Raw genomic sequence first — 51,376 nt, 5'->3', positions numbered from 1 at the left:
TGGGGTTTGTTCTTAGCCCTCCTTCGAGCAGTGGTAATCACCGAAGCCCACATTTTTAGAATCCCCCAAACTCAGTAGATTTTTAAGTTCTGGAACAAATCTTACATTCCCTAAGAAACTGATCTCATTCAGTGCCAGTTGTCCCCATTTACAACTTAAGAACCCATAACTGCGGAAACTTTGCTTTAATAGATTGTTTCTAGCCTCTGCACCATTAGAGGACACTCCCTCTTTAGTCACCCATCTCTCACGACTTAAGTTGAATCTTGGATCATTCGATTTCTTACTGTGATTCACGGATCTATGGTTGGGACGATCCCATAAGAAGTTGTATCCTTCGTCAGTGAAGAGGGTAACTGTCTTTGGGATCTTTTCATTCAGATCCTTTTCTAAGTAGTGTTGGTTATTTAGAGGTATACTTTTGTAGAAGGTCATCCCTCCGTTAATGCCTACTGTATGAACTAGTGTCCCTTTCTGTTCTCCTCCTAGTGAGTTACTTAAGTAAATAGAAGCAGTTCCTCCCTTGTATCGTCTGGATCTATGTTTGTTTGCTCTGATGGAAGATGAATATAACACCACTGAGTCAGCTACCGCTACAGGCTGATTTTGCAGGGCTTTTTTAAGGTCTCCTTCCTTGGGGAGCTGGTTCAATATATTTCAATTAAAGAAAATTAGATAAGCTATTTTAGATTATCTAATTTGAAAACGTGAAATCCCGATGATTTCCACAAATCACTATTTGGATGTTAGGAATTTGATAAATATCACGCACATGGTTAAAATCGAAGACATACTGATTCAAAATCAGAAAAAAACAAGTGTCCAATATAGTATAATTCCATTTGATTTAGGACAAGTTGTCCATTGATTCTACTTCATTTTTTGCAATAAAATACCTGAATTTAGGAAATCAGATATTGATAGGCTTAGATATCGATTGCTTTTAAGTAATATTTTGGACAAAAGATAGTTGTATGATTTCTCATTGAGATTGCAATAGTGCAAAGTAAAAGAGCAACTAACAGAATCTTTGGTTATAGATAACATATTAAAATGGAATAGGAAGATTTTAGAATGAGAAAGGTTGTCATAGTTTTATTTTTGATCGTAAATTGTTCTGTTTCAGTTTCAACGAGCAATAGTGACTGCTCTGAACAAAAAAAGAAACTGCAAGCCTGCTTATTTCTGGCAAATTCTGCTAAAGATTCCGAGAAATTACCATTAGTCCTGACTTGTCGAAGTATCTTACGCATCGATTCAATTTGTGATTAGTATTCCAAACTAACGTAAGCTTGAGAAAGTTTTTATCATAAATTATATATTCGTAATGACTGTATTTCCAGTCCTTGAGACATATTCTCTTCCTTACTTCAAATACTCCGTAAAAAAAACAACAGTCCTTTTTTCTGCTTCTTTAGGATCAAAATTCCAAATCCGTTCGTGGCGATTGCATTCAGGTGCCCATAGACTTTTAGGTTCTTTTGCTTTGGCATATAAGTCCTCAGCATGGTGGTAGTCTACATAATCATCCATCTTACAATGAAAAATGGCAATAGGCCTTGGCTGGATATTCGCGATCGAATCAATTGGTCTCACAGAATTCATATCAATTCCACTTCGGTAGTCCAATACTAATTTCACAACTGGGATGAGGGGATAGTAAGGAATTCCAAAATCACGTTTGGCGGATTCGATGAGCACATCCATCGCACTCGCATACCCGCTGCTAAAAAGACCAGCTTTGATTTCTTTGTGGTTAGCCATAGCAATGATACTTGTCGCAGACCCCATGGAAAATCCAAAAATCCCAATTTTGTTTTCTCCTTTTGCCTTTAAGAATTGCAGCGCAGCATCCACATCTTTTTGTTCAAGACCACCCATCGTTGCATACCCACCATGGTTTCTGCGAAGGCTTAGGAGTAGTAAGTTGTATCCTGCTTGGTGTAGGCTCTTGGAAAAACGAAGGCCCTCATTCCTCTGGCCACCATGCCCATGGACCATAAGAATTGTTCCTTTGGATTGTTTGGCGGGGATCCAGTAACTAACAAGGTTCAATTTGTCCTCGGTAGTAATGTTTACTTCATCAAATTCCAATCCCAATTCTTTTGGTCCGTCACAATATACATGATGGTCCGGGTTACATCGAACTTTGGGGTATAACACCATCCCTGAAAAATAATAGGCGATGCCAAAGAGTAGGATGAGACTAAAAAACAAAATAAACGAGAAAAGTTTGAAGGTTCGTTTCATGAGATAAGGAAATTACGAGGAAAATGAAAATCTGCAAGTAAAAAAATGGGTAACTTGAAGAGATGGAAGTATGGAAGCAGCTTTAGGTGTATTTTTCATTTGTTGTATGAGCGTTCTCAGTCCCTTTTCCGGTGTAGACGAAGGTGAACTTCGAGGTTGTCCTCCTTCACCTAACTGTGTTTCGTCGCAAAGTATGAAATACAATTTTGTTCATAAAGTGGATCCTATTGTGTATTCAACTTCAAGAGAGGAGGCGTACAAACGAATTTCCAAATTTTTTCATGAGTCAGAAAATATCTTTATCAGTGAAGAGAAAGAAGGGGAATACATTCGAATCATATTTTTTACAAAAGTGTTTCGGTTTCCCGACCGAGTGGAAGTTTACTTTCCAAGTGACAAAAATGAAGTCCAGGTCAGGTCTCAGTCACTCCTTGGCCTTTGGGATATTTTTGCCAACCGAAGGAGGGTGAATTCTTTTCGGGAAATCTTAGGTAAAGCCGAATCATAAGATACCATTATGGATGAGAAAATAAACTCCTCCGATGATCCTTTCAATTTTTGATCCAAATAACCAGTCACCTAACACCATGATACCAGTTTCCTTACAAAGGGATTTCCATTCTAAGAATTCCTCTGAGTCAAGTTGTAAGGCTCCCTGACGACCAAGGAGTGGCATCTGAGCCTGTGCAAACTTCCAGCGGTGGTTCCAAATTCCATCGGGGTTTGGTGCCTGCCATTTTTCCTTTAAGGTAGAAGTTAACATTTCTTCATAAAAGGGAGTTGGTTTTTTATCTGGATCCATCCAATATTCAAAATGTGATTCAGAAAACATCGCTGAAAATTGTACGAGTAATGTGGATCCATGATCATTTTTCGTTGGGTATTTGATAAATTCCCAACTTTGGTATTCCCAATCTTCCCCCCGTTCTAAAACTGTATTCACTGGGAATTTGGAATTTTGGATTAGTCCGAATGTTTCCAAGTCTGGTTTCCAGTTTTTCCAATAAAATAAACTAACAAGAGTTTTCCGGTAATCATTATAAGGTTCTAAGAACTGAATCCATTTTTCTAGGTTGTGATTCGTTTCAGAATGTTTGAATATTTCTAGGATTTGAGGGATTGGGAGGGTAAGGATCACTTCTTTTGAAGAAACTTGTTCCAATCGTTTGTTTGTATTGGAATAAAAATCACAATTCCATCCATCGTCATTATTCTGTTTGATGGATTTTAATGTCATACTTTGGGAAGAAGGGTGGTTTTTTAACATTCCCTTCGCAATTGATTCCATTCCATACACTGGATAATAGTGGTGGTTGTCATAGATTTGTTTTGTTTCAACCGAGACAAGATTCGAATTCCATATCTCAAACAAATTATAGGATGAAGTTTTGCCTAACCAATTGACTTCCATTTGGTCTCGGAACATTGTAGCTCCAATATCAAATCGAATTCCCAAATCTTGTAATTCTTTTGTGGTTACCCTTCCACCAGCATTTCTTGCTTTGTCAAATAACCGAACTTCTGGTTTCATCATCATGATCGATGCACCAGTGATTCCGGAACCCACAACGATGGGGGTATTTGATGATTTTAAATCAGATTCGCTCACGATAGATTAGACTTAAAACAGATAGGATTATAATTGTTTGATCAATGTTTTCAAATCATTGATGAGGGAAAAAGGAACAGGTTTGATTTCTTCAGCGAGTTGGATTGTGTCTTGGATTGTCCTTGTGAGGACTTGTTTTTCTGCTTGGTAAGCGGCTTGGGGCAGTTTGGTTTTATTTTTCTTAAAGATCGAAACTTTTGTGTCTATGATTTCAATCATCTGGTTTAAATACTGTATTTTTTGATCCATAAGGAAAAGTTGTAACACGGATTGGAAAAATGAGAAACCAATTTTTAAGATGCTACTTTCTTTGGATGTAGGGGATGTGATGACAGACGAGATTTGGGATTCTCTTTTACCAAATGAATACAGAGTCCTTTCTCCTTACCAGTGGACCCCCATTGAAATCATTCGGTTCACCTGGGAGTATTTAAAAACACAATCTGTGTATTCCGTAATGGATTTAGGCTCAGGGGTTGGAAAATTTTGTTTGAACTTGGTCCAATTTGCCAATGGAAGTTTCCCTGTGTATGGTGTTGAAGACCGAAAAGGATTGGTAACTGTTTCAGAAAAGTTAATGCTAAAATTGAAAATAACGGGCGTTACTTTCACTCAATCTGATTTTTTGGTCAATTTTCCTTATGGACATTCTCATTATTATGTATTCAATCCATTGTATGAACTGATGAAGGGAGAACATTCGATTGATTTCAAAAAAGAAAAGTCTGCTATAGAATTTATCAAAAACATTCAAATTCTGAAACATCATTTATACCAATGTAAAAAAGGAACACAAGTAATCACTTATCATGGATTTGGTGGAAGTGTTCTTCCTGGTTACAAAATTGTTAAAAAAAAGGAATGGGAATTGGGAGAATGGATGGTTTGGGAAAAAGAATGACAATTTCCCAAAATCCATCGTTTCAGAATGATTAAATCGATTTTGCGTATTTTTTCCGGATATGTGGTTTGGCGAGAAGAAGGTAAAATAAACCTGTTGTTACTACCACAAGAGACGTAAAAATCATTCCGTAATTAATGAACCAAGGTTCTTCTGGTGATCTTGGCCATACCATATTGGAAACGGCAATGATTCCATAAACCAAGGCAAGTACGTTAATTCCATAACCATACTTTCCTAACGTAAAAGAACCTTGTGGTTTCCATCCTTTGAACCTGGCATATAAAGCTCCAAAGACAACCATTTGAAACGCAACATAAATTCCACAGGATGCAAAACTGATGATGGTTGTGACTGTATCTTGTAACCAGTGTCCAATGCTCGTGATGATGATGGGTATAATCCCCGTGATGATCAGAGCTTTTGTCGGAACTTTACCTTTTTTGGATAGATGGTTTAAATATTGGCTACCAAATATCATTCCATCTCTTGCAAATGAAAATAACAATCGACTCGCCGCAGCTTGTAAACTCAGTAAACAGGATAAAAAGGAAATCATCACCACAACGATAACCAATCGATAACCGGTCATTCCCATAGCAGTTGTGAGTGTGGTGGTAACAGGATCAGAATCTTCTCCCGATATTGCTTTTTCCACATTGGGTAGTGCTAAAAGTAGGGCCAAACAAATGAAAATGGCAGCACCACCTCCAATATAAATTGTCATACGCATGGACTTAGGAATCGCTGAACTTGCATTTGGTGTTTCTTCAGCCACATCTCCACACGCTTCAAATCCATAATAACAAAACATAGCGGCAACTGAAGATGCAAGAAATGCAGGGAAATAATCCACGCCACTTCCGAAAGAAAACGTATTCCATAAAATAGAAATAGAATTTACTTTTGCAAAAAACAGTAAATAACCCCCAACAAGGATAGCGCCTACTAGTTCACAGAAAAAACCAAAAAAGGCAACCTGTGCTAATAACTTAGTTCCACTTAAATTAAGTAAGGTGGAGATTAAGATCATACCAATTGCAATCCAAATAAAACCAGTATTACCTAGTTCCACTCCGAGTAGGTTACCTAGAAAAGGGGCACCACCAACGGCGACCGCTGCAACGGATGTAAACAAAGCCCAAGCATAAACCCACGCGGCCATCCAAGCAAATTTATCTCCAACAAGCCGGAGTGACCAAGGGTAAATCCCCCCAGAGATTGGGTATTGGGATACCACCTCACCAAAAACCAAACAAACTAAAAATTGACCGAGTCCTACTAAGAGATAGTTCCAAATCATCGGTGGTCCACCTGCTTGGATGGCTAGGGCAAATACGGAGTATACACCCACAACGGGGGACAGATATGTAAAACCGAGGGAAAAGTTTTCCCAAAAACTCATACTCCGTTCAAATTCTGATTTTAATCCGAGGCTTTTTAATTGTTCGGCATCTCGGTCTAGGGATATCTGGTCCATTCCAATACCTTTTGTTTGGTCGTAATTGGATTGGTTTTACAAGAGGGCTTCTTTTCTACAAACGATTTTGTTTTTCCATTGACGAAACACGAAATGGACGAATCCTCTTTTACTTACGGTAAATCGAATGAAAAAAAGTATACTTTTCCTATTAACATGTTTGTTTGCACTTTCTTGTGCAAGTTCTGAATCAAAAGATGCTGGTTCCAATGAACCTGGTCTTATGGATAAATTGATCGAAAAAGCAAATTCCGAAGAAGGCCAAAAAGCCATTCAAATGGGAAAAGAAAAACTCCAAGATCCTGAAACACAAGAAAAAATCAAAGGTATGATGTCTAAGGACAAAAAGAAGAAAGACCCAACAGCCATTCCTGGCCAATAACAATCAGAGGTTAGTTTAGGCTCCATTGGATACTAGTTCCAGGGAGCCTTTCTTTTCAACCGAATCGTAATAAATCAGGATCATTCCCTGAGATTTCAAAAATCTGTTTTAAAATCCAGTGTCTAACGTTCGTTATGTCACTCGTCTCACAAAAATAAAACAACGAAAAGCTTACTAATTCTGTATCATTCACCAAACAAAGTTTCGAGTCCATTTGGATTAAATCTTCCCAAGTTTGGAATGGATATTCCTTTCCATACCACTCGATAGAAGTTTTTGTGATGGAAATTTCTTTTACACGATTTTGCTGGAAAAGGACATATAAAAAAGGAAAGAATCCTAAAACTAAATTTAGAAATAAGAAAACCATTTGTCCTGCTGTTGCAGGAAACGATTCCCAATGAGAAACAGATAGGGAAAAAAGATCTCCGATAGCAAATTGTATAATGAGTGTTAGGGCAACACTGACACAGAACGCAACAAAAACTAAAATTCGTTGTTTATAATTCGATTTCAGTATAACCTTTTGGTTTTGTTTTAAAACAGATAACTCAGAATCTTTTGAAAATTGAATCTCTTGGTCCAAAATGGATTGGGAGATTTTTCGTTTATGGATCGGTAAATCTAATTCAGAAGGTTGAATGGTGAGTCCATCGGAAGTGAGGATTGGTACTTTTAAATGTTTACAAAGTATTTCACCATCAAATCGTAATTTAGAATAGTTAGTCCCTTCAATGAGTTGGATTTTTTCCAAACCTACATTTGCTATAACCGTGTAAACAGTAACAGTTCTGCTTCCATTTTTTGTTTTCACTGTATACGTATATTCAGAATAGGAAATAGAGTTAATACTCTGAAAAGGTAAGGTTTTGATTTCCTTTTTTCGTTCAAACCAATGGATGGTTTTTGATTCTAAATCTAAAACAGTTTCTTTTGGTTTGGTAGTGAAAGCCAAAAGAATATGAGGGAGTGCAAAAAATAGAATCATAAAGATCCCAACAATTCCAAAACTGAGAAAATCAGTTTCTTTGAATCTTGTCATTGAAAAAACGATTCCAAGTAAGGCAATGCTGATTAATTCACTACCTACGAGTATGATTCGAACCAAACGTAAATTTTTCGATTTATGGTCGGACCAACGTAATTCTTTTTCCATTTTAAGAAACCACCAAATCCATTATAATTTGAGACTAGCAGATTCTGGAATAGAAGCTGAAGGTTTCATAAACAAATACCCTTGGGAATAATCAATTCCCAAGGACTCAACTAAATCTTGTATGGCGGGGCGATCTACAAATTCGGCAACTACTTTTGCGCCAATTCCTCGTGCTAAGTCTACGATTCCTTGTACTAATAAGTATGCTGTTTTGTTTTCAGGTAGATTTTTAATGAACTTACCATCAATTTTTAAATAATCAGGGTTAAATTCCAATAACCTTGCTAAGTTAGAATATTGTACACCAAAATCGTCGATTGCAATTTGGCAACCTATCGATTTTAAATCCTTGATGGTAGATAAACTATGTTTGTGTTCAGAAAAACTGATGTCTTCTAAGATCTCAAAGGTCACTCGTGTAGGATCTATTTTATAATGGGAGAGCCTTGATTCTACCCATTTGCTAAAACTTTTATATTCTAATTCTGATTCGGTTAAATTGATCGAAAAATCATAAGTGAAATTGGAAAAATACTGCATCGACTCATCAATCATTTGTAAACCAATCATACGTATGCTTCCCGTAACTTTTGCTAATTTCAAAAAAACATCTGGGGTTAAAATTGTATCTCGGTCTTTAATCCTTGCTAAACATTCAAACTTTCGTATTTCCTTTGTTTGGTTGTTCAAAATTCCTTGGAAATAAGGAACAATTTGTTTATTGGAAATGGCAGAATGTATTTTTTGGCTGAGTTGAAAGTTCTGTAAGTGGTGGTCTGTTGATAAATCTTCAGTATAGGATACAAAATCCATTGAGTTTTGTATTTCTGCTTGGAACAGGGCTAGTTTTGCTTTGTAGTAACAATCTTCTTGTCCTGTGGCTGATGCATACCGGCAGTCCAAATGGAAACCGACTCCATCTAAAAAAAATTCATCTGATTTGAGCATCATTCGGAAACTACGGATCGTGTCAACTAGTGCTTGTTCGGTGAGATTGGAAAGAATGGCAATTTCATCCGAATACAGATGGAATACCTTATGTTCATTTTGTAAATGTACTGTGAGTAGTTGTAATAATTTACGAAAGATCTTTCGGTAAACTTCGATCCCAAAGGTTTTGATGATTGTTGGGAAGGTTACAATTTTGATGAGTAAAATCGATTGGTTTGTATTCGAAATATTATTGTTTTTGAGTTCTTTTGCTAGGGATTCAAAATTTGGAAATTTTGTATCACGGTGGAAATACAAAGAATCAGCTAATTCTTTGTTTTTTTCTTCCAAAGATTTTTCCTGGAAAAAAGCGTCGATTGCCTGTTTGATGGTGAGTTCCAAATCATGTGCATCCCATGGTTTGGATAAGTATCGGTACAAACATCCATGATTGAGTGCATTCCCTATGGCCTGCGCAGGAGCCTGTCCCGTTAACATGATTTTTTTTGTACGGGGATGGGTTTTTTGCATTTCGATTAGAAATTCATCACCTTTTTGGCCTGGCATCACATGGTCGCAGATGACAACCGCTAAATCAGCTCCACTGCCATCAATTTCTTTCATAATTTCTTTGGCAGTTTCTGCACTTTCAGCAGTTTCTATGGTAAACCCTGAACCAAAGACTTTCTTCAGTTGTTCTTTCAGGTTCCAGAGGATAAAGAATTCATCATCAATGCATAAGATGTAAGGTTTTTCGTTCAAGGGGATTCCTGGAGAAGCGTTTCAAATGAATCCGAATCTCCAGATTATGCAAGAATTATTTGCAGTTGACAAGTTCACTTCTTTGGTTCTAATTTAGCCGTTCCAAGGTACTTGGGGCATGCATTTCTTTTTAAGAGGACAGGAATGGTTTCAAATAAAATTTATGTAGGGAATTTAAAATTTTCCCTCAAGGAAGAGAATATCCGGCAAATTTTTTCAGTGTATGGAGTGATCCAAGATTTGAAAATGATACATGATCGTGAGACCGGTAATTTTAGAGGGTTTGCCTTTATCACTTATGCAAATCCAAGTGAAGCGGAGGAAGCAGTGGCTCAAATGAATGGCCAACCTGTGGATGGTCGCAATCTAAAAGTTACGTTCGCCGAGGACAAAAGAAAAGAAAAACAGAACTAAAATTCACTTTTCTTACCACTACTACCAAATAAAGAAGGAGGATGACTTCATCCTCTGTATCTACTGTTCATAAAATAGAAGATTATTCACCCTGCCTTTGGTTCACCCCAAAGGTTCATTTGCGCTTCGATTTGGACCCTCACCTCACTGTGGTCAGAGCCGATTACGAGGTAAAGTCCAATGGAACGAAAATTTCTCCCTTATTTTTGAATGGGGAAAATTTGGAATTTTTATCCCTGCGAGTGAATGGAAGGGTTGTTGACCCTTCCGAATATAAAATCACCGATTTGGGTTTAGAACTCTTGGAACCACCAGGTGAGGTTTTCCAACTCACGGTTGAAAACCGCATTTGCCCCAACCAAAATACGAGTTTAGAAGGATTGTACCAATCTGGCTCAATGTTGTGTACACAAAACGAACCGGAAGGTTTTCGTAAGATTGTTTATTCCATTGATCGCCCAGACAATATGATGCAGTTTACCGTTACCATTGCTGGTGATCCGAGTTATTTCCCTGTTATGTTGTCGAATGGAAATTTAAAAGAAGAACACCCTCCAGTCAATGGCAAAAGAGTAGTGGTTTGGGAGGATCCATACCCTAAACCAACGTATTTGTTTGCTCTTGTTGCGGGAGAATTAATCGAAACAAAAGATGAGTTTGTTACCAAATCAGGAAGGATTGTCACACTCAAAATTTTTGTCGAAAAAGGAAATGAAGAAAAAGTCAGTTTTGCATTTGAATCCTTAAAACAAGCGATGAAGTGGGATGAGGATACCTTTGGATTAGAGTATGATTTAGATTTATTTATGATTGTCGCCGTGGAAGATTTTAACATGGGAGCGATGGAAAATAAAGGTTTAAATCTTTTTAACGCAAAACTCGTACTAGCTGATAAAAAATCGGCAACAGATGAAACCTTTGAATCAATCATGGCTGTGATTGGTCATGAATACTTTCATAATTGGACTGGGAATCGTGTTACTTTACGGAACTGGTTCAATTTAACCTTAAAAGAAGGTCTTACCGTATTTCGCGACCAATGGTTTACGGAAGACATGACTGACCCCGCCGTCAAACGCATCAAAGACATTTTGTTTTTGAAAGAACACCAATTCCCTGAAGACCAAGGTCCTATGGCTCATCCCATCATACCAAAATCATACACAGAAATGAATAATTTTTATACAGTGACAGTGTATGAAAAAGGGGCAGAAGTCATACGTCTGGTTTCTCAAATCCTTGGAAGAGAGGTATTTAAAAAAGGCCTACAGGATTACCTCACTCGTTTTGATGGCCAAGGTGTCACTTTTGAAGAATTTATCTCCAGTATGGAAAGAGCATACGGCAAACCAATTCCTTATATACGCAATTGGTACCACCGAAGTGGGACTCCTATTTTAAATGTGAAGGAATCATTTGACCAAAAGAATCAAGAATGGGTGTATCAACTTAAGGATTACACGGATACAAATTTACCTCTAGTGTTTGTCAATTCTTACGCAGCGTTTGATTCGAATGGAAAATTGATTACTGAAAACAAACGAATCCAAGAAGGAACTCTAGATGAAATCAGAATTAAAACGCCAAAAGATTCCGAATCTAAACCAATTGTTTCTTTTTTTCGAGGGATGTCGAGTCCAGTTCTTTTAAAATCAGAAATGACAAAAGAAGAGATCCGAATTTTGGCAGAACATGAGCCAGATGGAGTCTCCAGGTTTTTTTCCTTTCAAAACCTTATTTTTTTATGGATGTCTGAAAGCTTAAAGGATGAAAACAAAAAAGAGAACCTAACCGAAGTTTTAGAGATCATTCAATCGAGTTTCAAAAAAGATTGGGACAAAACTTATTTTAGCTTTTACTTAACCTTTCCTTCATTGATGCAATTTTGTGAAAACCTTCAATTTTTTGATTATAAACAAGTGGAATCCCTTCGGAAATTTGCCATCCAAACAATCTCAGAAACCTTTACAAAAGAATTCCAGTTTTTGTATGAAGAAAATCGTAAAACAATTCCAAAACAATCTAAAGATGAAATTGGAAAACGAAGATTAAAAAATACAGCACTTTACTATTTGTTACACCATCCAAAAAAATCGTTTGAAAGCCTTGCCATTTCACAACAAAGAGATGCAAAACATATGAGTGAAGAAATTTTTGCTCTTCGAAGCCTAATTGAAATTGGGTCCAAAGAAAAAGATCAGGCGATTTCACTCTTTTATGATCATTGGAAACAGGATGCCTTGGTATTAGATGTTTGGTTTGCAGCACAAGTGGCCACTGGTGAAAACCATATTTCTGACTTGGAACGTTTGGAAAAACATACCAAATTTAATCTCAAAAATCCAAATAAGGTAAGATCTTTGTATTTTAGTTTTGCGAGAAATCCATTGTCTTTTCATGAACAAGAGGGGAAAGGGTATGTGGTCATTGCAGAACGAATCAAACAATTGAACGGAATCAATCCTCAAATTGCGGCGGGACTTACAAAATTGTTTTCACAAAGTTCCAAACAAATTGGGAATTTACCAAGGATCGCCAAAAGAGAGTTAGAGGGAATCCAAAACCTCCCCCAAATATCAAAAGATTTAGGAGAGGTAGTGGGGAAAATCATCAAATCCCTTTAGTTATACATTGATTTGATGAGATCTTTGTATTTGTCATGGATGACATTTCGTTTCATTTTGAAAAGGTTGGTGAGTTCATCACCAACTTCCATTGCTTTCGGTAAAAAGCGAAAATCAGATAGTTTTTCAAATGATTTGAATCCATTTTCAGAAGAGATTTGTTTTTTAACAATGTTTTGGTAATACAACCTAACATCTTTATTTTGGTTGAGGTCTTCTCCATCTTTCCATTGTAATCCGGCCTCCTTCATTCGGTCCTTATCAGGCCAAATCAAAGCTGTTAAGGATTTTTGGTCTTGGCCTACCACAATCACTTGGTTGATCATCGCATTTTCTAAAAGTAAATTTTCAATGGGAACAGGTTCTACGTTTTCACCACCAAGTAATACAATCGTGTCTTTCACTCTTCCTCGAACAGAAAGTGTATCATTAAATGAGATAAAACCTAAGTCACCTGTATTCATCCAACCATCTACGATGGCTTTTTTTGTGGCTTCTTCGTTTTTGTAATACCCCTTCATCACTTGAGGTCCTTTGATATGAATGACACCCATTTTCCCTTTGGGAACAGATTCCCCTTGTTCATTCACTATTTTAACTACTGTTCCATCCGGCCATTTTCCAACAGAACCTTGGACAACATGTCCAACAGACCTAACAGAGATGATGGGGGCACATTCTGTCATTCCATACCCTTCATAAACAGGGATTCCAATGACATTAAAAAACTCGTCTACATGGGAAGGTAAGGCTCCTCCACCAGAAATGGTTCCAATCAATTGGCCACCTAAAACATCTCTAATTTTTGAAAATACGAGTCCATCCAGAACTTTTGCAAGTAAAAATAAATTGAGCACATAACCAATGGAGACGGTTGTGTTTTTCATCCTTTCAAATGGAGACTCTTCTTTGGTGAGTAATTTATTTCCTGCTAAATAATCTTGACCATCTTTGAATTTTTTACAGATATCATAGGCAAAATCAAAAAGTTTCTTTTTGTTTTCTGGAGCTTTTTCTAATTTTTGTTTGATACCTAAGTATAAGTTTTCCCAAAGTCTAGGAGCGGATGCCATAAAACTTGGTTTGATTTTTTGAAAATCATCACGTAGATCTCTAATGTTAGTATACGCGATTGAGGCACCTTCTGCAATGATCGCATAATCAATGGCTCTTTCAAAGATATGCCAAACAGGTAAGATGGAAAGTGTTCGGTCAGAAGACCTAAGGCCTACTCGTGGAGGAACCTTTACGACATTGTACACCATATTTTGGTGTGTTAACATCACACCCTTCGGCATTCCTGTTGTACCGGAAGTATAAATGATAGTAAATAAATCATCTGGTTTTACTTGTTTGGAACGCAATTCTAATGAAGGGAGGTTTTTTCGAAGTGATTCACCTTCTTTTATTAGTGTGGGTAAACTAATCGCAAAAGAATCTTTGGAGACAAAGTTTGGATCTAAGATGATTACCTTTTCCACTTTTGTATTGGAAAATATTGGTTTTAACATGTCGTAAAGTTTTTCGTGTTCTACAAAACAATACTTACTTTCGGAATGACTTAAGATGTATTCGATTTCCTGTGCTGTGGAGTCCGATCCTCTCGGAACATTGACTGCTCCATTTAAAAGCGTGGCAATGTCTGCAATGGCCCACTCGGTTCGGTTATCTGCCATAAGACCGATACGATCTCCAGGTTGTAAGCCCATTTGTAAAAGGGATAAGGCTAAATTTTCTGCTTCGTGAAAGATGTCGGAAAAAGTGCGTCCTTTGAAATTTTTTGCATTGTCTTTTGCAAAGAACATCTCCTTAGAACCATAGGTTCTCTTGGCATAATAAAATACATCATTCAGCGTTGTGAAATTTTTCATGAATCAAATCTATCTCCGTAGGGACTAAACTCTCACTGCTTCCGTACTTTATTCAAGTAATATTTTGATCGGTAAGTTTTACCACTAGGAGATTCCAAAAAATTGAGGAAAAGTGGGTCTCCTTCTAATTTATGGAAGAGGTCTAGATCGAGATAAAGAGCTTGGTCTAACCAAAGTTTACCTTCAGTTTCACGTTTGGTTGCATAGGAAACTCTCGCTAATTTGTAATACACGATGGGTAAAAATACCTTTTCTCCGCCTAAAATCTGTGCCCTTTTTAAATTGGTATAAGCCTCTTCAAAATTACCTAAACTTAATTCACAGGAGCCTCTATAATAAAAAAGGAAAAATCTAGGATATGCCATAAGCCTTCTCGAGTTAAGTTTTTCTAAACTCGTTAAACATGCTTTTGGTTCCTTTGACATCAAATAAGCATAGGCCAAGTTGAGAGAAATTTCGGGACTAATTTCTCCATGAACCTTGCGGTAAATTTCGGCCGTTTTTTTATAACTTTCCTTCGCAGAAGAATAATCATTTAAAACATAAAGATAATAATAGGATTTATAAAGTAAAACATCTAAAGAATCGGATTCACAAACTCGATACGAAAAAAATTCATCCAAAGTTTTTGTAAAAGAATTAAATTCCCTTTCATTGTATTCAATGTTTGCGATTTTCCGAAGTAAGGAACAAGTGCGAAGGGTTCCATTGGGAACTTCCTTTTTGTATTCAATGAGGGATTTACGGTAAAATTTTAATGCTTCTTTGTGTTTTTCTAAGGCTTCTAAAGATACAGCTTCCCTTTCTTCTTTTTCACCAACACCATCACAATAGGTTTCCTTATTGTTTTCATAATAACAAATTCTTTCCTTGAATCCATTTTCATTTGCATCATACTCAATTCTCACAAGTTTACAATTTTGGTAGTACCACCATTCATCTATACCTCCAAAATCGTTTTTGTCTTTTGTGATTTCTTTTGGACAACCATTACTAGCATAATAAGTAAAACTATCCTTTTTACCATTTTTGGTTTCATCTTCTTCAGTCAGATACAGTTGACCACTTTGGTTAAAATGATCATAACGGTAGGGATAAAATTCATTTTCGTTTAGGAAAAAATGAATTTTTAAAAGGGAACTTCCATTTTTCCACCCAGAGAAACATGTGAAACTTGTTTTACCACTTAAAAAATTTTGGGAAAGATCTCCATACAAATCATTTAAGTGGGAACGTATGTCTTCTTTGAGTCTTGGATAAGGGTAGTTTGAGTGGTATTTTTCGATATACTTTTGGCAAAACCAAAACACTTCATGATTAAAGGTCTCTTTGTGAATGAAGGAAGGACTTTGGTTGGTAAAACCAAACCGAAATCGTTTGGGACTAGCATCTTCTAGTTCAAAAGTTTCTTTTGATTTTTGAATGGCATCCCAATAACCCTCTAAAAGTGGATTGGCATTTAGAGGGATTGTAAAAAGGAAAAAAAACGTTAAAAGGTTTCGAAAATAGATCAAGATTTACTTTTTAAATACAGATCATACAGAATCGGATTTTCATAAGGATTACCAACTTTTCGAATGGAGAATAATTGCAAGAGTGGCGGCCCGTTTTCTAAATAAAATGCACCGTGTTCGTGATTGTATCGTATAATGCCTGTATGTTGAGTTAAGTTTCCGCCTTTGGCAACTGTATGCTCAATGATGTCTTCTTCATATAATTCTTTGTCATACTTATCTTTTAAGCCTGTGAAACAATTAATCACATAATTATCTTCGTTTGGAATGGGTTGCCCAAATTTTAGTAATTTTCCATCTAAGGTTAATGAAAATCCTTTTTGGGTGAATTCTTTCTCTTGTTTGTCCCATACTCGGAATCGAATTGTGAATGCCATAACAGGAACAAATTTAAGTAGGTCGAAGTCCTTTCCAAGGAAAATTCAAAAAAAAATCAGTGGTCAATGGATGAATTCTAGAGGATCCTAGCCCCATGAAGGTGATTTCAGTTTCCAATATCAAAGGGGGAAGTGGTAAATCCACGACGGCTGCCCACTTGGCTTGTGCTTTAGCAAGAAGAGGGAAAACGCTCATTGTTGATATGGATATGCAAGGGGATTTAACAGACTTTTCTTTGCCTGATTTGGATTTATCTGCCTTAGATGAATCGAATGTCATGAGTGTCCTTCTCGGAATGAAAAAAATTTCCGACTGCATTCGAAAAACCAAACACTTCGATGTTTTACCTTCCACACTCAGTTTAGCAAAACTCACAAAATACAATCCTGATTCCACAAGTTTGTGCCTTCAGTTCAAACGTTCTTTAGAAGAAATACGTAAAAATTACCAATTTGTTGTGATTGATACTCCGGGTTCCGCAAAACATGAGCTTACAACTGCGATTTATAATTCGGAACTCATTTTAATTCCCGTCACACCCAGTAAATGGACCATTCGGGCCGTTAATCTTTTGTTAGATGAAATCACACAAACAGAAACTGTTTTTAGCCAAAAGAAAAAAATTGCCTTTGTTCCTTCTTGGTTTGGACCTTCCAAAAAACATCGAGAACTATTAGAAAAATTAAAAGCTATTGAAGAAATTCCCACTTTAGGGGAAATTCCAAAATCAGAATCCATAAAGGCAAAAACGGAAAAACAAGAATCTTTAAAAAAGGATACAAATGCTTGGTATGCGTTTGACCGTTTGGCAGATGAAACCATTGCCCTTGTAGACCCGGATAATTCGATTTCCCAAATTCGATTGTAACGAACAAATTTTAATTTTTTGGTTCGAAACTCGATTGGTGTTTTTTTCGTTCAGCAGCAATTGCTTGAATATGAACTGCAAAACTTGGATGGTGTTTTAAAATTTCGGCAAATGCTTCCCGACTAAGAGTGTAGACATCACAATAAGAACCTGCTTTGATCGTTGCTGTACGCAAAGAATCGTCAATCAAACTCATCTCACCAAAAAATGATCCCGAATTTAAAGTTGCGAGTAGTTCTCCTGACTTTTCTTTGATCACTTCGACATGGCCTTTGGATAAAAAATACATATTATGAGGGACATCACCTTCACGGAAAATCACATCTCCTTTCATATAATAAGCAGGTTTTAATTCGAGAACGACTTCTCGTTTTAATTCTTCTGGTGCATGTTTAAAAAATGGAACCACAGAAATCAGATGGTTGTGTAAAAACATAGATACATCAATTTTGATTCCCGATGGAAGTTGGTCCCAGATTTCTTTTTCATCAATTCCGTGTTTGTTTTCCCAGAGATTGATGTAGTAGGATCTGATCCTATTTGCTAAATGAGGAGGTAATTTTTTGTATTTAATGAAGGAGTTAATTGTATTTAATTTTTCTTGGAAAGTGACACGGGAAATATCCAAATTCGATAATAATGTGGAAATATTACCAATCACATATCCATAAATACCAACACCTAAAATCATCACACCCATTGTATAAATTGTTTGTGGGTTTGTAGTGGGGGTGATATCCCCATAACCAATGGTTGTAAGAGTTGTAACCGACCAGTACAAAGAACGGATATAACGTGTTGTCATATCTTTATCCGGTAAAAACTCAGGAGTCAAATGGATCCAACCACACGCGACCCAATGCGCAAAAAGGGAAGTCCAATACACAAAAAAAATCAAACGAAATGTCATTGGATTGATCACATCCAATAATTTGAAACGATCTTCAGATTCAGCACCAAGAGCTAACATACGTAAGGATTTAAAGAGCTCAAAGACTCTAACTGATCGTAACAATCTAAGAATTTTTAAACTATCTGTGACACCGAAGTATTCGAAAAAAAATCCACCAAATATATCAAAGGGAAAAGCAGATAAAAAATCGATGAGAAACCATGATTTTAAATACGTTTTGGCTACTATTTTTTTGTTTTGGATGAGAAGTCTGTCTTTCAAAATCGCTGTAAAAAAATTGAGAATTAGGTCGATTCCAAAAATGATTTGGATCCCTCGTTCAAAATGGGTGACACCAGCTGAAAGTTTATGAGGGAAAACAAGTCGGAGAGGCACTTCTACAGCAAAGTACGTGATACAAATAAAGACAAAAAGATCCCAGATTCGTTTGTAGGGAGAATTTGGATGGATCATATTCTATAGTATCGACAACCTATGTTTTATATTTGCGTTCTTTCAGATAAAAAAAATCCTGAATTGGATAAGAGGTGATTATGTTCGGTGGAGCAGGTGGAAACAAGTTTGATATGCTCAAACAGATGAAAAAAATGCGTTCGCAAGTGAAAACCATGGAAAAGGAACTTGCTGGCCTAAATTTTGTAGGAATTTCTAAAAATAAACTTCTATCCGTCACTTTGGATGGTAAATTCCAAATGAAATCGATCCAAATTGAAGATGAATTATTGGAAAAAAAGGATAAAAATCTTCTCGAACGTTCCATCCAAGAAGCCTACACAAAAGCATTACAAGATGCACAGGCTGGGGCAGCAAAACAAATGCAAGCGATGGGTGGATTTCCAGGGCTTGGGATGTAATCCAAAGATTCGTTTTAGTTCTATCCAAAAAAAGAAAAAGCCTACAAAGGAATTCTTTGTAGGCTTTTTTTTATGGGATATTCTCCCTATTTCGTTGTTACGAACTGAAATTAACTTGCTGGAACAATTTCCACTTCGACACGGCGGTTTGAACCATCTTTTGGATCAACATTTTTTAGTGGAGTAGAAGAACCTAATCCTTGTACGGTTCCAATTCGTTTTCCGTCTACACCGTTTTCTATGATGGCATTCTTTGCCGTCACAGCTCGGTCATTGGAAAGTTTTTGGTTGAGGTCTTCGGCGCCAGTGCGGTTTGCATGTCCTGTGATATTAACTTTTGTTTCAGGGTAAGCAGCAAGTGCTTCTGCCAATTTATCAATGTTTTCTTTTCCTTTTCCTTTGAGATCCGCTTTTCCATCTTCGAATGCGATTCCACCGTCCATTGAGGCTGTAAGAGCAACAGTTTCTCCACCACGTTCACTTTTCGTAAGAGTGATACCTTGTTTTTTCATTTCTTCCGCCATGTTGTCGTACATGGTGTTGAGATAAAAACCTGTTCCAAGTCCTGCTAAACATCCAGCACCCAAACCAACAATTTTACCTTTGTTTTGAGGTTTCTTTTTTTCCATTGCCAGAGATTCTTTCACTTGTCTTTGGAAATCGTTCTTTTTGTTTTTAGAGTCTTTTTTTCTTTGTGACTCATCATACACAGCACCTAACGCAAGACCAACTCCACATCCAATGGATGTACTTAGGATGAGACGTTTTGTGTTGTCTGAAAGGCCACAAGAAATTGTGGTAAGTAATGATAGGGATAAGATTCCGGAAATGATTTGTTTCAAAGTGATTGTCCTCGCTCACCTTCTCGATGAAGGTTTCGGACAAAGTTTAAAGAAATCCTCCCTGTTTGCAAGGAGGATTTCCATCTCTTTAAAATCCTTAGTATCTGTCTGTGAGGAGTTTTACTACTGATTCTGGTCTGAGATTTGCTTGGGCAAGCATGGCCACACCCGATTTGGTTAGGATTTGGTTTTTGGAGTATTCTACCATTTCTGTTGCCATATCTGCATCTCTGATTTGTGATTCGGAAGAAACCATGTTCACGTAGTTATTACTCAGTGATTTTAAGGTTAAATCCAATCGGTTGTAATAGGCACCCAAGTCCGACCGTAATCGATTCACTTTAGAAATGGCATCATCCAATACTTGGAGTGAATCGGTAGCTTTATTTGGAGTTGAAAGTGTCAACTTGTTTCCAGCTTGTTTCAGTTTTAAAGAAGAACTTGTCATCGTATTGATAAACACTTCTATCTTTTCTGATCCGTTTGCACCCACTTGCAGTGTCATTGGGTTTTTGCCAGCACGAGAAAATCGACCATCTAGTGGCCTAACTTTGTTAAACTCTGCAGATGTTCCGATTCTTTCCACTTCTTCCACTAATTGTGAGACTTCCAATTGGACAAGTTTCCTGTCTTCATTCGAATAGATCCCGTTAGCTGATTGAACTGAAAGCTCGCGTAACCTCTGTAAGATAGAGTTTACTTGGTCCAAAGATCCTTCCGTAACTTGTAAAAACGACATACCATCCTGGGTATTTCGCTCTGCTTGTCCTAAAGCACGGATTTGGGATCTAAGTTTTTCGGATACGGAAAAACCCAAGGAATCATCCCCTGGTCTGTTAATTCGCATACCCGTTGCTAGGTGTTCCATGGATTTGTCCATGTCACGACTGGTGTTTGTGAGTGCCCGTTTTGCAACGAGTGCACTGATGTTGTGATTGATAATCATTGTCACACCCTCCTGTGTGTCCATGACCCGCTTGTTTCCCTACAGGCGGAGAAAAGAAAAATTCAGATTCCAGAAATCCTTTCCTTCGGGGAGAGAAGGGGTTGCCTGCCCTTGGTTCTCCCGTGAATTTTTCCTTTCCAGATGATTCTATACCAAAAAACTTATGTCTGTAAAGAAAATTTAGGGTACGAGGTCTTGAGATTTTGAAAATCTACACCAAATTTGGCGACGGCGGACAAACGTATTTAGCGTCTGGGAAAAAAGTTTCGAAGACTGACAGACGAGTGGATTTGTATGGTACCTGTGATGAATTGAATAGCACCATTGGTCTTGCACTTTCCCTTGGTAAAAAAGAAACTCTACAAACTTCCTTTTTAGAACATTTGCAAAATATCCAGAGTTTTCTCTTTGAAATAGGTTCGGAGCTTGCAGGTTATGTGCCTAAGGAAGCAAAGGATGGAACAGTCGTTAATGCACAGGATGTGAGTATTTTGGAACAAGAAATTGACCGTTTGATGGAAACCCTTCCCGAAATTAAATTTTTCATTTTGCCAGGGGGAAGTCCTTTCTCAAGTGCTTTACATATGGCTCGAACGATTTGCCGTAGGTTGGAAAGGGATTTACTCGTTTACATTGAGTCGGGTGGAGAGATTCATAACGATCTTAGAATTTACATCAATCGTTTGTCAGATTATCTATTTGTCGCAGCAAGGTTTGTCAATTTTTCATTAGGGCAAGAGGAAACCATTTGGAAAAGTCGAACGAAAACAAACTAGAAGAACATCCCAAAGGGATCACCGGTTTATTTCTCACAGAAATGTGGGAAAGGCTTAGTTATTATGGGATGCGAGCATTACTTGTTTTGTATCTTGTAAATGCTTTGGGTTTTTCAGATAAAGATGCGGGTGTGATTTACGCGTATTACACCAGTTTTGTTTATCTAACCCCTGTGATTGGAGGGTATATCACCGATCGTTATTTGAGTTATCGATTTGCAATTTATTTTGGTAGCATTTTAATGTTACTTGGCCATCTTTCTTTGGCCATTTCTGGTTTATCTTATTTTTACTTAGGGTTATGTTTACTCGCATTAGGGAATGGATTTTTTAAACCGAATATCTCGACAATTTTTGGAAGGTTATATGTAGAGAAGCCCAATTTAAGAGACAGTGGGTTTACCATCTTTTATTTGGGGATTAATGTGGGTGGTTTACTTGGACCAATCATTTCCGGTACATTGGGTGAAAAAGTAGATTGGCATTTGGGTTTTTTATCGGCTGGACTTGGAATGGCAATCGGCATTTTGGTTTTTTATTTTGGAAGTAAATCCCTTCCACAATCCATTTGGGAAAAAACAAAAACACCAAATCAAACGTATACGGACGAAAGTTCCAATTCACTGAATCGTTATCAGAATGATGTGATGCCAAAAATTGCACTGATTGGACTTCTTTCTTTTTTTAGTATTTTTTTCTGGATGGCATTTGAACAAATGGGTTCCTCACTCAATTTATTTGCCTTACGCCATACAGATAGGAATATGTTTGGATTTGAAATCCCAGCTTCCATCTTACAATCATTAAACCCCTTGATGATTTTGGTTTTTGGACCTTTAGTTTCTCTCCTTTGGACATCTCTCTCAAAAACCAATCGAAACCCAAACCCAATTTTAAAGTTTGTGATCAGTTTGTTTTTGCTTGGCATTGGATTTTTGGTAATGGTCATCGCAGCAAACCAAGCAGAAACAGGAGTTTCTGTTTCCCTCTTCTTTTTAGTATTTGTCTATTTTTGGAATACGATGAGTGAACTCTGTCTTTCACCAGTTGGACTTTCATTTGTAAGTAAAATGGCTCCAACAAAGTTTGCTTCATTTCTAATGGGCACTTGGTTTTTATGCACAGCCTTTGGTCATTATGCGGCGGGTATTCTTTCTGGTTACCAAAAAGAATGGGGTAGTATGGTGCATTTTTATGGACTCTTTGTGGTTGTCTCTTGGATTGCTTCTCTTATTCTTCTGGGAATTTACCTTTGGAAAAAAAATTCCATCCTCCCATTATTGGAATCGAAATGAGTGAACAAATGGATTTTGGATTATCCTTTTGTCTCTAATACTAAGGTTTCAATTTCTTCAAACTTTTCTTCACCAGCAAGTGTGATGACTTGTTCTGCTAGTAATTTTGCTTTCCATGTGGAAATTTCTGTGACTTTCTCTGCGACTTCTTTCATGAGAGGGAGAGCCGAACTCAAATCGCGTATCCCTAAACCAATGAGAACAGCAGTAAACATTGGATCACTTCCGATTTCACCACATATACTAATTGGTTTTTTTTGGGAATTGGCAACATCGACAATGTTTTTCAGTAAAAGTAAAAACACAACTTGCCATGGGTTATACAAATCTCCCACCAAATGGTTGTTACGTTCCACTGCCAGTAAGTATTGTAATAAATCATTTGTGCCGATACTATAAAAATCTACATGGTTTCCTAAGAAGGGTAAGTTTAAGGCACATGCAGGAGTTTCGACCATAATGCCCAGTGGGATTTTTTTGGTGATCACAAGTCCTAAGTTTTTTAATTCTTCCAGACATTCATTGATTAATACTTTTGTTTGTAAAATTTCAGAACGAGTTGTGATCATTGGTAACATGATCCTCATGGTTCCAAATTCACTCGCGCGAAGGAGGGCACGAAGTTGTTCTTTAAAAAAATGAGGGTGTCTTAATAGGTAACGAATCCCTCTGTTTCCGAGAAATGGATTTTCTTCTTCATATCCATTTTCCATTTTATCGGCTCCGATATCCCAAACACGAAAGGTCACTGGCCGACCAACCATCTTCAGTAAAATTCGTTTGTATACGGCAAATTGTTCTTCTTCTGTGGGTTTGAATTCGATATAACGGATGAATAAAATTTCTGTCCGAACAAGTCCAATCCCGTCGGCACCTTGGAGAAAAGCAGTGTCTACTTCTTCTTCCGAATCGATATTCGCACGTAAGGTAAATTTTTTCCCATCTTTTGTTTTGAGTTCTTTCGGACCGTCGCTGATCTCTCGAATGGGAATCGTTTTTTTTATTTCACTTTTGATCCCTGCAAGTTTGATTTCATCGATGGCTGGAGAACGATTGAGGATTCCCTTTGTGGCATCGAGTAAAATATAATCATCATCTTCTACGTGTGAGGTGATATTCTTTAGTCCTACAATGGTAGGAATTCCATAATTTCTTGCAATGATGGCTGTATGACCCGTTTTCCCACCAAAGTCAGTGGCAATCCCACGTAACTTGGACTTACCCAATTGGATCATTTCGGAAGGTGTGATTTCTTTTGCGATGAGGATGACATCATCAGGAATTTTCGTTGGTTCTGCACCTTTTTCAGGGTACAAATTGGATTCAATTCGTTTACCAATGTCGAGAATGTGGTCGGCTCGTTCTCGGAAAAATTCATCAGGAATGGATTGGAATTCATCATACAAGGAACTCACTGCCGTTTCCAGAGCAAGCCCCGCCGATTCATTGTTTTGTGCAATTCGTTCAAATACACGAGCCCGAAAGAGTGGGTCATTTAAAAAGACAATTTGCGATTCTAAAATTTCCGAAAGTTCTACATTCTGTTTGGATTTTTGGACAAGGTCGGCAAGGTCATCTTCCGTCTTTTGGAGGCCTTTTTTTAAGAGTTCAATTTCCTCTTTGATTTCCTCAGGGCTTAAGTCTGTACGATCTTCCCGTTTCCGTTTGGATTGTTTCCAACGAAATACCTTTCCGTAGACCGTCCCTGGGTAGGCAGAAATGCCTTTAAATGTGGTTTTTTCTTCCATCCGAACCTATGCCAAAAATAATTTTGGTTTAGGCTAGTTTGGAAAGTAAAAAAAGATCCGAACTACCGCGCGGCTTCTTTTTTAGAGAAAAGTGGAATCCGTTTGCTTTTGTACTGTGTGAGTTCGTTTCCCGTCACTTGGCTCATGATGCATTTTGCAAGGGAAATGTCGAGAGCGTGACCCGCTTTGGATGCAATGAGGTGGCCTCTGAAAGGACGACCCATCACTGCTAAATCTCCAATTAGGTCAAGGATTTTATGGCGAACACATTCATTGTCATAACGCAGATGGTCGTTGAGGTAACCATCATCGGTGAGAACTACTGCATTGTCGAGGGATCCGCCCATAGCAAGTCCTCTTGCTTGGAGGGCTTCCACATCTTTCAAAAACCCGAAGGTTCTCGCAGGTAGGATGTCCGTTCCCAAAATGGATTCGTCAAGAGTAGTGGTATAGGACTGACCTCTGAGGAGTGGGTGGTTAAAATCGATACTATAAGTGACTTTTAATTCATCGGAAGGGAGCATTACGAGGTATTTGTCCCCGTCAACGACCCAAATGGGGTTTGTAATGGTAATGGGTTCCACGGTTTCGTCGAGGACACGAATCCCTGCGGAGCGAATGCCTTCCCAAAATGGTAGGGAGGATCCATCCATAATCGGAACTTCTACGGAATCAATTTCAAAGATACAATCAGTAATGCCTAAGGTGTGGACTGCTGCGAGTAAGTGTTCGATGGTTTGGACCCGATTGGAACTACCATCGCCGATGGTCGTTGCGTTACTTGTGTCTACCACATGGTCCAGGGAAACTGGGATTCTGACTTTTTGGGTGCCTCTATAAAGATAAAAGATAAGTCCAGTATTTGCCTCAGCAGGATGCAGGCGAAGAGTCACCACTTTACCAGAATGGACGCCAATTCCTTTGAGTGTAATCGAATTTTGGATCGTTTTTCTGTGGATTGCCGTTTGCATAATCAGTTCCTACATACAAAATTGTAGGAATCTGACCTCGGACAATACCAAAACCGAAACCCGAATCCAAAAAAATGTCTCTTTTTTACAACAGTGTGGTGGAATTGTGACGGACGGGAAAACCAGGATTTTAACCTAATTTTTGCTACAAATGAGGCCGTATTCTCCGTGTTAGTCCTTAAAAAGCACTCAGAGCCGAACGAATGAAACTTGTGACGGGGGCTTGTTCCCTAGTATCTTCCAAACCTTCTCTCAGTTCCTTGAGAACCACTTGGGCATCTCCCAAGGTCGTGTTCACAGATTTGTGAACGTCACTTTCATTGATGAGTTTTCCCAAGGTTCCCTGGCCTTCGTTGATTTTCCCTGTGATATTCGCGATATTTTGCACTGTTTTACGGATATCAGACCTGTTTTCTGCAATGAGCTCTGAGAGTGACACAAGTGGGTCTTGGGTGACTTTCCCTTGGATGGGAAGGAGTTTCCCCGATTTAGGAGAAATTTCAATTTTACTGAGTGGTTCTTCTGCCATCATGTATTCTTTGGTTTTGGGATCCACAGGGAATTTGGACCCTGGGTCAAGGGCAACCACACGACCTGAGAGCAAACTTTCGTTTTTGATCGTGATTTCGTAATTGGAAAAAAGTTGGACCTTGCCTTTGAGGAGTAAGGTGAGTTCTACTTTCGTTCCAATCCCAGTTTCCCCTTCTGGTAATAAATTTCCCATTTCATCAATTTGAACCAAACGGATTTTGGAAACATACCCAAAAGGAACCCCATGGATGGTCACCTTGTTTCCTATTTTAATCCCTTCTGCATCAGGGAAATAAACAGGGAGTTGGTAACCCGACTTTTGGAACGGTCCACCTTCCGTTACAATCGTAAAATAACCTACGGCTACGAGTGAAAAAATGAATAAAAGACCAACAATGAGAGCACGACCTATGGTAGGCATTCCCTAAATTTCTCCTATTTGTGTGAACAAAGTCAATTGGATTTTCCTTTTTTTAATTCCGAGTGGTCGAGTATCATGGGACCTACGGTATTTCCATGAATGAATTGTTGGATCACTGGATCTTTGGACGCTTGGATCTCTTCAGGTGTTCCACAAAATTGGACTTTTCCTTCATATAAAAAACTAATCCGATCTGCAATTCGATACGCTGAATTCATATCATGTGTCACCACAATGGATGTGAGGCCTAATTCTTTTTGTAAACGAATGACAAGGTCGTTGATGACATTGGACATCACTGGATCAAGGCCAGAGGTTGGTTCGTCATACATGACGATTTTTGGTTGGGATGTGAGAGCACGGGCAAGTCCCACACGTTTTTTCATCCCACCTGAAATATTACTGGGTAGGGTATCCTTTGCCGGAACCAAATCCAACCATTGTAATTTTTCCATCACAATCCGATCCAGCTCAACTCCATCGGCGATTTTATGTTCTCGTAAGGGAAGTGCTACGTTTTCATACACGGTAAGCCAATTGATAAGAGCCCCCGATTGGAAAAGAACACCTAACTTAGAACGTAACTCTTCTCGTTTTTTTTCATTGGCATGGACTATGGATTCTCCATAAATAAAACAATCTCCTTCATCAGGGTCAAGCAAACCTGTGATGTGTTTGAGACTCACAGATTTTCCGGTTCCAGAAGGTCCAAGGATGACCATCGTTTCACCTTGTTTGACTTGTAAATTCATCCCTCTGAGGATTTTACGTTTACCGAAGGTTTTGTGAACATTTTTCATTTCAATGGCAAATGGTTCCATACTGTCCTTTACTTATAGAAGAGGGCTGTGAGCACATACCCTGAAAAAATGACCATGAGAAAGGAAGTGACAACTGCTTTCCTCGTTGTTTGGCCTACACCAATGGCCCCACCTTCTGTACGAAGTCCTTGGCTACACGATATGGTCGCAATGGATATACCAAATACATAACCTTTTAAAAGGCCAACATATAAATCTTTTAGTCCAGGTACCGATGAAATTCGGTAATATACATCTTGGAAATAGCTAATGATATCAATCCCTAACTGGAAATGACCTACAATACCACCACCTAATATACCTAATGCGGATGAGTAAACACAGAGAACCGGAACCATAATAGAAAAACCAACAATCCTTGGCATCACAAGGTATCGGACAGGATTAATGGACATAACTTCTAAAGCATCAATTTCTTCAGAAACTTTCATTGTTCCGATTTCGGCAGCCATAGCTGAACCAACGGATGCTGCAAGGATGAGAGAAGTCATAAAAGGAGACATTTCTCTTGTCAATGTAATCGTAAGTAGTAGTCCGATTTGTCCTTCGGCTCCGAAATCGCGAAGTCCAAGTCCTGTGTTAATCCCAAGGATCATACCCGTAAAAACTGATACAATGGACACAACAAATAAAGATCCAACTCCAGCAATGAACATTTGTTCTAAGATTTCACGGCGTTTGAAATACAAATGATGCGATTGTCCAATAGCTCGAAATAATAACAATACAGTATAACCAATTGCATACAAAAGAGGTTCTATGGTTTTGCGATACATTTGGATCATATTTTCCACCAAAAGAATTTGTAGTGATTTGTTTCTGCCCTTGTATCAATTCCAAAGAGTCCGTAGGCAAACTCATATGAAAAGCCTGTATTTGTTTTTGAAAATTCCATTATGATCGGGATATGGATATGAGTTTCATCATGAGTCCAACGATGAGTGTACAATCTAGTAATCAGGTGCAATCGTTTTTCTCCATTAGATGACCTCTTGTATTCAATGATAGAAAAAATTGGTTCCCAAACATCTTCCATCACTTCAAAACGAACGGGAATGATTGCGAGTGTATTCCATCCAAAATTGCCTTCTGGATCTTTGTGGTACCGAAAGAATGGCCAAAGTTTCCAATAATAATCTTCCCTTCCTGTTTGGACGTATTCATTTTTCATATGGGAATAAAATGGTAAAATAAAATGAGATGTCGATTTGAGATGAGAAGTATTCTGAGACAATCGGATATAAAAAGGAGTGATAAATTCGGCTTCTTTGTTTGCGAAATAAGAATAGCCATAAAAAGGAAAAAACACAAGTTTCTCTGTATCTTTTTTGACTGAAGTTGTGTATTGGAAAAATATAAAGAGTGCTGTGTAATTCGTTTGTCCCGTTTTTTTGTCATATCCATACGAAAAAAGTGAGTTAAGCAAAGGAAACCAAAGAAAAGCATGACTTTTCATGTTCCCGTCTACGGAACTCTTTTGGTTGTAGAATGGAAAAAAAATCTGATACGAAGTTGGTTCCTTTTTATCTAACCTCTCTTCGCCCCATTGGAAAAAAGGCCATAAGACTGAATAACGTTTGTATTTACCTTCATTTGATTTTTTCGAATACAAAGGAAAGATCCGAAAGTCATCTCTTGTTTCCGAACCTCCCCACATGACAAGTGGCCATACAATGGATCTAGCCTTATATGTTTTGTATCTCCATTCTGAATAGATGGGAAATAAAACATAATTTAATTCTTGGTAGGAGAGTTTGTTTCTGATTTTTCCATAAAGTGGGAATACACTGTAATAATTTTCTCTTTGTGATTCACCTTTCCCCCATAAAAAAAGTGGAGTGAATAAAATGTCTTCATCTTCATCACCTTCCTCATGTTTAAAACCAGTCCCACTAAAGAAAAATAAGGAAGACCAAGTGTACCAATAATTGGTTTCTTCTTTGTAATAAATCGGGGAGAGGTAGCTATGAAATCGAAAGGCATAAGTTTTGTCAGAAAAAGACATATAAAAAGGACGAATGGCGAAGAAGTTCTGTCTGCCTCTGGTTTCGCTTTCGTATAAAAACCAAAATTGAGAATAATCCGATTTGATATCTTCTGTAAAGGAATTTGGAATTTTTGCAAATAAGGAAGAAGTTAGAAAGAAAAGAGAAAAAACAAATCCGAATTGAATTTTAAAGCGGGAATCCACGTAATTTCAATATCATTCACTTTCATGTAAAGGAATCAAGTGATTTCATGCCAAAATTAAAAATCGCATTACTTTTCGGAGGGGTCTCTGGAGAACATATCATTTCCATCCGTTCCTCTGCTTTTATATTCGCTACAATTGATAGGGAAAAATACGACGTATGCCCCATCTACATTGATATGAGCGGAAAATTTTGGATCCCAACGGTAACAGAACCCAATTACCCTGACCCAACGGGGAAATCCGAAATTGAATTTTCACGAGAATTTAACCAAACAAATCAAATTGAATCCTCGAGTGATCCTAGTCAATTAGGGAAACATGGGTTTACTTCCGCCTTCCTCGGATTACACGGAGGAGCTGGGGAAGATGGTAGGATCCAAGGATTTTTGGATACAATGGGCATTCCTCATACTGGGTCTGGTGTCCTTGCATCTGCCTTAGCGATGGATAAATTTAGAGCCAATTTACTCTTCCAATCCATAGGAATCCCTGTGGCACCTTTTTGTGAGCTTGAACGTGTTCAGTCTGATCCAAGAAAAGTGCTATTAAATCTACCATTTCCCTATCCAGTCTTCATTAAGCCCACGTTAGGTGGATCAAGTGTGAATACAGGAATGGCTAAAACGCCTGAAGAAGCAATTACTCTCGTTGATAAAATATTTGTATCGGAAGACCGTGTCCTTGTTCAAAAATTGGTTTCAGGAACAGAAGTATCGATTGGTGTTTTAGAAAAACCAGAAGGAAAAAAACGAAATGCATTTTCTCTTGTTCCAACTGAAATTAGGCCTAAGTCAGAATTTTTTGATTTTGAAGCAAAATACACCAAAGGCGCAAGTGAGGAAATCACACCTGCACCCGTAGGTGATGAGATTACTAAAACACTACAAGAATACAGTTTAAAATGCCATGTTATCTTAGGATGTAAGGGTTATTCCAGAACTGATTTTATCATCGCTGATGGTGTTCCTTATGTTTTGGAAACAAATACTTTACCTGGAATGACTGGCACAAGCCTTATCCCACAACAGGCAAAAGCTTTGGGAGTCGATATGAAACAAGTGTTTACGTGGTTAATTGAGATTTCTCTTTTTTAGGGAAACAATAGATACCTAAAAGAATGGCGATGAGACTTGCGATTGTTCCATAAAAATGGCTTGTCATATCATCCCCATACACTTCTAAGATAAGCCATGTAACGATGCCAACAATCAAAGAAAAAAGAGCGGAACGTTCATCTGCTCTTTTGCTTAATAAGCCAAATACCATGGGAATGAATAGGGTAACAAGGGAGATTCCTCCCGAATCTTCGACTAGTGCATAAATCGAAGGTTTTCCCACCGCGAGTAAAAATGAAATTCCTGCAATGATTAGAACCGATACTCTTGAGAGTAATAAAAGCTTTTTATCGTTCATGTCATTAAATGCATATTTTAGAATATTCTCAGATAATATAGAAGAAGGAGCAAGGATGGCGCCTGATGCAGTTGATAGAATAGCAGAAATGAGTGCTGAAAAAAATAAAACCTGAATCCAAGGGTTGGAAAATTTAGAAATCATAGTTGGGATTAGAAGTTGTCCTGTTTCTGAATTTAAATCAAAATCTGGGATTAGACTTTTTGCATGGAGACCTAATAAAAGAGGGATCATCGCAAATAACAAGTACAATACGGAAGATAAATAAGATGCTCTAATGGCTACCTTTTCTGATTTAGCAGACATCACTCTTTGGAAAATATCTTGTTGGGGTAAAGAGCCAAAACCAACAACCATCCAAGCCGATAGGTACAAAGTCCAAGCATGGTAATTGGATTCAGGAAAAAATCGAAAAAAACCATCTGGTTTTTCTGAGATAGATGACCAAATAGGTTTAATACCATTCAATTCAATGATCACTACGACGAGTCCAATGATGATGGAAATGGATTGGAAAAAATCGGTTAAGGAAACAGACCACATCCCACCTAAGTAAGTATAAAAAACAACGAGACATGCTCCAATGACAATGGCAGTAAACTGGTTGATCCCAAATAAAATTTGCACCATTATTCCGAGTGCTACAAATTGCGCAGCTACCCAACCAAAATAGGAAAAGATCAGGCAAATGCCTGCAATGAATTCCATTTTTTTACCATATCGGTTTTTATAAAAATCACCAAAGGTTAGGATTTGCATTCGGTATAGGTATTTTGCAAAAACCAAACCAAGTAAAAATAAACAAAGGGCCCCACCAAACGGATCTTGGATGACGGATAAAAATCCACCCTTTGCAAATTCGACGGAGGAACCGAGGATGGTTTCACTTCCAAACCAAGTGGCAAATAAAGCTGCAGTTGAAATGGGTAAGGGTAAACTTCTACCCGCAAGGATAAAGTCTTTTGAATTTTTTACTTTTTTTGCTGCATACACTCCAATCCCGATTGTGACAAGGAGGTAAGCTAAAATAAAAATGGTCTGGAAATTCATTCTTTAAAATAAATCTTCTTCCGCTTTATTAGAAGTTGTGTCTTCCTTCTTTTTCTTCACCGTTGATTTCACCACTTCACCGCTGGGAGCTTTGGTTAAAAATTCAATTTTGGCTTCTGCATCCACCAATCGTTCTGAACAGATTTTTTTCAGTTCCATTCCACGTTCATAAGCCTTAATAGAATCTTCTAAAGACAAGGTTCCACGTTCTAATTTTTCCGCAATGTCTTCCAATTCACGGATTGCTTCTTCAAAACTGATTGTTTTTTTTTCTACCATCGTTTGGTCCTATTTGATTTCTTTTACTTCTACTTGGAGTTTTCCATCGAATAAAAAAACTTCCAATGATTCTTTTTCCTTAATTTGTGAAATGGAAGAGATCACTTGTTTATCTGAATTACGGAGTACAGAGTATCCTCTTTTAAGTGTTCCTAATGGAGAAAAGTGATCTAATCGTTGTTCTGCGAGCTTGTATTTTGTTTGGACTCTTTCCAAATACGATTTCCAGTTTTGTTGGAAAGAATCAAATTTTTGAAATTCACTTTGTTTTTTGACAAGGTAGTTTTTCCCAAGAAGAGAAATTTTTGTTAATAGTTCATCCAAATGGTTTTGCCTAGGTTCTAACACTGCTTTAGGATTTTGGAAAACCACTCTACTTGTTACACCTGACCACTTTTCTTTTCCAATCCGTATCACTCCAGTCAGAGCAGAACGCAATCGGTCTTCCATTTCATCCAAACGAATGAGAGTATCAGACACATTGGGAATTGCTAATTTTGCTGCTGCAGTGGGTGTTGGAGTTGTGGCATCTGCAGCTAAATCGGTAAGCACTCGGTCAATTTCATGTCCCACAGCAGAGATGATGGGAATTCTAGAATGATAATACGCCATCACAACCGCTTCTTGGTTGAAAGCCATCAGGTCCTCAAAAGATCCACCACCACGTCCTGCAATGATGACATCTACTTCCCATTTAGGATCGTTAATTTCTTTAATCGCTTCAATGATTGAATTTTCGGCACCGTCTCCTTGGACAAGGCATGGTGATACTAAAATTTGAATCGAAGGATTGAGATCTGTTGCAATTCGAATGATGTCTTCTACGGCTGCTCCCTTTGGTGAAGTAACAATCCCCAATCGTTTCGGAAATTTAGGTAACGGCCGTTTGTGGGAAACATCAAAGATCCCTTTTTCTGCTAATGACTTTTTTAATTTTTCAATTTTAAGAAGGATATCACCTTCGCCAAGTTCTTCTATTTTTTGGACTGTGATACTATAATAACCACCTGGTTCATAAACAGAAACAGAACCATATACAAGGATTTCCATTCCATTTCGTAATGGAGTACCTTTATAGTTTTTGGCTTGGAAGGAAAAAAACGCACATTTGATCACACTTGTTGTATCTTTTAAGGAAAAATACATGTGACCAGAACTATTGGTTTGGCTGAAATTCGAAATTTCTCCGCGGATCCAGAAGTTTTTAAATTCGGGAGAGTCTTGTAATTTCGCCTTGATACGGCGATTGACTTCACTAACAGAAAGGGAAGAATCAGCTGTTTCCATTTACGTTGTTTGGAATCGAGTTTCTCGAAAAATTTTCCAAAAATCCCAAAGGATAATCACGAGTGTTAACGCCATAGGTCCAATGATGATCCCTGCAACACCAAACTCTTGTAATCCGCCAATCAGGGAAAGGAAAATTAAAAATGGATGTATTTTTAGTTTTTTATCTAACATTTTTGGTTTTACAAAATTTTCTAAAATGAGATAACTTGCCCCACCTGCAATCATGAAGAGTATACTTCCTGTCCAATTCTCTTGGACAAGTCCAATATAAAGTCCAATGGGAAACCAAACGACTGATGTTCCAACTACTGGTATGAGTGAAAAAATAGTGGCGATACTTGAAAGTAGAAACTTATTTGATACAGATGTAAAAAGTAAGAGAAAATAAATCAAAGCACCTTGTAAAAGTGAGATGAATAAATTTCCCATCATTACGGTTCGAATCGCTTCTTCGATCCTACGTCCTAACCTTTCTTCAATTTCTGTGGGGAAAGGTAAAAGTAAAAACAATCCATGTTCCAGTCTGCTCCCTTCCTTGTAGAGAAAGAAGAGTAATATGAATGTAAAAAATCCATTGAATATGATTGCTCCAGGAACTTCAAAAGACCCAAGTAAAAAACCAGAAGAATTTTTTAGTAAACTATAAATAGAATCTAGGTTGAGAATGTCCATGTGTTGTCCCACATATTCACGGTAAAGAATTGGTAGTTTGATCCAAAAAAATTCATTCTCGGTAAAAAAGTCAGTCAACATTGGACTATTGAGTAATAGAGATACAATCGATTCTTCTGTGAGTTGGTTTCTTACATAACTGACTAAATTTAAAGATTCACGGATGAGCGTTGATACAATTAAATAAGAAGGTATAAAAACACAAGCGAGCATGAGCATGACCATGATATAAGGAGAAAGGCCATGAAATTTGACACCCAATACATTCCTTAATCGTTTGTGAAGTTTTCGCGTGGTTAAATAAAACAATAAAGCTAAAAAACTAGACCATAAAAATGGTTTGAATACAAAAAACAATGTAAAACAGGTAGCGAGAAAAATCCCAGCTAATAGAATGTAGACGATAGTTTCGTTTTTATTTTTGATCCAATTCATGATTAATAGGTAGAGTGTTTTTTAAAGTAAAAACGAATTTGGTTGTTAGTTTCATTTTTAGTAAAATAAATCGATAATGACTTTTTAATAAACCCTTCCAAAAGATAGGAAACTTCGGTTTCATTCACATTTTTTTCAATGAGTTTCCAATCCCCTTGGTTCACTCGGTAATCAATGCGTTTTTGGATTTCTTCCCATGACTTGGGAGTTTCCAAAAGTAAAAAAGCTTCTTTTGTGTGGATGTGACTTGTTTTGAATTCACTCGATTGAAGAAAGGTAGATTTTTCTGGAAAAAAAGACTGTGGGAAAGCAGGTGGAGGGTTTGTCGGGAATTTTGTTACGATGATTTGGTCAAACCGGTAAGTCTCCGTTTGTTTGTTCGGAGTACATTGCCAAAACACAAGGAGTGAAAAGAGGAAAAATCGAAGCATTAGGGAAAGCAAATGTCCTAGTATTGATTCCTTCCATTCATTTTTTAAAATCTTTGTTGCCTATCCCAAGAAAGGTTTATCCTTCTTCTTGTGTTAGAATCCATCCCATTCGAAGCCATAATGAAAGAAATTCTCGAATTACCACCGCTTTTCCTTTGGGGTTTTTTCTGTTTTTCGAACTTTCTGGAGAATATTTTCCCACCCTGGCCTGGTGATACAATCACAGTCTTTTCGGGTTTTATATCCTCTGCACCCAATTCACCCGTCTCCTTTGTTTCCGTTGTCATCGCTACTTTTTTAGGGAATCTTTTTGGGGGACTCGTGATGTATTATTTTGGGGAATCGTTTTTGAAATTTCTGAAACGAACAAGGATTCCTTTTTTATCGAAACTATACCATGAGGAAAGTTTGCATAAGACTTTGGTATGGTTTCGGAAATACGAAAATGTAGTGGTTTTACTTTCTAGGTTCTCGGCAGGGATTCGATTTTTTGTTTCGATCGTCGCGGGAATGTCCAAAATGAACATCATTAAATTTGTAATCCTCTATTCCATTGCCGTTTCGTTATGGTGTGGTTTACTTTTATTCGGTGGTAGTTTCCTTGGTTCGAATTGGAACCAAATCATTGTTATACTATCGTACTACAATCGTACCATTATTGGCATCCTTTTGGTTGTTTTTTTATACTTCCTTTACCAAATGTTTGGGAAATCAAATACGAAGTTGACATGATTTGGATATATGTTAGGGTTTTCATCCATGGATTCTTGGGGAAACATAGCGTTTGATTTTTATACTTTCGGCTCTCTCGTCGGAGTGATTTTTACTTTTTACAATGCACAATTATTTCTAACGGTGAAAGAGAAATCGGAAGCCACTTACAACTTAGGAATGGGCACACTTTGGCTGGGTTTATTTCACTTTGGGTACTTGATCAACTTTTCTTTTATGGGCCCAGCATCAGCGTATATGCGATGGTTTGTCATCATTGGTGCTATGGCAGGTTCTGTTTATCTAACTGGATTTTTCTTAAGTTACCCTGAAATATATTTTCCAAGACTTAAAAAATACATCTTTTGGATCTTAAGTAGTGTGGTCGTACTTGTGACTGCATTTTTTGTCTTCATCAGTTTGTCTGCTGGGAGATTGTTTTTTTTCAGTGGCCATTATTGGGATTTCCCGGTTCCTATTTTTTATAAGGCATATGCTGTAATCGTTTTAGTCTTTTTTGTTTCCTTTACCATTGTTGCCATCCTTCAATTATTCAAGATGCCAAAAGAGTCAAAGTTCACTTTGATTAGCATTCTGATTTCCTTTGTTCTCATTACAATGATTCCTGGTTTTTTAAATGTATTGTCAAGAGATGGAGCGATTGGTAGGGGACTTTACCAAACGATAACGGACCTTGTTTTGGTAGTTGGTTTATTTGTCGCCAATGTTGTTTATATCAATAATACAAAAGACAAAACAACGATTTTATCAAGAATCATTGGTATCTCGTTAGCTTCGTTTTTGTTAATTTTACAATTGGTTGCTTATTCTGTGATCCAACAAACAGAATCTAATTATGATTTGGTGCATACGGCAAGAGCCAAAAATTACATTGCAGGTTTGGAAACAGACCAAGTCCCTAGTTTCCATTATTCCTATGATATCCAAAACAGATCCTTTGTCACACACAAAGGATTAGAAGAAACAAAATTAGAACCAAACGAATACGAAGCTGAGTTTTACAATGTTTGGGCCTTGGAGATGATCCTATCGTTTGAGAAAATTGAAAATTGGAAATCAAAAGTAAATGAACTATTACTCCAATTACCAGAAACAAGTAACGGTTATTCGAACGAAATCAAACGATTTCTAAATGAGGATCGAATCACTTCTCCGAAAGAGTTAATTTCAGAAATTGAATCAGAAAAACGTAAGATTTTATACACCCGAAATAAACTGAGAGAAATTCCTGTTTCCAATTTTACAGAAAAAGCATCTGGACTTGTGAAAAACGAAGAGGGGGCACTCTCTGGATTTTATGCTGAGGCAAGGAAAATTCTCTCTTCCAATCGATCAGAAGAACTAAAATTCAAAACCTTAGACCAAATGTTTTCTCCCATGCCAAACCATGGTGAAAGAAACTATCGTGGACAAGTGAAGTTTGATTCTAAGAATCCTAATTTTTCTTTTTATGTAAGTTATCTGATTGTAGATAAAAAAAATGAAATTGTTCATGAAGTTGGTTATCCATATACTGATTACAGAAGTTTTCAACATGAAGTGACTTTACCTTGGATCATTGGTTTACTGGCCCTTGCGGTACTTGTGATTTTCGGATATCGATTGTTCTTTCTCATTGCTCTCATTCGGCCAGTGGAACAGATCATTGAAGGGTTAACGGAAGTTAACTCTGGTAATTTGGAATACCGCTTAACAGTGCATGTTGAGGACGATATTGGTTTTATGGCGAGGTCGTTTAACCGGATGGTGCGTTCGATCCAAGCTGCTCGTAAAAAATTACAACAATATGCTGAACAATTGGAAGAAAAAGTACAAGAACGGACTAAAGAATTAGAGAATACGTTAAAGGAAGTTCAGTCCTTAAAACACCAGCAGGATGGAGACTATTTTTTAACATCTCTATTATTACAACCATTTCATACCAATCATGCAAAACACCAAAATGTACGTGTGGATTTTTTATTAGAACAAAAGAAAAAATTCACATTCAAACAGTATGAAAAGGAGATAGGTGGTGACCTCAATATAGCCAATCAAATTGTACTCAACAATCGTTCTTACACTGTATTCTTAAATGCAGATGCAATGGGTAAATCGATGCAAGGTGCAGGGGGGGCACTTGTACTTGGATCGGTATTTGAATCCATTATCACAAGGACACAACTTTTAAGTGAAGCGAGAAATACATATCCAGAACGATGGATCAAAAATACATTTTTGGAACTTCACAAAATTTTTGAAGGTTTTGATGGTTCTATGCTTGTATCACTTGTATTAGGTGTGATAGACAACGAAACAGGATTACTTTATTTTATCAATGCTGAACACCCGTGGATTGTATTGTATCGAGACGGAATCGCCAGTTTTATCGAAAACGAATTGATGTTTCGAAAATTGGGAACATCAGGTGTCCAAGGGAATTTATACATCAAAACATTCCAGTTGGAAGCAGGTGATATCCTCATCGCCGGTTCTGATGGGCGTGATGATTTATTAATTTCTCATACTCAGGATGGTAAACGTGTCATCAATGAAGATGAGAAACTATTTCTTAAAATGGTGGAAGCAGGGAAAGGGGAACTTGATTTAATTTATGATGAAATGGCGAAATTTGGAGCGTTGACTGACGACTTATCGATGTTACGTGTCTCTTTCATTGAAGAAAAAGAACGTTACAAAATTGAAAAAGATAAGTTAAGGGAAATCCAATCTTTGTTGGCGAAAGCCAAAGAAGCAAGTGACTCTTCTGATCTGCAGGAGGCAGTTACCTATTTAGAAAAAGCACATTCTTTAGAGGAAAACATTCCAGAAATCAAAAAGAAGTTTATCCAATTGTATTTAAAACTGAAGGACTATGGGAATGCTAAAAAAATGGCCAAGGACTATAGTTTACTTCGTCCTATGGATACTGAGATTATGTACATCACTGCATTTTGTGCAAGGAAAGTGGCTGATATCAAGACTGCCATTGATTTTGGGGAAAGAGTTCGACTCCGTGATCCAAATCATGTCAAAAACCTAATCAATTTGGGACAAACCTACTTAGCGGATAAAAATTATGGGAGAGCTGAAAATATCCTCAGTTCCGCTCTCGAACTTGACCCAGAAAATCCAAGTTTGGTAAGGCTTATTGAACACATTCGGAAAAAACAATTAAAACAAGAAGAAACCCATTAGAGTCTAATTATTTGAGTGGATGAAACAATTAAGATAGAGATTTCTCATAGTTTTTTTGAGTTCAAAAAGGAAGAGTGGAATGAACTGGTTCCTTCCGATTCCCTCTTCCAAGAATTTGAATTTTTGTCTGGATTGGAAGAAACAGGGTGCATTGGGAAATCAGATTGGAAACCGGTTATTGTTTCTGCCAGGTTAGAAGGAAAACTTCTAGGGCTTATACCCAGTTATTTGCGTAAAGACTCTTATGGGGAATATATCTTTGATTTCCAATGGGCCAATGCATTTCACAGGGCAGGCATTCCTTATTACCCCAAACTCACAATTGCTGTTCCCTTTACTCCTGTGACAGGATCTCGGATCTTGTTCCACCCAGAACTGGCTCATGTGCAAAAAGAATCGATAGGGCAGAGTCTCTTTATGGCATTAAAGGTATTTGGAGAACGAGAAGGGGTTTCTTCGATTCATATTTTATTTTGTAAGGACGAAGAACAAACCGTTTCTCAGAACACTGGGTTTCATCCTCGGTTGTCTCATCAATACCATTGGTTCAATCGTGGTTTTTCCAATTTTGAAGAATTTCTCTCAACCTTGGTCAAAGAAAGGCGTAAGACCATTCGCAGTGAACGTAAAAAAATCTCGGAAACAGGGCTGCAAATCCAAACACTTACGGGTGAACTCATTCAGGAAGAACATGCAAATCTCTTTTATGAGTTTTACCAAGATACTCACAGTAAAAAATGGGGACAGGCTTACTTAAACCGAAAGTTCTTTTTAAAGATGGTGGAAACCTTTCGCCATAGATTACTCCTCGTTCTTGCTTCTAAACCAAATGGAGATCCAGTTGGTGGGACTTGGAATTTATACCGTGATGGATTTTTGTATGGAAGGTATTGGGGTGCCTTGGAACACGTACCCAATTTACATTTTGAATGTTGTTATTACCGATTGATTGATTATGCGATTGAACATAAAATGGAAAGAGTAGAAGCAGGGGCTCAAGGGGAACATAAATTCCTAAGAGGGTATGAAACGGTTCCTATGTTCAGTTCCCATTTCATTTACAATGAAGAAGGTAGAAGTGCTATTGAATCCTATTTAGAAAAAGAGATTAAAATGGAAAGGGAGAATATTGAAGCATATAATGCACATTCACCTATCAAAGCTCTGAGGGAGGGGTAATGTCTGAAACCAACAGAAAGTCTTATACCGATTTTAACGTTGAATTATTAGAAAAAGAAAAACAGAAAAAACAATTAAAAAAACCAAATCGGTTTAAAGTGATTTTAATCAATGATGATTATACACCTCAAGAATTTGTAGTTTATGTATTAGCAGTTGTTTTTCGGAAATCAATGGAAGAATCTCGTCAAATCATGTGGAAAGCACATACGGAAGGATCTGCTGTTTGCGGAGTGTATTCATTAGACATTGCACGCACAAAAGTAGAGGAAGTACATAAGTTAGCTGATGAGGCTGGTCACCCCTTACAATGCCAATTGGCAAAAGAGGAATAAATATGAATTTTTCAACTGATTTAGAAAAAACCTTAGAACTCGCACAAAAAGAAGCGACAAAATACCACCATGAATTTGTCACTCTGGAACATTTGTTATATGGACTAACCTATAACGAAAAAACAAAAGAGGTTCTTGTGAATGTGGGCTGTGATTTGGATTTACTTCGTAAAGAGTTACTTTCATACTTTGAAGAAGATTTATCTTCCATCTCTGTTCCTAATTTAAAAATCCAACCAAAGTATACTGTGGGAGTTCAGTTTGTTATCCAATTTGCTGCTTTTCATGTACAAAATTCAGGAAAAGAAGAAGTGGATGGAAATAATGTTTTAGTTGCTCTTTTTCGGGAAGAAGATAGCCAAGCATGTTATCTGTTAGCAAAACAAGACATCAAACGATTGGATGTGATCAAATACATCTCCCATGGATTCAAAAAAGAAAACGATTCAGATGAACCAGATTTTTCATCCGAGGAAGAATCCTTCGAAGAAGAAGCAGAAGTTAAATCAAAGCAGTCTGCTTTGGAAAAATTCTGTGTGAATTTGACTGAAAAAGCAAAATCAGGAAAATTAGACCCTTGTATCGGAAGGGAAACAGAAATCCAAAGGACTATCCATATCCTCTCCAGGCGTAGGAAAAATAACCCCATATTTGTGGGTGAAGCTGGAGTTGGTAAAACATCGATTGTGGAAGGCCTTGCAGAAAGAGTTGTACAAGGAAAAGTTCCAAAAAGTTTGTTAGGATTGGAAATTTATTCTTTGGATATGGGACTTGTCATGGCTGGAACCAAATTCCGAGGTGAGTTTGAAGAAAGGCTAAAGGCAATTTTACAAGAGTTAGTGGGAAAACCTGAAAAGGTCATTTTTATAGATGAAATTCATACCATAGTTGGTGCAGGAGCAGTTTCAGGTGGGAGTCTAGATGCTTCCAATCTGATGAAACCAGCCCTTGCCAATGGTGAACTCAAGTGTATCGGAACCACTACTTATAAAGAATACAAATCCATATTTGAAAAGGACCATGCTTTATCACGAAGGTTTCAAAAAATTGAAGTGGTGGAACCTTCCAGAGAGGACGCCATACAGATATTAAACGGTCTTAAAACGAAATACGAATCCTTTCATGGAGTCCATTATAGCCAAAAAGCCATTGAAGCATGTGTGGATTTATCTACCCTACACCTTCGTGATCGTTTTTTACCTGACAAAGCAATCGACCTTCTTGATGAATCAGGTGCCTTTGTAAAGTTACGGGACGAAAACAAAGAGAAGGCAAAAAAGACTGTTGGTATCTTTGAAATTGAATCCTTGGTCGCTAAAATCGCAAAGATCCCAGAAAAAACGGTAAAGGCTGATGACAAAAAGAAATTAGAATCATTGGATGCCGAAATCAAAACCATCGTTTATGGGCAAGACCATGCCATTGACCAAATTGTGGATGCCATCCATTATTCACGTTCTGGACTTGGAGATGAAGGAAAACCAATTGGTAGTTTTTTATTTGTAGGCCCTACTGGAGTTGGTAAAACGGAAGTTGCAAAAACACTTGCAGATAAAATGGGAATTCAATTTCTCCGTTTTGATATGAGTGAGTATATGGAAAAACATTCTGTCTCACGTCTTATTGGTAGTCCGCCCGGTTATGTGGGTTATGACCAAGGGGGGCAACTTACGGATGCGATTGCCAAAACACCACATTGTGTACTTCTTTTTGATGAAATTGAAAAAGCGCATGAGGATATTTATAACATCCTTTTACAAGTGATGGACCATGCTACTTTAACAGATAGCACAGGCAAAAAAGCAGATTTTAAAAATGTAATCCTAATTTTGACAACGAATACAGGTGCCCAGGAAAGTTCAAAACCTCTTCTTGGTTTTGATTCCGATCGTTATGATGATCGTTCTATGAAAGCGATAGAACGGACATTCACTCCTGAATTTCGTAACCGTTTAACGGCTGTCATTGAATTTAATTCACTATCCATTTCAATTGTTGAACAGGTTGTCAAACGAATGTTTCAAACCTTACAAAACAAGGCAAAAGAGAAGGGAATCCAATTGGATATTACAGACAAAGCAGTCAGGTATTTGGCAGAAACTGGTTATGATAGGGCAATGGGAGCAAGACCCATCCAAAGGATCATCAATTCGGAAATCGGAAAACCGTTATCGAAAAAAATGCTTTTCCACAAAGACAAGGTGAAGGCATTTTTGGTGGACTTACAAGAGATTGATGCAAAACCAAATTTGCAAATAGTAGAAGTAGAATCTTGAGGATTGAATGTTAGAGATTGGTGTTTTCATTTTCCCTCCGAATAATTCTAGTGGGAATGTAAAAATACCTCATCCTCTTTTTTAAAACTTAAATACCCGAATATAAAGGCAAAAAACAGAGAACCTAAGAAAAGATAAAAAGTGATTTGAGTTGTCACTTCACTTGCATTGACAAAATCATAATACGTTCGTTTTGGCTCCAAGTATCCCCAAAGCACAATGATAGCGGAGATCATTTCAGTTGCAAAAAACCATATTCTTGTCCAAGAAGACTTCCAAAAACCCAGAAAGAAAAAATTAAGTAAACTAATTAAGATAAAAATAGAATTGAGTTTTGGACTTAAAGAGATGGATTCTTTACTTTCAAAAAAAGTTATTTCGTAGTGGAACCAAGGTAATACCGCAAACAAAAGTTGGAGGAATAAAAATATAAAAAATATTTTATCGTAGAATAGTTTCGCATTCCAATAACTATATAATGATAATGTAATTCTCTTTCCTAAATACCACCAAACTTTGAGTAAATCTGGTATCAGTTTGATTGTTTCCTTTAGGAAAATCACGAATTCGGAAAATAAATTTAAAATTGAATTTTTCATTCCACTTCAACTGTCATTTCTAATTCGACACTCGCATTCAGAGGTAAGGAACTGACCCCAATGGCAAACCTTGCATGTTTTCCTTTTTCGCCAAAAATTTGACCTACAAGTTCAGATGCCCCATTGGCAACTAAGTGTTGTTCTGTGAAGTTTTCATCGCTTGCAACATAAACTCCGAGTTTCACAACTGATTTTATTTGGTCTAGGGAGCTTATCTGTAACAACAAAGCCGAAAGGGCATTGAGTAAACACTGTTTTGCTTCTTCTTTCGCTTCCTCAAGAGTAATATCCTTTCCCACCTTTCCCATTTTCCGTAACTTTCCAGAAACAAGTGGGAGTTGGCCCGAAGTAAAAACTAAATTTCCAGAACGTTTGGAAGGAATATAGGCTGCAAGAGCCGCTGGAACGGGTGGGATTTGGATCCCAAGTGCATTCAATTGATCTGAAATAGGCATTGCCATCCAAACTATGGTTCACAGGCCTATGAGACAAAATTTTTTTTACCGAATGCAAAAATTCTAAATTCGAATTGACAATTGGCAGTCAAAGATATAGAGTGCTAACTAAAGTAGCAGACTGCGAATAAGAGTGCTAAAAGGAGATTTTGCATGTTATTTCGAATTCTAGACCCACAAACAAAAACTAACCAGTTTTGGAGAGACTTTGATCGTTTGAACGATGAGTTGACTCGTTCCATTTTGAATGACCAATTCGGAAGTTCATCGCATTTTCCTCCTGTAAATGTGTACACAAAAGAAGATGAGGCACTGGTCACTTGCCTTTTGCCTGGGATGGACACAGACCAAATTGATATCAATGTAAAAGACAATATGCTTTCCATTCATGGAAAGAAAAAGGCAGAAGATTTAGCGGAAGGAACAGAAGTTCATCGTAGGGAAATTTTCCATGGTGAATTCCACAGAACACTTGAGCTTCCTTTCCGAGTAAACCAAGACCAAGTATCTGCAAAATACGTAAACGGTGTCTTAAACATTCACTTACCGAGAAGAGAAGAAGACAAACCGAAAAAAGTATCCATCAATATCGGATAAGAGAAGGAGAGAATGAAATGAATACACTGACAAAAGAAAATAAACAAGAGTTAGATGGAAATACCGGAGTGAAAGAAGTTAAACCACAAGTTAGGGTTTACTCTCCGAATGTAGATGTTTATGAGACAGAAAACACAATTTTATTCCGAGTGGAAATGCCTGGTGTGGATGAAACATCTGTTGAGATCACAATCGAAAAAGACCAACTCCAATTAGAAGGGAAATTCCAAATTGGAACGGAAGAAAAAGGTCAGGTTCGACTAGCGGAATACAAAGAAGGTAACTATTTCCGAAAGTTTACCATAAGCAAAGCGATCGATTCTGAAAAAGCTGTTGCAAAAATGAAAAACGGAATTTTAGAACTTTCCATTCCGAAAATTGAACCGAAAAAAACGAAAATTGAAATTCGAAATTCATAAATCAACGAAGTATGAATTTGAATCAAGGTGGATTGAGATTTTAACTTTATAGAAACAGAAATGAACAAAATAGAATCCCAACAGAACAGACGTTTTGTTGGGTTTTTTTTAGACTAAAGCCTTTAGGGATTGGAAAAGGATATCATTTTCTTCTTTTGTTCCAATCGTTATCCGAATGAATTCTTTACAAATTCCATAGGAAAAATACCGGATGAGGATATTTTTTTCTTTTAAGGAAAGGTATAAGTGTTCAGGCGAAATTCCTGGTTTTGGTTTGCAAAAGAGAAAATTAGTAGAAGAATCAGGGATGGTAAAACCCAGGGATTCCAAATTGGTTTTCAGGCGAGAACGTTCTGAAATGACAAGATTTCGTTTCGTTAAGAAATATTCTTTGTCTTGGTAAGACGTTTCGGCAATCACTTGGTCAATGATTCCAACATTATAGGAATCTTTGAGTTTTCGTATCCACGAAATGGTTTCAACGGATCCAACAATGTAACCAACACGAAGTCCAGCGAGTGCATATGATTTGGAAAATGTTCTGGAAACAAGTAGGTTCGGATGGTGTTTGATCTCTGGCATCAAACTGGCGCTAGCATCTGTAAAATCAATGTATGCTTCATCCGACAATACAAAACCTCGAAACGAACGAATCAGATCTAATAGTTTCTCTTTCGGTTCTTCAATGCCCGTAGGTGCGTTTGGATGGGCAAAACATAGTAACTTACCATCTGATTTTTTAAGTGTTTCAAAATCAAAATGTAGATTTTCTAAGACAGGGATTGCTTTGTAATTCGCTCCCACCATCATTTGTTCGGTAAGAACTGGGTAATAGGAATACGTTGGGTCTGGTGCAACAACTGTGTCACCGGGACCAATAAAGGTTTGGAATAACAAACGTAAGGCTTCATCCGAACCATTGGTCACAAGGATTTGGTTTGGGTCCAAATCATAATCATTTGCAATGAGTTCTTGTAGTTTCCTTGCATGGTAATTGGGATACTTGCGGAGTAATCCTTTTTCGATCACTTCTTCTAATGCCTTTTGGATTTTTGGTGACGGAGGATACGGATTTTCGTTTGTATTTAACTTGATGGTGGAAGTAGTAAGGCCTGGTTGTTCTCCTGGAGTGTAGGGAGAAAATTGTTGGAGTTCCTTTCTCACAAATAACTTTGGGTCAAATAGGTTTTCTTGTGAAGCCATTGACTACAACCGATTCAAAGCATTGATGTATGCCTTGGCACATGCTTCAATGATATCTGTAGAATCGCCTTTGCCCACAACCCGACGTTCGCCGTCCTCCAATGTGACTGAGGCTTCCGCCATCGCATCGGTTCCTTCTGTGACTGGTGAAATCACAAGTCTAGATAGGAGGGGGGAAAGCCCTGTTACGGAACTTATGGCCTTAAAGATACTATCTACAGGTCCATCACCTTTTGCTTCCCCAACTTTCGTTTCACCTTTGATTTGTAAGTTTACCTTTGCAAATGGTGTTTTGTCAGAACCAGTATTTTGTTCAAAGGAAATCAGTCGGTAGGTTTCATCCACTTGGGAACGGCTTATTTCAGATTGGAAAAGAGCAGCGATGTCTTCATCAAAAACCTCCTTTTTTTTATCTGCAATTTCCAAGAAGCGATTGTATGCATTGTCAATTTCTTCTGGTTTGGGATCAAATCCCATACGGATGATTCTGTCTTTAAACCCAGCTCTACCAGAATGACGACCAAGTACCATTCTGTTGGATTTTAATCCTACTGATTCTGGTGTCATGATTTCGTAAGTTTGTCGGTTTTTGATCACACCATCTTGGTGGATTCCAGATTCATGGGCAAAGGCATTGGCTCCCACAATTGCTTTGTTAGGTTGTACTACCATACCAGTGATTGTTTTTACTAAATGAGAACCACGTGTGATGAGAGTGGAATCAATGTTTGTTTCCACACCAAAGGTATCTTTTCTCGTTTTTAATGCCATGACCACTTCTTCCATGGCTGTGTTACCTGCTCGTTCACCAATTCCATTGATGGTACATTCAATTTGTCTTCCACCCGCAAGGACAGTGGCAAGGGAGTTGGCAACGGCAAGGCCAAGGTCATTATGACAATGGGCAGAAAAAATGACTTTGTCTGCCCCTTTCACCTTTGTTTTTAAAAAACGAAACAGATCCATGTATTCTTGAGGGGTCGTATAACCAACAGTATCTGGGATGTTGATAGTGGTTGCCCCTTCTTCGATCACAGCCTCAACTAACTCACGTAAGAATTCCCATTCTGATCTTGTTGCATCTTCTGGTGAAAATTCTACATCGGGGACAAAGTCTTTTGCCATCCGAACGGCAATCCTTGCCATCTCTAAAACTTCGGAAGGTGATTTTCCGAGTTTGTGTTTCATATGAATGGGAGAAGAAGCAATGAATGTATGTATGCGTTTGGATTTTGCTGGTTTTAGTGCGTCTCTTGCCGCTTCTAAATCGGGGCGGAGGGCTCGGGCAAGGCCACAAATGGTGGGACCTTCAATTTCACGGGCAATCCGTTCTACAGCTTTGAACTGGACTGGGGAAGAAACGGGGAATCCTGCTTCAATGATATCTACTTTCATCCTGGCAAGGTGACCTGCAATTTCTACTTTTTCGTCTTCGCTCATAGCAGCCCCAGGGCACTGCTCTCCGTCCCTCAAAGTCGTATCAAAAATCCGTACGTAATCTTCCATCTCCTTCCAGATCATAGTTTCCCCGAAGTCTGTCAAGGAGTATGGAAAGCACCTGTGATCCAACGGTATGGTTTCCCATCATCTTGTATTGGGATTGGTTTTTGATTGCCTCCTGTCCAAAAGCGAATTGGTTTTTCCTGGGTATAGGGGACTTCTCTTTTGGTAATCGATTGGTGGAATTCTTGTACTTCCTTTCGGGGTTTGGGAAAAGCACTGAAAACCAAAATCCAAAGGAGAAGAGAAAAGAGAAGCATGGGGAGAGGAAAACGATTTTTCTGTTTTGCCAATACCCAAGAGACTCCGACGAGTCCAAAAAACCAAAGGGGAAAGAGGTAACGAATAGGATAGGGATGGAGGTAGGTAAACCGACCCACCACCAAGAGAAGGAAAAGTAAAATTGGAATCAAAAGGAGAAACAATCGTTTGAGTTGTTGTGGAAACCGACGAAAAAAGAAAACGAACACAAACAAGAAACCGAGTAAGGTACGATTCTCGTAAACAAGCAGTTTGGAAAAATCATATACGTAATGAGTGGCTAAGAAAGTAATTTCTCCTAACGATTTTGTTTGGAGGGAATCTAACAGGATTCCAAAACTATTGGGAATCTGGAGTTTTGTTTTGAGAGAGTAAAAGATAAGTTCCATGATGATGAAGTAAAACAGAATCATACCAAGGTAAAAAATGATTTTTTTCCAAAAGATCCCTTTCCAATTTTTAGAATCCATTTCCGAAAATTTGATGACGATTAAACAAAACATCCCAATACAAAACGAAAATCGATCAGAAAGGTATAAGAGACTAAAACCGAGTAAAAACAGAAACTTAGAAACTTGTTTTGGTAAAAACAATTTCGAAAACCAATTGCTTCGACAAATTTTTTTTTCGATCGAAAACTCTGCTTTATTCTGTAAAAAGGAAATCTGATTCTCTTTCGACTGGGACTGGTAATAAAGGCTAACAAGAAATAAACTAAAGAAAAAACCTGTACTATGGTGTGCATTCGAAACAAAATAAACCAAGGGAAGAGGTTTATCTCCTAAACATTTTCCAAGCAAAGAAAGGATGGTGAATAATGTTTGGAACCAGATTAACAATTGAATCGTTGTTAGTTTAGAGAGTTTAGATGAGAAAAACGAGTAGAATCCTAAATAGAGGAAACCCATCTGTAGCACTCCATACATTGTAGGTAGATACAAAAAAGGAAATACAAAGTACAAGATGGCCATACATCCCATGTCGGGGAAAAAATAAGGAGAAGGGGGGAGATACCAATGGGCTATTCCTTTCCCACTCATCCAATCATTCACAAATAATGGTGTATACAGTTGGTCAGCAGAGTATAAGGGGATAAAATAAATAGTTTCGCATAACAAATAATTTATGAAACCAGAAAGGAAGAGGAAAAGAATCAAAACCAATCCCACTTTCAATTTGGTTTGTTTCCCAGATTCGTAGAAATATGATTGGAAAAAACTTCTGAGAATTAGGATTGGATTCATATGCCAGAACAAAATGTGTCTCGTAACAAAACGTTAAACCTCTATTCAATCAATTTAGCTGGTGGAGAAAATTGTTCCGAACCATTGCACTTCTACCAATCCATTTTAGGTGGCAAAGTTCTGAAAGAAAGTTTTGGTCATGCGGAACTAGAATTGCAGTCGGGTTTACGGATTGTTTTTTCGAAAGAGACGGAACATTGCCCTGTGCGGGGAGGAACCCTCACACTACATATGAGTCAAAATGACCCAATAGACAGAATTCTTTCCCATTGCCAATTATTACAAGACGTGCCAACCCAAGGGTATTCCTTATATGAAGACCATTGGGGGAATTGGATCTGGCTTTATTTTGCTAAAAACTGAGCCAAACGATCTGGATAGTCCGTGATAAGACCCGATACACCTGCTTCTATGAGAGAATTCCATTCTTCTTCCGTATTGGGAGTATACGGAATTACAAGTAAGGACTCTGAATTACATTTTGATACAAATTCCTTGGAACACGCCGAAAAATGGGGAAGGATCAAATCTGGTTCAAAGTCCATATAACGTTCGTTTAGCGATTCTCCCTTTTCAATGAGTAAACCACGTAAAACTTCCGGTTCTTCTTTTCGAACTAAGTCTACAAGTTCCCAATCAAAACTACTCACCCAAATTCGATTTTGTAATTGGAACTTACGGATGAGTTTGACAACTGCTTTTGCTAAATTTTCTTGTTCTTCTCTTTTGCCTTCACTTTTCAGTTCTATATCAAACACTGTGTTTTCAGGTAAAGTTTGTATGATTTGAGATAAGGTTGGAATTTGTTCACCTTCAAAATCCTCGGAGAAAAATCCACCTGCATCCAGTTCGGCTAACTGACGATAGGGGATTTCAGCCACCTTTCCCTCCCCATCTGTTGTGCGATCGACAGTAAAATCATGGATGACAACTAGTTCCCCTGATCCACATAACATGGTATCCAACTCAAAATAATGGGTGGAGTCTGATCCAACAAGAAAGGATACGAGCGTATTCTCAGGAGCAAGGCCCCTTGCCCCTCTATGTCCGATATTGACAGGAGTTTTTCCTAGGAGTGATTGTAAACGTTCGAACCTTGGTTTGAACATGGGTTTACCCTGGTTGGATGGAAGATTCATAACCTTCTTCTTCCATCGCCTCTTTGAACATTTGTTCTTTTAAACTCATCCCTAGGTAACGATCAATGTAAATGTGGATGGCATACAATACCGGTGTGATGAGAATCGCAACCCCCATTTTGTATAAAAAATTGGTACTAGCAATCGATACAAGTTTTGGAACTGGGTGGTACTTTCCGAGGGCAATGAAGATCACAACAAAAGAGTCAATGAGTTGTGAGATCACAGTGGAACCCGTAGCCCGCAACCAAATGTGTTTCCCCTTCGTTTTTTTTCGTAGAAAATGAAAGGTATGTAAGTCAATCATCTGTCCGATTATGTAAGCAATGATGGAACCAAGGATCACAAGGCCTGAATTGGCAAACACTCGTTCAAAGGAGGCATCATCAATGGGAGAATCAGGGCTTGCCGGAATTTGTATATCGATGACAATCAATAAGTAGGCAAATCCTATCATGAACATCCCAAGAAAGGTTGTGGCTCGTACAACCTTACGCCCAAAGTATTCATTGAGTAAATCCGTGATGATAAACGTAACAGGAAATGGGATAACCCCCATTGTCATGGTAAACCCAAAGGCAAAAAATAATTTACTACCCGTCAGTTCCGCAAGCAGTAAAAACGTTAGAAAAAAACTGAGTAAGACAGTATAAAGGATCACCGGTTTTTGTTTTAAGGCATTCATGGATTTCTTTTCCTCCCCATCTGAATTTCGACTAGGAGAGAATGGCTCCTAAAAAATCATGGGATACAGATAGATAGAGTGGGTTTCGATTAATCTCTACTCTTTTTTTCTGAACAGTTCGATAATCAATCTAGAAGAAACGTATATGTCTGAATCACAATCCCCTAATGCCCCAAAACGTCCACTCTCGAATGTGGCGAAGTATTCGTTATTATTTGCCTCTTGGTTCTTTTTATCTGCCATTTCGTTTTATTTGGGAATGAATCTCATGCAAAATTCAGGCTCCACTTTGGTTTTGAAAGACCTTCCTAAAACGGGAAATACAAACCCAAGTGTAGTGGAAGCATCCACTCCATCTCTCGGCACTCCTTCTGAAATGGAGACGGGAGAGAAAAAGGAAACAAAAGATCCTGTTACCGTGGAAGAAGAAGTTGTGGAAACACCAAACTTCGTTCCAGATGAGAATGTAAGTTTTCGTTCTTCCGCTTGGTCCACTGACTGGACGGCGATGAAAAAAACAGTTCACCTCTATAATGAAATCCATCCGTTTATCT

Annotated in this window: 50 protein-coding genes (1 of these 50 running past the window's edge); 19 read left to right on the top strand and 31 right to left on the bottom strand. The window is 37.8% G+C overall.

The window, feature by feature from the left end:
- Positions 1–12: 12 nt before the first annotated feature.
- Both DI076_RS07170 and DI076_RS07165 read right to left on the bottom strand, forming a co-directional pair.
- Positions 13–651 (bottom strand): TMEM53 family protein, encoded by a 639-nt coding sequence (locus DI076_RS07170; protein ID WP_245918312.1) that lies wholly within the window; start codon positions 649–651, stop codon positions 13–15.
- 714 nt (positions 652–1,365) lie between these two features.
- Positions 1,366–2,250 carry an alpha/beta hydrolase gene (locus DI076_RS07165; RefSeq protein WP_108959255.1) on the bottom strand — a complete coding sequence of 295 codons (885 nt, stop codon included), beginning with the start codon at positions 2,248–2,250 and terminating at the stop codon, positions 1,366–1,368.
- Positions 2,251–2,320: 70 nt separating this feature from the next.
- Here DI076_RS07165 and DI076_RS07160 point away from each other — a divergent pair, with 70 nt between their 5' ends.
- Entirely contained in the window at positions 2,321–2,758 is a 438-nt protein-coding gene (locus DI076_RS07160; RefSeq protein WP_108959254.1) for a DUF1499 domain-containing protein, read from the top strand.
- Here DI076_RS07160 and DI076_RS07155 read toward each other — a convergent pair.
- Both DI076_RS07155 and DI076_RS07150 read right to left on the bottom strand, forming a co-directional pair.
- Entirely contained in the window at positions 2,753–3,859 is a 1,107-nt protein-coding gene (locus DI076_RS07155) for an NAD(P)-binding protein (protein ID WP_245918311.1), read from the bottom strand. The genes DI076_RS07160 and DI076_RS07155 overlap by 6 nt on opposite strands.
- Positions 3,860–3,886: 27 nt before the next feature.
- Positions 3,887–4,108 carry a hypothetical protein gene (locus DI076_RS07150; protein ID WP_100728036.1) on the bottom strand — a complete coding sequence of 74 codons (222 nt, stop codon included), beginning with the start codon at positions 4,106–4,108 and terminating at the stop codon, positions 3,887–3,889.
- Between the two features lie 79 nt (positions 4,109–4,187).
- Between DI076_RS07150 and DI076_RS07145 the strand changes: the two genes are divergently transcribed.
- Complete coding sequence (locus DI076_RS07145) at positions 4,188–4,760, top strand: class I SAM-dependent methyltransferase (RefSeq protein WP_167396514.1); 573 nt, start codon at positions 4,188–4,190, stop codon at positions 4,758–4,760.
- Positions 4,761–4,791: 31 nt separating this feature from the next.
- On the opposite strand, the gene DI076_RS07140 is transcribed toward DI076_RS07145, so the two are convergent.
- On the bottom strand, positions 4,792–6,240 hold the full coding sequence (locus DI076_RS07140) for an APC family permease (RefSeq protein ID WP_108959253.1): 1,449 nt from the start codon (positions 6,238–6,240) through the stop codon (positions 4,792–4,794).
- 127 nt (positions 6,241–6,367) lie between these two features.
- Here DI076_RS07140 and DI076_RS07135 point away from each other — a divergent pair, with 127 nt between their 5' ends.
- Positions 6,368–6,622, top strand: a complete 255-nt coding sequence (locus DI076_RS07135; protein WP_108959252.1) for a hypothetical protein — start codon at positions 6,368–6,370, stop codon at positions 6,620–6,622.
- Positions 6,623–6,677: 55 nt separating this feature from the next.
- On the opposite strand, the gene DI076_RS07130 is transcribed toward DI076_RS07135, so the two are convergent.
- Positions 6,678–7,778, bottom strand: coding sequence for a hypothetical protein (locus DI076_RS07130; protein WP_108959251.1), 1,101 nt, complete (start codon positions 7,776–7,778; stop codon positions 6,678–6,680).
- 21 nt (positions 7,779–7,799) lie between these two features.
- On the bottom strand, positions 7,800–9,470 hold the full coding sequence (locus DI076_RS07125) for an EAL domain-containing response regulator (protein WP_108959250.1): 1,671 nt from the start codon (positions 9,468–9,470) through the stop codon (positions 7,800–7,802).
- A 144-nt stretch (positions 9,471–9,614) separates the two neighbouring features.
- On the opposite strand from DI076_RS07125, the gene DI076_RS07120 reads away from it, so the two are divergent.
- Together DI076_RS07120 and pepN are read left to right on the top strand one after the other, a co-directional pair.
- Positions 9,615–9,884 carry an RNA recognition motif domain-containing protein gene (locus DI076_RS07120; protein WP_100728010.1) on the top strand — a complete coding sequence of 90 codons (270 nt, stop codon included), beginning with the start codon at positions 9,615–9,617 and terminating at the stop codon, positions 9,882–9,884.
- 41 nt (positions 9,885–9,925) lie between these two features.
- Positions 9,926–12,508, top strand: a complete 2,583-nt coding sequence (gene pepN, locus DI076_RS07115) for an aminopeptidase N (protein WP_108959249.1) — start codon at positions 9,926–9,928, stop codon at positions 12,506–12,508.
- Here the strand turns inward: pepN and DI076_RS07110 are convergent.
- Genes DI076_RS07110 through DI076_RS07100 form a run of 3 tightly spaced genes read right to left on the bottom strand, consistent with a single transcriptional unit; the run spans position 12,505 to position 16,270 of the window.
- On the bottom strand, positions 12,505–14,379 hold the full coding sequence (locus DI076_RS07110) for an AMP-dependent synthetase/ligase (protein ID WP_108959248.1): 1,875 nt from the start codon (positions 14,377–14,379) through the stop codon (positions 12,505–12,507). The genes pepN and DI076_RS07110 overlap by 4 nt on opposite strands.
- Before the next feature lie 32 nt (positions 14,380–14,411).
- Entirely contained in the window at positions 14,412–15,893 is a 1,482-nt protein-coding gene (locus DI076_RS07105) for a tetratricopeptide repeat protein (RefSeq protein WP_108959247.1), read from the bottom strand.
- Complete coding sequence (locus DI076_RS07100) at positions 15,890–16,270, bottom strand: YopX family protein (RefSeq protein ID WP_100728014.1); 381 nt, start codon at positions 16,268–16,270, stop codon at positions 15,890–15,892. Before DI076_RS07100 ends, DI076_RS07105 begins: the two co-directional genes overlap by 4 nt.
- Positions 16,271–16,365: 95 nt before the next feature.
- Between DI076_RS07100 and DI076_RS07095 the strand changes: the two genes are divergently transcribed.
- A complete protein-coding gene (locus DI076_RS07095) occupies positions 16,366–17,139 on the top strand; it encodes a ParA family protein (protein ID WP_108959246.1) in 774 nt (257 codons plus the stop codon).
- A 10-nt stretch (positions 17,140–17,149) separates the two neighbouring features.
- On the opposite strand, the gene DI076_RS07090 is transcribed toward DI076_RS07095, so the two are convergent.
- Positions 17,150–18,505: an ion transporter gene (locus tag DI076_RS07090; protein ID WP_108959245.1), complete on the bottom strand. Its 1,356-nt coding sequence runs from the start codon at positions 18,503–18,505 to the stop codon at positions 17,150–17,152.
- An 80-nt stretch (positions 18,506–18,585) separates the two neighbouring features.
- On the opposite strand from DI076_RS07090, the gene DI076_RS07085 reads away from it, so the two are divergent.
- Positions 18,586–18,906, top strand: coding sequence for a YbaB/EbfC family nucleoid-associated protein (locus tag DI076_RS07085; RefSeq protein ID WP_100728017.1), 321 nt, complete (start codon positions 18,586–18,588; stop codon positions 18,904–18,906).
- Positions 18,907–19,016: 110 nt separating this feature from the next.
- On the opposite strand, the gene DI076_RS07080 is transcribed toward DI076_RS07085, so the two are convergent.
- Both DI076_RS07080 and DI076_RS07075 read right to left on the bottom strand, forming a co-directional pair.
- Entirely contained in the window at positions 19,017–19,748 is a 732-nt protein-coding gene (locus DI076_RS07080; RefSeq protein ID WP_108959244.1) for an OmpA family protein, read from the bottom strand.
- Positions 19,749–19,845: 97 nt separating this feature from the next.
- A complete protein-coding gene (locus DI076_RS07075; protein WP_108959283.1) occupies positions 19,846–20,694 on the bottom strand; it encodes a flagellin N-terminal helical domain-containing protein in 849 nt (282 codons plus the stop codon).
- A 203-nt stretch (positions 20,695–20,897) separates the two neighbouring features.
- Here DI076_RS07075 and DI076_RS07070 point away from each other — a divergent pair, with 203 nt between their 5' ends.
- The gene (locus DI076_RS07070) at positions 20,898–21,470 is read left to right on the top strand and encodes a cob(I)yrinic acid a,c-diamide adenosyltransferase (protein WP_108959243.1); all 573 of its coding nucleotides are present in this window, start codon (positions 20,898–20,900) and stop codon (positions 21,468–21,470) included.
- Entirely contained in the window at positions 21,443–22,765 is a 1,323-nt protein-coding gene (locus DI076_RS07065) for a peptide MFS transporter (RefSeq protein ID WP_108959242.1), read from the top strand. The genes DI076_RS07070 and DI076_RS07065 overlap by 28 nt, the downstream gene beginning before the upstream one ends.
- A 20-nt stretch (positions 22,766–22,785) precedes the next feature.
- On the opposite strand, the gene ptsP is transcribed toward DI076_RS07065, so the two are convergent.
- The 6 genes from ptsP to DI076_RS07035 form a co-directional block, all read right to left on the bottom strand.
- A complete protein-coding gene (gene ptsP, locus DI076_RS07060; protein WP_108959241.1) occupies positions 22,786–24,513 on the bottom strand; it encodes a phosphoenolpyruvate--protein phosphotransferase in 1,728 nt (575 codons plus the stop codon).
- 62 nt (positions 24,514–24,575) lie between these two features.
- Positions 24,576–25,484, bottom strand: a complete 909-nt coding sequence (gene lpxC / locus DI076_RS07055; protein WP_108959240.1) for a UDP-3-O-acyl-N-acetylglucosamine deacetylase — start codon at positions 25,482–25,484, stop codon at positions 24,576–24,578.
- A gap of 178 nt (positions 25,485–25,662) precedes the next feature.
- Positions 25,663–26,436: a mammalian cell entry protein Mce gene (gene mce, locus DI076_RS07050; protein ID WP_108959239.1), complete on the bottom strand. Its 774-nt coding sequence runs from the start codon at positions 26,434–26,436 to the stop codon at positions 25,663–25,665.
- 32 nt (positions 26,437–26,468) lie between these two features.
- Complete coding sequence (locus DI076_RS07045) at positions 26,469–27,257, bottom strand: ABC transporter ATP-binding protein (RefSeq protein ID WP_108959238.1); 789 nt, start codon at positions 27,255–27,257, stop codon at positions 26,469–26,471.
- An 8-nt stretch (positions 27,258–27,265) separates the two neighbouring features.
- Positions 27,266–28,042, bottom strand: coding sequence for an MlaE family ABC transporter permease (locus DI076_RS07040; protein ID WP_100728023.1), 777 nt, complete (start codon positions 28,040–28,042; stop codon positions 27,266–27,268).
- Positions 28,039–29,448 (bottom strand): hypothetical protein, encoded by a 1,410-nt coding sequence (locus DI076_RS07035; protein WP_108959237.1) that lies wholly within the window; start codon positions 29,446–29,448, stop codon positions 28,039–28,041. The genes DI076_RS07040 and DI076_RS07035 overlap by 4 nt, the downstream gene beginning before the upstream one ends.
- A 47-nt stretch (positions 29,449–29,495) precedes the next feature.
- Between DI076_RS07035 and DI076_RS07030 the strand changes: the two genes are divergently transcribed.
- A complete protein-coding gene (locus DI076_RS07030; RefSeq protein ID WP_108959236.1) occupies positions 29,496–30,545 on the top strand; it encodes a D-alanine--D-alanine ligase in 1,050 nt (349 codons plus the stop codon).
- On the opposite strand, the gene DI076_RS07025 is transcribed toward DI076_RS07030, so the two are convergent.
- Genes DI076_RS07025 through DI076_RS07005 form a run of 5 tightly spaced genes read right to left on the bottom strand, consistent with a single transcriptional unit; the run spans position 30,514 to position 35,021 of the window.
- Complete coding sequence (locus DI076_RS07025; RefSeq protein ID WP_108959235.1) at positions 30,514–31,914, bottom strand: high affinity choline transporter 1; 1,401 nt, start codon at positions 31,912–31,914, stop codon at positions 30,514–30,516. The two genes, DI076_RS07030 and DI076_RS07025, sit on opposite strands and share 32 nt — an antisense overlap.
- A 3-nt stretch (positions 31,915–31,917) precedes the next feature.
- Complete coding sequence (locus tag DI076_RS07020; RefSeq protein WP_108959234.1) at positions 31,918–32,193, bottom strand: exodeoxyribonuclease VII small subunit; 276 nt, start codon at positions 32,191–32,193, stop codon at positions 31,918–31,920.
- 9 nt (positions 32,194–32,202) lie between these two features.
- On the bottom strand, positions 32,203–33,480 hold the full coding sequence (gene xseA / locus DI076_RS07015; protein WP_108959233.1) for an exodeoxyribonuclease VII large subunit: 1,278 nt from the start codon (positions 33,478–33,480) through the stop codon (positions 32,203–32,205).
- A complete protein-coding gene (locus DI076_RS07010) occupies positions 33,481–34,590 on the bottom strand; it encodes an AI-2E family transporter (protein WP_108959232.1) in 1,110 nt (369 codons plus the stop codon).
- A gap of 2 nt (positions 34,591–34,592) precedes the next feature.
- Positions 34,593–35,021, bottom strand: coding sequence for a hypothetical protein (locus DI076_RS07005; protein ID WP_167396513.1), 429 nt, complete (start codon positions 35,019–35,021; stop codon positions 34,593–34,595).
- A 120-nt stretch (positions 35,022–35,141) separates the two neighbouring features.
- Between DI076_RS07005 and DI076_RS07000 the strand changes: the two genes are divergently transcribed.
- Genes DI076_RS07000 through clpA form a run of 5 tightly spaced genes read left to right on the top strand, consistent with a single transcriptional unit; the run spans position 35,142 to position 42,720 of the window.
- Positions 35,142–35,753, top strand: coding sequence for a DedA family protein (locus DI076_RS07000; RefSeq protein WP_167396512.1), 612 nt, complete (start codon positions 35,142–35,144; stop codon positions 35,751–35,753).
- Positions 35,754–35,780: 27 nt separating this feature from the next.
- Entirely contained in the window at positions 35,781–38,930 is a 3,150-nt protein-coding gene (locus DI076_RS06995; RefSeq protein WP_108959282.1) for a SpoIIE family protein phosphatase, read from the top strand.
- A gap of 15 nt (positions 38,931–38,945) precedes the next feature.
- Positions 38,946–40,109, top strand: a complete 1,164-nt coding sequence (locus DI076_RS06990) for a GNAT family N-acetyltransferase (protein WP_108959229.1) — start codon at positions 38,946–38,948, stop codon at positions 40,107–40,109.
- A complete protein-coding gene (gene clpS / locus DI076_RS06985) occupies positions 40,109–40,444 on the top strand; it encodes an ATP-dependent Clp protease adapter ClpS (RefSeq protein WP_108959228.1) in 336 nt (111 codons plus the stop codon). The genes DI076_RS06990 and clpS overlap by 1 nt, the downstream gene beginning before the upstream one ends.
- 2 nt (positions 40,445–40,446) lie before the next feature.
- Positions 40,447–42,720, top strand: coding sequence for an ATP-dependent Clp protease ATP-binding subunit ClpA (gene clpA, locus DI076_RS06980; RefSeq protein WP_108959227.1), 2,274 nt, complete (start codon positions 40,447–40,449; stop codon positions 42,718–42,720).
- Positions 42,721–42,767: 47 nt separating this feature from the next.
- Here clpA and DI076_RS06975 read toward each other — a convergent pair whose 3' ends face one another.
- Both DI076_RS06975 and DI076_RS06970 read right to left on the bottom strand, forming a co-directional pair.
- On the bottom strand, positions 42,768–43,319 hold the full coding sequence (locus tag DI076_RS06975; RefSeq protein ID WP_108959226.1) for a hypothetical protein: 552 nt from the start codon (positions 43,317–43,319) through the stop codon (positions 42,768–42,770).
- A complete protein-coding gene (locus tag DI076_RS06970) occupies positions 43,316–43,774 on the bottom strand; it encodes a RidA family protein (RefSeq protein ID WP_167396511.1) in 459 nt (152 codons plus the stop codon). Before DI076_RS06970 ends, DI076_RS06975 begins: the two co-directional genes overlap by 4 nt.
- A 153-nt stretch (positions 43,775–43,927) precedes the next feature.
- On the opposite strand from DI076_RS06970, the gene DI076_RS06965 reads away from it, so the two are divergent.
- Both DI076_RS06965 and DI076_RS06960 read left to right on the top strand, forming a co-directional pair.
- Complete coding sequence (locus DI076_RS06965) at positions 43,928–44,371, top strand: Hsp20/alpha crystallin family protein (RefSeq protein ID WP_108959224.1); 444 nt, start codon at positions 43,928–43,930, stop codon at positions 44,369–44,371.
- A 17-nt stretch (positions 44,372–44,388) separates the two neighbouring features.
- Positions 44,389–44,790, top strand: a complete 402-nt coding sequence (locus DI076_RS06960; RefSeq protein WP_108959223.1) for an Hsp20/alpha crystallin family protein — start codon at positions 44,389–44,391, stop codon at positions 44,788–44,790.
- Positions 44,791–44,898: 108 nt separating this feature from the next.
- Here DI076_RS06960 and hisC read toward each other — a convergent pair whose 3' ends face one another.
- The 3 genes from hisC to DI076_RS06945 are packed head-to-tail and all read right to left on the bottom strand — an operon-like array spanning position 44,899 to position 48,998.
- Entirely contained in the window at positions 44,899–45,993 is a 1,095-nt protein-coding gene (gene hisC / locus DI076_RS06955) for a histidinol-phosphate transaminase (RefSeq protein WP_108959222.1), read from the bottom strand.
- A 3-nt stretch (positions 45,994–45,996) separates the two neighbouring features.
- Entirely contained in the window at positions 45,997–47,514 is a 1,518-nt protein-coding gene (locus DI076_RS06950; RefSeq protein ID WP_108959221.1) for a 2-isopropylmalate synthase, read from the bottom strand.
- A gap of 17 nt (positions 47,515–47,531) precedes the next feature.
- Positions 47,532–48,998, bottom strand: a complete 1,467-nt coding sequence (locus DI076_RS06945; RefSeq protein WP_245918310.1) for a hypothetical protein — start codon at positions 48,996–48,998, stop codon at positions 47,532–47,534.
- Here DI076_RS06945 and DI076_RS06940 point away from each other — a divergent pair, their 5' ends adjacent.
- Positions 48,999–49,361, top strand: coding sequence for a VOC family protein (locus DI076_RS06940; protein ID WP_108959220.1), 363 nt, complete (start codon positions 48,999–49,001; stop codon positions 49,359–49,361).
- Here the strand turns inward: DI076_RS06940 and DI076_RS06935 are convergent.
- Together DI076_RS06935 and DI076_RS06930 are read right to left on the bottom strand one after the other, a co-directional pair.
- Complete coding sequence (locus DI076_RS06935) at positions 49,343–50,107, bottom strand: glycerophosphodiester phosphodiesterase (RefSeq protein WP_108959280.1); 765 nt, start codon at positions 50,105–50,107, stop codon at positions 49,343–49,345. The two genes, DI076_RS06940 and DI076_RS06935, sit on opposite strands and share 19 nt — an antisense overlap.
- A 4-nt stretch (positions 50,108–50,111) precedes the next feature.
- Complete coding sequence (locus DI076_RS06930; protein ID WP_108959219.1) at positions 50,112–50,822, bottom strand: queuosine precursor transporter; 711 nt, start codon at positions 50,820–50,822, stop codon at positions 50,112–50,114.
- 145 nt (positions 50,823–50,967) lie between these two features.
- On the opposite strand from DI076_RS06930, the gene DI076_RS06925 reads away from it, so the two are divergent.
- On the top strand, positions 50,968–51,376 hold the beginning of the coding sequence (locus DI076_RS06925; protein WP_108959218.1) for a glycosyl hydrolase family 18 protein. It continues 1,172 nt past the right edge of the window; the window shows 409 of its 1,581 coding nt (coding positions 1–409); it begins with the start codon at positions 50,968–50,970; its stop codon lies beyond the right edge, outside the window.

Origin of the sequence: Leptospira ellinghausenii (genome assembly GCF_003114815.1) — a bacterium.
Lineage (GTDB): Bacteria > Spirochaetota > Leptospiria > Leptospirales > Leptospiraceae > Leptospira_A > Leptospira_A ellinghausenii.
This window is presented reverse-complemented; position numbering and strand designations above follow the sequence as displayed.

Bases quoted from the DNA above. Each gene is read 5' to 3' on its own strand.
- lpxC (WP_108959240.1), bottom strand. From the start codon at position 25,484: ATGCAAACGGCAATCCACAGAAAAACGATCCAAAATTCGATTACACTC.
- DI076_RS07165 (WP_108959255.1), bottom strand. From the start codon at position 2,250: ATGAAACGAACCTTCAAACTTTTCTCGTTTATTTTGTTTTTTAGTCTC.
- DI076_RS07085 (WP_100728017.1), top strand. From the start codon at position 18,586: ATGTTCGGTGGAGCAGGTGGAAACAAGTTTGATATGCTCAAACAGATG.
- DI076_RS06970 (WP_167396511.1), bottom strand. From the start codon at position 43,774: ATGCCTATTTCAGATCAATTGAATGCACTTGGGATCCAAATCCCACCC.
- DI076_RS07020 (WP_108959234.1), bottom strand. From the start codon at position 32,193: ATGGTAGAAAAAAAAACAATCAGTTTTGAAGAAGCAATCCGTGAATTG.
- mce (WP_108959239.1), bottom strand. From the start codon at position 26,436: ATGCCTACCATAGGTCGTGCTCTCATTGTTGGTCTTTTATTCATTTTT.
- pepN (WP_108959249.1), top strand. From the start codon at position 9,926: ATGACTTCATCCTCTGTATCTACTGTTCATAAAATAGAAGATTATTCA.
- xseA (WP_108959233.1), bottom strand. From the start codon at position 33,480: ATGGAAACAGCTGATTCTTCCCTTTCTGTTAGTGAAGTCAATCGCCGT.
- DI076_RS07025 (WP_108959235.1), bottom strand. From the start codon at position 31,914: ATGAATTTCCAGACCATTTTTATTTTAGCTTACCTCCTTGTCACAATC.
- DI076_RS06965 (WP_108959224.1), top strand. From the start codon at position 43,928: ATGTTATTTCGAATTCTAGACCCACAAACAAAAACTAACCAGTTTTGG.
- DI076_RS07045 (WP_108959238.1), bottom strand. From the start codon at position 27,257: ATGGAACCATTTGCCATTGAAATGAAAAATGTTCACAAAACCTTCGGT.
- DI076_RS07120 (WP_100728010.1), top strand. From the start codon at position 9,615: ATGGTTTCAAATAAAATTTATGTAGGGAATTTAAAATTTTCCCTCAAG.
- DI076_RS06960 (WP_108959223.1), top strand. From the start codon at position 44,389: ATGAATACACTGACAAAAGAAAATAAACAAGAGTTAGATGGAAATACC.
- DI076_RS06940 (WP_108959220.1), top strand. From the start codon at position 48,999: ATGCCAGAACAAAATGTGTCTCGTAACAAAACGTTAAACCTCTATTCA.
- ptsP (WP_108959241.1), bottom strand. From the start codon at position 24,513: ATGGAAGAAAAAACCACATTTAAAGGCATTTCTGCCTACCCAGGGACG.
- DI076_RS07000 (WP_167396512.1), top strand. From the start codon at position 35,142: ATGAAAGAAATTCTCGAATTACCACCGCTTTTCCTTTGGGGTTTTTTC.
- DI076_RS07040 (WP_100728023.1), bottom strand. From the start codon at position 28,042: ATGATCCAAATGTATCGCAAAACCATAGAACCTCTTTTGTATGCAATT.
- DI076_RS06930 (WP_108959219.1), bottom strand. From the start codon at position 50,822: ATGAATGCCTTAAAACAAAAACCGGTGATCCTTTATACTGTCTTACTC.
- DI076_RS07145 (WP_167396514.1), top strand. From the start codon at position 4,188: ATGACAGACGAGATTTGGGATTCTCTTTTACCAAATGAATACAGAGTC.
- DI076_RS07150 (WP_100728036.1), bottom strand. From the start codon at position 4,108: ATGGATCAAAAAATACAGTATTTAAACCAGATGATTGAAATCATAGAC.
- DI076_RS07100 (WP_100728014.1), bottom strand. From the start codon at position 16,270: ATGGCATTCACAATTCGATTCCGAGTATGGGACAAACAAGAGAAAGAA.
- clpA (WP_108959227.1), top strand. From the start codon at position 40,447: ATGAATTTTTCAACTGATTTAGAAAAAACCTTAGAACTCGCACAAAAA.
- DI076_RS06945 (WP_245918310.1), bottom strand. From the start codon at position 48,998: ATGAATCCAATCCTAATTCTCAGAAGTTTTTTCCAATCATATTTCTAC.
- DI076_RS07130 (WP_108959251.1), bottom strand. From the start codon at position 7,778: ATGGAAAAAGAATTACGTTGGTCCGACCATAAATCGAAAAATTTACGT.
- DI076_RS07110 (WP_108959248.1), bottom strand. From the start codon at position 14,379: ATGAAAAATTTCACAACGCTGAATGATGTATTTTATTATGCCAAGAGA.
- DI076_RS06935 (WP_108959280.1), bottom strand. From the start codon at position 50,107: ATGTTCAAACCAAGGTTCGAACGTTTACAATCACTCCTAGGAAAAACT.
- DI076_RS07095 (WP_108959246.1), top strand. From the start codon at position 16,366: ATGAAGGTGATTTCAGTTTCCAATATCAAAGGGGGAAGTGGTAAATCC.
- DI076_RS07160 (WP_108959254.1), top strand. From the start codon at position 2,321: ATGGAAGCAGCTTTAGGTGTATTTTTCATTTGTTGTATGAGCGTTCTC.
- DI076_RS07090 (WP_108959245.1), bottom strand. From the start codon at position 18,505: ATGATCCATCCAAATTCTCCCTACAAACGAATCTGGGATCTTTTTGTC.
- DI076_RS07030 (WP_108959236.1), top strand. From the start codon at position 29,496: ATGCCAAAATTAAAAATCGCATTACTTTTCGGAGGGGTCTCTGGAGAA.
- DI076_RS06950 (WP_108959221.1), bottom strand. From the start codon at position 47,514: ATGATCTGGAAGGAGATGGAAGATTACGTACGGATTTTTGATACGACT.
- DI076_RS07010 (WP_108959232.1), bottom strand. From the start codon at position 34,590: ATGAATTGGATCAAAAATAAAAACGAAACTATCGTCTACATTCTATTA.
- hisC (WP_108959222.1), bottom strand. From the start codon at position 45,993: ATGGCTTCACAAGAAAACCTATTTGACCCAAAGTTATTTGTGAGAAAG.
- DI076_RS07075 (WP_108959283.1), bottom strand. From the start codon at position 20,694: ATGATTATCAATCACAACATCAGTGCACTCGTTGCAAAACGGGCACTC.
- DI076_RS07135 (WP_108959252.1), top strand. From the start codon at position 6,368: ATGAAAAAAAGTATACTTTTCCTATTAACATGTTTGTTTGCACTTTCT.
- DI076_RS06995 (WP_108959282.1), top strand. From the start codon at position 35,781: ATGGATTCTTGGGGAAACATAGCGTTTGATTTTTATACTTTCGGCTCT.
- DI076_RS07140 (WP_108959253.1), bottom strand. From the start codon at position 6,240: ATGGACCAGATATCCCTAGACCGAGATGCCGAACAATTAAAAAGCCTC.
- DI076_RS06975 (WP_108959226.1), bottom strand. From the start codon at position 43,319: ATGAAAAATTCAATTTTAAATTTATTTTCCGAATTCGTGATTTTCCTA.
- DI076_RS07005 (WP_167396513.1), bottom strand. From the start codon at position 35,021: ATGCTTCGATTTTTCCTCTTTTCACTCCTTGTGTTTTGGCAATGTACT.
- clpS (WP_108959228.1), top strand. From the start codon at position 40,109: ATGTCTGAAACCAACAGAAAGTCTTATACCGATTTTAACGTTGAATTA.